The 55,833-nt window shown below is 72.1% G+C and carries 53 protein-coding genes and 1 pseudogene (1 of these 54 only partly in view); 36 read left to right on the top strand and 18 right to left on the bottom strand.

The window, feature by feature from the left end; genetic code table 11:
* The 4 genes in view from hppD (AACH11_RS21100) to AACH11_RS21085 are tightly spaced (at most 13 nt apart) and all read left to right on the top strand, a layout consistent with a single transcriptional unit that may run on beyond the window.
* On the top strand, positions 1-813 hold the 3' portion of the coding sequence (gene hppD, locus AACH11_RS21100) for a 4-hydroxyphenylpyruvate dioxygenase (protein ID WP_341376248.1). The gene continues 330 nt to the left of window position 1, outside the view; only the last 813 of its 1,143 coding nucleotides appear in the window; its start codon lies off the left edge, out of view; its stop codon occupies positions 811-813.
* A 13-nt stretch (positions 814-826) separates the two neighbouring features.
* The gene (locus AACH11_RS21095) at positions 827-1,366 is read left to right on the top strand and encodes a VOC family protein (protein WP_341376262.1); all 540 of its coding nucleotides are present in this window, start codon (positions 827-829) and stop codon (positions 1,364-1,366) included.
* A complete protein-coding gene (gene fahA, locus AACH11_RS21090) occupies positions 1,363-2,676 on the top strand; it encodes a fumarylacetoacetase (RefSeq protein WP_341376247.1) in 1,314 nt (437 codons plus the stop codon). Before AACH11_RS21095 ends, fahA begins: the two co-directional genes overlap by 4 nt.
* Positions 2,673-3,197, top strand: coding sequence for a gamma carbonic anhydrase family protein (locus AACH11_RS21085; protein WP_341376246.1), 525 nt, complete (start codon positions 2,673-2,675; stop codon positions 3,195-3,197). The genes fahA and AACH11_RS21085 overlap by 4 nt, the downstream gene beginning before the upstream one ends.
* Positions 3,198-3,210: 13 nt before the next feature.
* Here the strand turns inward: AACH11_RS21085 and AACH11_RS21080 are convergent, their stop codons facing one another.
* Together AACH11_RS21080 and AACH11_RS21075 are read right to left on the bottom strand one after the other, a co-directional pair.
* Positions 3,211-4,677: a SulP family inorganic anion transporter gene (locus AACH11_RS21080; RefSeq protein WP_341376245.1), complete on the bottom strand. Its 1,467-nt coding sequence runs from the start codon at positions 4,675-4,677 to the stop codon at positions 3,211-3,213.
* Between the two features lie 505 nt (positions 4,678-5,182).
* Positions 5,183-7,192 (bottom strand): carbohydrate-binding domain-containing protein, encoded by a 2,010-nt coding sequence (locus tag AACH11_RS21075; RefSeq protein ID WP_341376244.1) that lies wholly within the window; start codon positions 7,190-7,192, stop codon positions 5,183-5,185.
* A 280-nt stretch (positions 7,193-7,472) separates the two neighbouring features.
* Here AACH11_RS21075 and AACH11_RS21070 point away from each other — a divergent pair, with 280 nt between their 5' ends.
* Both AACH11_RS21070 and AACH11_RS21065 read left to right on the top strand, forming a co-directional pair.
* Positions 7,473-8,432: a WYL domain-containing protein gene (locus AACH11_RS21070; protein ID WP_341376243.1), complete on the top strand. Its 960-nt coding sequence runs from the start codon at positions 7,473-7,475 to the stop codon at positions 8,430-8,432.
* Positions 8,432-13,159, top strand: coding sequence for an AAA domain-containing protein (locus AACH11_RS21065; protein ID WP_341376242.1), 4,728 nt, complete (start codon positions 8,432-8,434; stop codon positions 13,157-13,159). Before AACH11_RS21070 ends, AACH11_RS21065 begins: the two co-directional genes overlap by 1 nt.
* Positions 13,160-13,196: 37 nt before the next feature.
* Here the strand turns inward: AACH11_RS21065 and AACH11_RS21060 are convergent, their stop codons facing one another.
* Complete coding sequence (locus tag AACH11_RS21060; protein WP_341376241.1) at positions 13,197-13,901, bottom strand: PEP-CTERM sorting domain-containing protein; 705 nt, start codon at positions 13,899-13,901, stop codon at positions 13,197-13,199.
* A gap of 407 nt (positions 13,902-14,308) precedes the next feature.
* On the opposite strand from AACH11_RS21060, the gene AACH11_RS21055 reads away from it, so the two are divergent.
* The 8 genes from AACH11_RS21055 (at position 14,309) to AACH11_RS21020 (ending at position 22,577) form a co-directional block, all read left to right on the top strand.
* Positions 14,309-15,337: a helix-turn-helix transcriptional regulator gene (locus AACH11_RS21055; RefSeq protein WP_341376240.1), complete on the top strand. Its 1,029-nt coding sequence runs from the start codon at positions 14,309-14,311 to the stop codon at positions 15,335-15,337.
* 151 nt (positions 15,338-15,488) lie between these two features.
* On the top strand, positions 15,489-16,439 hold the full coding sequence (locus tag AACH11_RS21050; RefSeq protein WP_341376239.1) for a sugar ABC transporter substrate-binding protein: 951 nt from the start codon (positions 15,489-15,491) through the stop codon (positions 16,437-16,439).
* A gap of 84 nt (positions 16,440-16,523) precedes the next feature.
* Positions 16,524-17,660: an ABC transporter permease gene (locus AACH11_RS21045; RefSeq protein ID WP_423228789.1), complete on the top strand. Its 1,137-nt coding sequence runs from the start codon at positions 16,524-16,526 to the stop codon at positions 17,658-17,660.
* 1 nt (position 17,661) lies between these two features.
* Positions 17,662-18,453 (top strand): ATP-binding cassette domain-containing protein, encoded by a 792-nt coding sequence (locus tag AACH11_RS21040; protein ID WP_341376237.1) that lies wholly within the window; start codon positions 17,662-17,664, stop codon positions 18,451-18,453.
* Positions 18,454-18,511: 58 nt separating this feature from the next.
* Complete coding sequence (locus tag AACH11_RS21035) at positions 18,512-19,315, top strand: TIM barrel protein (protein WP_341376236.1); 804 nt, start codon at positions 18,512-18,514, stop codon at positions 19,313-19,315.
* A 61-nt stretch (positions 19,316-19,376) separates the two neighbouring features.
* A complete protein-coding gene (locus tag AACH11_RS21030; protein WP_341376235.1) occupies positions 19,377-20,411 on the top strand; it encodes a Gfo/Idh/MocA family oxidoreductase in 1,035 nt (344 codons plus the stop codon).
* Positions 20,412-20,455: 44 nt separating this feature from the next.
* Positions 20,456-21,448, top strand: coding sequence for a LacI family DNA-binding transcriptional regulator (locus AACH11_RS21025; protein WP_341376234.1), 993 nt, complete (start codon positions 20,456-20,458; stop codon positions 21,446-21,448).
* Between the two features lie 85 nt (positions 21,449-21,533).
* Positions 21,534-22,577, top strand: coding sequence for a MurR/RpiR family transcriptional regulator (locus AACH11_RS21020; protein WP_341376233.1), 1,044 nt, complete (start codon positions 21,534-21,536; stop codon positions 22,575-22,577).
* A 62-nt stretch (positions 22,578-22,639) separates the two neighbouring features.
* Here AACH11_RS21020 and chrA read toward each other — a convergent pair whose 3' ends face one another.
* From chrA to AACH11_RS20995, 5 genes and pseudogenes are all read right to left on the bottom strand, one after another.
* Complete coding sequence (chrA, locus tag AACH11_RS21015) at positions 22,640-24,013, bottom strand: chromate efflux transporter (RefSeq protein WP_341376232.1); 1,374 nt, start codon at positions 24,011-24,013, stop codon at positions 22,640-22,642.
* A complete protein-coding gene (locus AACH11_RS21010; protein ID WP_341376231.1) occupies positions 24,000-24,974 on the bottom strand; it encodes a chromate resistance protein ChrB domain-containing protein in 975 nt (324 codons plus the stop codon). The genes chrA and AACH11_RS21010 overlap by 14 nt, the downstream gene beginning before the upstream one ends.
* 87 nt (positions 24,975-25,061) lie before the next feature.
* Positions 25,062-25,172 (bottom strand): annotated as a pseudogene (locus AACH11_RS21005) (RidA family protein); the annotation flags it as partial.
* 44 nt (positions 25,173-25,216) lie between these two features.
* Positions 25,217-25,615, bottom strand: coding sequence for a YkvA family protein (locus AACH11_RS21000; RefSeq protein ID WP_341376230.1), 399 nt, complete (start codon positions 25,613-25,615; stop codon positions 25,217-25,219).
* Positions 25,616-25,623: 8 nt separating this feature from the next.
* On the bottom strand, positions 25,624-26,097 hold the full coding sequence (locus AACH11_RS20995) for an Lrp/AsnC family transcriptional regulator (protein ID WP_341376229.1): 474 nt from the start codon (positions 26,095-26,097) through the stop codon (positions 25,624-25,626).
* A gap of 139 nt (positions 26,098-26,236) precedes the next feature.
* Between AACH11_RS20995 and hppD (AACH11_RS20990) the strand changes: the two genes are divergently transcribed.
* Positions 26,237-27,322: a 4-hydroxyphenylpyruvate dioxygenase gene (hppD, locus tag AACH11_RS20990; protein WP_341376228.1), complete on the top strand. Its 1,086-nt coding sequence runs from the start codon at positions 26,237-26,239 to the stop codon at positions 27,320-27,322.
* A gap of 49 nt (positions 27,323-27,371) precedes the next feature.
* Here hppD (AACH11_RS20990) and AACH11_RS20985 read toward each other — a convergent pair whose 3' ends face one another.
* Together AACH11_RS20985 and AACH11_RS20980 are read right to left on the bottom strand one after the other, a co-directional pair.
* Positions 27,372-28,469, bottom strand: coding sequence for an NADH:flavin oxidoreductase/NADH oxidase (locus AACH11_RS20985; RefSeq protein WP_341376261.1), 1,098 nt, complete (start codon positions 28,467-28,469; stop codon positions 27,372-27,374).
* A 171-nt stretch (positions 28,470-28,640) separates the two neighbouring features.
* A complete protein-coding gene (locus tag AACH11_RS20980; protein WP_341376227.1) occupies positions 28,641-29,177 on the bottom strand; it encodes an SRPBCC family protein in 537 nt (178 codons plus the stop codon).
* 129 nt (positions 29,178-29,306) lie between these two features.
* Here AACH11_RS20980 and AACH11_RS20975 point away from each other — a divergent pair, with 129 nt between their 5' ends.
* Entirely contained in the window at positions 29,307-30,203 is an 897-nt protein-coding gene (locus tag AACH11_RS20975; protein WP_341376226.1) for a LysR family transcriptional regulator, read from the top strand.
* A 41-nt stretch (positions 30,204-30,244) separates the two neighbouring features.
* On the opposite strand, the gene AACH11_RS20970 is transcribed toward AACH11_RS20975, so the two are convergent.
* Positions 30,245-31,891 (bottom strand): IclR family transcriptional regulator domain-containing protein, encoded by a 1,647-nt coding sequence (locus AACH11_RS20970; protein WP_341376225.1) that lies wholly within the window; start codon positions 31,889-31,891, stop codon positions 30,245-30,247.
* A 135-nt stretch (positions 31,892-32,026) separates the two neighbouring features.
* Between AACH11_RS20970 and AACH11_RS20965 the strand changes: the two genes are divergently transcribed.
* The 4 genes from AACH11_RS20965 to AACH11_RS20950 are packed head-to-tail and all read left to right on the top strand — an operon-like array spanning position 32,027 to position 35,076.
* Positions 32,027-32,845, top strand: a complete 819-nt coding sequence (locus tag AACH11_RS20965) for an RraA family protein (RefSeq protein ID WP_341376224.1) — start codon at positions 32,027-32,029, stop codon at positions 32,843-32,845.
* 49 nt (positions 32,846-32,894) lie between these two features.
* The gene (locus tag AACH11_RS20960; protein ID WP_341376223.1) at positions 32,895-33,344 is read left to right on the top strand and encodes a nuclear transport factor 2 family protein; all 450 of its coding nucleotides are present in this window, start codon (positions 32,895-32,897) and stop codon (positions 33,342-33,344) included.
* Positions 33,341-34,789, top strand: coding sequence for an aldehyde dehydrogenase (NADP(+)) (locus tag AACH11_RS20955; RefSeq protein ID WP_341376222.1), 1,449 nt, complete (start codon positions 33,341-33,343; stop codon positions 34,787-34,789). The genes AACH11_RS20960 and AACH11_RS20955 overlap by 4 nt, the downstream gene beginning before the upstream one ends.
* Positions 34,783-35,076: a Dabb family protein gene (locus AACH11_RS20950; protein ID WP_341376221.1), complete on the top strand. Its 294-nt coding sequence runs from the start codon at positions 34,783-34,785 to the stop codon at positions 35,074-35,076. The genes AACH11_RS20955 and AACH11_RS20950 overlap by 7 nt, the downstream gene beginning before the upstream one ends.
* A 44-nt stretch (positions 35,077-35,120) precedes the next feature.
* Here the strand turns inward: AACH11_RS20950 and AACH11_RS20945 are convergent, their stop codons facing one another.
* Positions 35,121-36,026, bottom strand: a complete 906-nt coding sequence (locus AACH11_RS20945) for a LysR substrate-binding domain-containing protein (protein WP_341376220.1) — start codon at positions 36,024-36,026, stop codon at positions 35,121-35,123.
* A 135-nt stretch (positions 36,027-36,161) separates the two neighbouring features.
* Between AACH11_RS20945 and AACH11_RS20940 the strand changes: the two genes are divergently transcribed.
* The 10 genes from AACH11_RS20940 to AACH11_RS20895 all read left to right on the top strand — a co-directional run bounded on the left by AACH11_RS20940 (position 36,162) and on the right by AACH11_RS20895 (position 44,936).
* Positions 36,162-37,145, top strand: a complete 984-nt coding sequence (locus AACH11_RS20940; protein WP_341376219.1) for a TRAP transporter substrate-binding protein — start codon at positions 36,162-36,164, stop codon at positions 37,143-37,145.
* A 31-nt stretch (positions 37,146-37,176) separates the two neighbouring features.
* On the top strand, positions 37,177-37,665 hold the full coding sequence (locus AACH11_RS20935; protein ID WP_423228792.1) for a TRAP transporter small permease: 489 nt from the start codon (positions 37,177-37,179) through the stop codon (positions 37,663-37,665).
* Positions 37,656-38,942 carry a TRAP transporter large permease gene (locus tag AACH11_RS20930; RefSeq protein ID WP_341376218.1) on the top strand — a complete coding sequence of 429 codons (1,287 nt, stop codon included), beginning with the start codon at positions 37,656-37,658 and terminating at the stop codon, positions 38,940-38,942. Before AACH11_RS20935 ends, AACH11_RS20930 begins: the two co-directional genes overlap by 10 nt.
* Before the next feature lie 2 nt (positions 38,943-38,944).
* Positions 38,945-40,057 (top strand): mandelate racemase/muconate lactonizing enzyme family protein, encoded by a 1,113-nt coding sequence (locus AACH11_RS20925; RefSeq protein WP_341376217.1) that lies wholly within the window; start codon positions 38,945-38,947, stop codon positions 40,055-40,057.
* Positions 40,054-41,061, top strand: coding sequence for an aldose epimerase family protein (locus AACH11_RS20920; protein ID WP_341376216.1), 1,008 nt, complete (start codon positions 40,054-40,056; stop codon positions 41,059-41,061). Before AACH11_RS20925 ends, AACH11_RS20920 begins: the two co-directional genes overlap by 4 nt.
* Before the next feature lie 122 nt (positions 41,062-41,183).
* A complete protein-coding gene (locus tag AACH11_RS20915) occupies positions 41,184-41,867 on the top strand; it encodes an amino acid ABC transporter permease (RefSeq protein WP_341376215.1) in 684 nt (227 codons plus the stop codon).
* The gene (locus AACH11_RS20910; RefSeq protein WP_341376214.1) at positions 41,864-42,511 is read left to right on the top strand and encodes an amino acid ABC transporter permease; all 648 of its coding nucleotides are present in this window, start codon (positions 41,864-41,866) and stop codon (positions 42,509-42,511) included. Before AACH11_RS20915 ends, AACH11_RS20910 begins: the two co-directional genes overlap by 4 nt.
* Positions 42,495-43,223 carry an amino acid ABC transporter ATP-binding protein gene (locus AACH11_RS20905; RefSeq protein WP_341376213.1) on the top strand — a complete coding sequence of 243 codons (729 nt, stop codon included), beginning with the start codon at positions 42,495-42,497 and terminating at the stop codon, positions 43,221-43,223. The genes AACH11_RS20910 and AACH11_RS20905 overlap by 17 nt, the downstream gene beginning before the upstream one ends.
* Before the next feature lie 34 nt (positions 43,224-43,257).
* Positions 43,258-44,064, top strand: a complete 807-nt coding sequence (locus AACH11_RS20900; RefSeq protein ID WP_341376212.1) for a transporter substrate-binding domain-containing protein — start codon at positions 43,258-43,260, stop codon at positions 44,062-44,064.
* Positions 44,061-44,936: an NAD-dependent epimerase/dehydratase family protein gene (locus tag AACH11_RS20895; RefSeq protein ID WP_341376211.1), complete on the top strand. Its 876-nt coding sequence runs from the start codon at positions 44,061-44,063 to the stop codon at positions 44,934-44,936. The genes AACH11_RS20900 and AACH11_RS20895 overlap by 4 nt, the downstream gene beginning before the upstream one ends.
* Before the next feature lie 18 nt (positions 44,937-44,954).
* Here the strand turns inward: AACH11_RS20895 and AACH11_RS20890 are convergent, their stop codons facing one another.
* Positions 44,955-45,866: a LysR substrate-binding domain-containing protein gene (locus tag AACH11_RS20890; protein WP_341376210.1), complete on the bottom strand. Its 912-nt coding sequence runs from the start codon at positions 45,864-45,866 to the stop codon at positions 44,955-44,957.
* 104 nt (positions 45,867-45,970) lie between these two features.
* On the opposite strand from AACH11_RS20890, the gene AACH11_RS20885 reads away from it, so the two are divergent.
* Together AACH11_RS20885 and AACH11_RS20880 are read left to right on the top strand one after the other, a co-directional pair.
* Positions 45,971-46,570 (top strand): pyridoxamine 5'-phosphate oxidase family protein, encoded by a 600-nt coding sequence (locus AACH11_RS20885; RefSeq protein WP_341376209.1) that lies wholly within the window; start codon positions 45,971-45,973, stop codon positions 46,568-46,570.
* A 34-nt stretch (positions 46,571-46,604) separates the two neighbouring features.
* Positions 46,605-47,198, top strand: coding sequence for a glutathione S-transferase family protein (locus AACH11_RS20880; RefSeq protein WP_341376208.1), 594 nt, complete (start codon positions 46,605-46,607; stop codon positions 47,196-47,198).
* A gap of 25 nt (positions 47,199-47,223) precedes the next feature.
* On the opposite strand, the gene AACH11_RS20875 is transcribed toward AACH11_RS20880, so the two are convergent.
* A complete protein-coding gene (locus tag AACH11_RS20875; protein ID WP_341376207.1) occupies positions 47,224-48,231 on the bottom strand; it encodes a LacI family DNA-binding transcriptional regulator in 1,008 nt (335 codons plus the stop codon).
* 241 nt (positions 48,232-48,472) lie between these two features.
* Between AACH11_RS20875 and AACH11_RS20870 the strand changes: the two genes are divergently transcribed.
* Together AACH11_RS20870 and AACH11_RS20865 are read left to right on the top strand one after the other, a co-directional pair.
* On the top strand, positions 48,473-49,444 hold the full coding sequence (locus AACH11_RS20870; protein ID WP_341376206.1) for a Bug family tripartite tricarboxylate transporter substrate binding protein: 972 nt from the start codon (positions 48,473-48,475) through the stop codon (positions 49,442-49,444).
* A 104-nt stretch (positions 49,445-49,548) separates the two neighbouring features.
* Positions 49,549-50,742 carry an L-talarate/galactarate dehydratase gene (locus AACH11_RS20865; RefSeq protein ID WP_341376205.1) on the top strand — a complete coding sequence of 398 codons (1,194 nt, stop codon included), beginning with the start codon at positions 49,549-49,551 and terminating at the stop codon, positions 50,740-50,742.
* 36 nt (positions 50,743-50,778) lie between these two features.
* Here AACH11_RS20865 and AACH11_RS20860 read toward each other — a convergent pair whose 3' ends face one another.
* The 3 genes from AACH11_RS20860 to pdxR form a co-directional block, all read right to left on the bottom strand.
* Complete coding sequence (locus AACH11_RS20860; protein WP_341376204.1) at positions 50,779-51,765, bottom strand: dioxygenase family protein; 987 nt, start codon at positions 51,763-51,765, stop codon at positions 50,779-50,781.
* Positions 51,766-51,886: 121 nt separating this feature from the next.
* On the bottom strand, positions 51,887-52,498 hold the full coding sequence (locus tag AACH11_RS20855) for a substrate-binding domain-containing protein (RefSeq protein ID WP_341376259.1): 612 nt from the start codon (positions 52,496-52,498) through the stop codon (positions 51,887-51,889).
* Positions 52,499-52,535: 37 nt separating this feature from the next.
* A complete protein-coding gene (pdxR, locus tag AACH11_RS20850; protein ID WP_341376203.1) occupies positions 52,536-54,017 on the bottom strand; it encodes a MocR-like pyridoxine biosynthesis transcription factor PdxR in 1,482 nt (493 codons plus the stop codon).
* A gap of 193 nt (positions 54,018-54,210) precedes the next feature.
* Between pdxR and AACH11_RS20845 the strand changes: the two genes are divergently transcribed.
* On the top strand, positions 54,211-54,675 hold the full coding sequence (locus AACH11_RS20845) for a rhodanese-like domain-containing protein (protein ID WP_341376202.1): 465 nt from the start codon (positions 54,211-54,213) through the stop codon (positions 54,673-54,675).
* A gap of 12 nt (positions 54,676-54,687) precedes the next feature.
* Complete coding sequence (locus AACH11_RS20840) at positions 54,688-55,131, top strand: GNAT family N-acetyltransferase (RefSeq protein WP_341376201.1); 444 nt, start codon at positions 54,688-54,690, stop codon at positions 55,129-55,131.
* Here the strand turns inward: AACH11_RS20840 and AACH11_RS20835 are convergent.
* The gene (locus AACH11_RS20835) at positions 55,113-55,766 is read right to left on the bottom strand and encodes an FMN-binding negative transcriptional regulator (protein ID WP_341376200.1); all 654 of its coding nucleotides are present in this window, start codon (positions 55,764-55,766) and stop codon (positions 55,113-55,115) included. The two genes, AACH11_RS20840 and AACH11_RS20835, sit on opposite strands and share 19 nt — an antisense overlap.
* Positions 55,767-55,833: the final 67 nt, after the last annotated feature.

Below are 55,833 nucleotides of genomic sequence, written 5' to 3'. Positions count from 1 at the left end.
GAGCTCAAGCTGCCGGCGATCAAGGGCATCGGCGGTGCGCCGCTCTACCTGATCGACCGCCACGAGGACGGCCGCAGCATCTACGACATCGACTTCGAGTTCCTGCCGGAATACACGGCACTCGACCGCCGCCACCCGGCAGGCCATGGTCTGAAGGCCATCGATCACCTGACGCACAACGTCTACCGCGGCCGCATGGCCTTCTGGGGCGGCTTCTACGAGAAGCTGTTCAACTTCCGCGAGATCCGCTACTTCGACATCCAGGGCGAGTACACCGGCCTGACCAGCCGCGCGATGACCGCGCCCGACGGCCTGATCCGCATCCCGCTCAACGAGGAGGCCGGCTCGGCCGGCGGCGGGCGTGCCGGTCAGATCGAGGAGTTCCTGATGCAGTTCAACGGCGAGGGCATCCAGCACATCGCGCTGTCGACCGATGACCTGATCGGCACGGTGGACGCGCTGCAACTGGCTGGCGTGCCCCTGATGTCGGCGCCCAACGACGTCTACTACGAGATGCTGGCCGAACGCCTGCCCGGCCACGGCGAGCCGGTCGATGCGCTGCGCACGCGCGGCATCCTGCTCGACGGCTCGACCAGCGGCGGCGACAAGCGCCTGCTGCTGCAGATCTTCAGCCAGCCGCTGCTCGGCCCGGTGTTCTTCGAGTTCATCCAGCGCAAGGCCGACGAGGGCTTCGGCGAGGGCAACTTCAAGGCGCTGTTCCAGAGCCTGGAGCGTGACCAGATCCGCCGCGGCACGCTGCAGGGTGCTCCGACCGCCCCCGCCCACGCCAACGCCACCCCCGCGGAGGCCTGAGATGGATGACGCACTGCGCATCGACCGCATCCACCACGTCGCCTACCGCTGCAAGGACGCGAAGGAGACCGTCGAGTGGTACCAGCGCATGCTGAAGATGGACTTCGTGCTCGCCATCGCCGAGGACCTCGTGCCCTCGACGAAGGAGCCCGATCCCTACATGCACATCTTCCTCGACGCCGGCGGCGGCAACGTGCTCGCCTTCTTCGAGCTGCCGACGAAGCCGCCGATGGGCCGCGACCCCAACACGCCATCCTGGGTGCAGCACATCGCCTTGCGCGTCGCCGACCGCGACACCCTGCTCGCCTACAAGGCCCATCTGGAGGCCGAGGGCGTCAGCGTGCTCGGCACCACCGACCACGGCGCCTTCCACTCCATCTACTTCTTCGACCCCAACGGCCATCGTCTGGAGCTCGCCTGCCCCGATCCCGACGAAGCCGCCCTGCTGCAGCGCATGGACGCGGTCAAGTGGCAGATGCTCGAGGACTGGAGCGCCACCAAGCGCGCCCCGCGCCACGCCGACTTCCTGCACCGCCGGGAGTTCGCGCAATGAGCGGATCGACCGACCGCAGCCCGGCGCTGGACACCACGCACGACCCCGCCCTGCGCAGCTGGGTCGCCGCGGGGAACGACGCCGACACCGACTTTCCCATCCAGAACCTGCCCTTCGGCCGCTTCCGCGAGGCCGACGACCCGGACTGGCGCATCGGCGTGGCCATCGGCGACCAGATCCTGGATCTGCGCCGCTGCGGCCTGATCAACCATGCGGACATGAACCGCCTGGTGCGCCTGCAGCCCGACACCCGCCGCGCCCTGCGCCTGGCGATCAGCGCAGGCCTGCGCGAAGGATCCGCCCAGGCCGCCCGTTGGGCCGAGACCCTGGTGCCGATGGCCCGGGCCGAGCTGGCGCTGCCGTGCGAGGTCGGCGACTACACCGACTTCTACATCGGCGTGCACCACGCCACCGCCGTCGGCCGCCTGTTCCGTCCCGACCAGCCGCTGCTGCCCAACTACCACTGGGTGCCGATCGGCTACCACGGCCGCGCCTCGACGCTGCGCCCCTCGGGCACCGACTTCCGCCGCCCGCTCGGCCAGATCCGTCCCGACGCCGACGCACCGCCGCGCATGGCCCCCAGCCAGCGCCTGGACTTCGAGCTGGAGATGGCCGTGTGGATCGGCCGCCCCAACGCGATGGGCGAGCCGGTGACGCTGGCCACGGCCGAGGACCACGTCTTCGGCCTCGGCCTGCTCAACGACTGGAGTGCGCGCGACGTGCAGGCCTGGGAGTACCAGCCACTCGGCCCCTTCCTGTCCAAGAGCTTCGCCACCACGGTCTCGCCCTGGATCGTCACGCTGGACGCGCTGGCGCCCTTCCGCCGCGGCTGGCAGCGCGATGCGGATCTGCCGCAGCCCCTGCCCTATCTGGACAGCGCGGCCAACCGCGCCCACGGCGCCTTCGACATCGACCTGGAGGTGACGCTGCAGAGCGCGGCCATGCAGGCGGCCGGGCTGGCCCCTCAGGTCATCAGTCAGTCGAACTTCGCCGACGCCGCACACTGGACGTTTGCCCAGCTGGTCGCCCACCACACGGTCAACGGCTGCAGCCTGAGCCCAGGCGACCTGTTCGGCACCGGCACGCTGTCGGGCCCGCAGGCCGGCCAGCAGGGCTCGCTGCTGGAACTGACCCGCGGCGGCCGCGAGGCCCTCGCGCTGGCCAGCGGCGAGCAGCGGCGCTTCCTGGAAGACGGCGACCGCATCGCGCTGCGGGCCCGCGCCCAGCGCGCCGGCCACCGCAGCATCGGCTTCGGCCCCTGCACGGCCGTGGTGCTGCCGGCCCCGGCCCTGAACCCGGAGCGACCATGAGCTGCTACCGCCTCGACGCGCTGCAACCGCGCTGCGCCGACGACGCCTGGATCGCCCCCGGCGCCCACGTCATCGGCGACGTGCACCTGAAGACGGGCGCCAGCGTCTGGTTCAGCGCCGTGCTGCGCGGCGACAACGCGCCCATCACGCTGGGCGAGCGCGTCAACGTGCAGGAAGGCGCGGTGCTGCATGCCGACCCCGGCTTCCCGCTGAGCCTGGCCGACGAGGTCACCGTCGGCCACCAGGCCATGCTGCACGGCTGCACCGTGGGCGCCGGCAGCCTGATCGGCATCCAGGCCGTGATCCTCAACGGCGCCGTCATCGGCGACGAATGCCTGGTCGGCGCCGGCACGCTGGTGACCGAGGGCAAGGTGTTCCCGCCGCGCTCGCTGATCCTGGGCACGCCGGCCAAGGCGGTGCGGCCGCTGACCGAGGCCGAGGTGCACGGCCTGCGCGAGAGCGCGCGCGGCTATGCGCGCAAGGCGCAGGGGATGCGGCGGGGGCTGGTGCGGGTGGACTGAGCCCCGACGCGCATCAGTCGACGCGCAGATCCAGGCTCGACACCAGCGCCCGCCCGTGGTCGTTCAGCCCGATCACCTCGACCATGCTGCCGTGCTTGCGCAGGCGCTGGCAGATCTTGTCCAGCGCCTGGACGGCGGTGATGTCCCACAGATGGGCCTGCGTGAGATCGATGCACACCGGGCGGCCCGCGATGTCGCGCACGTCGAAGGCCTCGACCATCGCGTCGGCCGAGGCGAAGAAGACCTGGCCGGTGATCGTGCAGGTCAGACGTTCGTCACCGCTGAAGCGCACCGTCATCAGGCGCGAGACCTTGGCGGCGAAGAACACGCCGCTGAGCAGCACCCCCACGCCCACGCCGGCCGCCAGGTTGTGGGTGGCGATGGTGACGGCCACGGTGGCCAGCATCACCACGCTCGACAGCCGGGGATGGCGCAGCACGGCGCGGGCCGAACCCCAGTCGAAGGTCGAGGCGGAGACCATCACCATGATGGCCACCAGCGCGGCCACCGGCACCATCGAGACCCAGGGCTTGAGCAGCACCATCAGGATCAGCAGGAAGGCCCCGGCGAACAGCGTCGACAGACGGCCATTGCCGCCATAACGCACATTGCTGACGGTCTGGCCGATCATGCCGCAGCCGGCGATGCCACCGAACAGGCTGGCGCCCAGATTGGCCAGGCCCAGGCCGCTGCACTCGCGGTTCTTGTCGCTGGGGGTGTCGGTGAGCTCGTCGACGACGCTGGCCGTCATCAGCGACTCCAGCAGGCCGACCATCGCGATGGCGAGCGCGGGCAGCGCGATCAGGCGCAGCGTCTCCCAGGACCACGGCACCTGCGGCAGGCCGAAGCTCGGCAGGCCCTCGGGCAAGGCGCCCAGATCGGCCACCGTCTTCAGCGGCAGCCCGCCCACCTGGGCCGCCAGCGTCAGCACCACGATGCACACCAGCGGTGAGGGCACGACGGTGGTCAGGCGCGGCAGGCCGTAGATGATGACCAGGCCGGCGGCCATCGTCAGCCAGGTCTGGACGTTGGCGCCGATCAGGTGCGGCAGCTGGGCGGTGAAGATCAGCACCGCCAGCGCATTGACGAAGCCGGTGCGCACCGAGCCCGACACATAGCGCAGCAGCACGCCCAGCCGCAACAGGCCGAACAGCAGCTGGACCAGACCGGCCAGCAGACCGGCCGCCAGCAGGTACTGCAGACCATGGGACTGCACCAGCGGCGCGGCCACCAGCGCGACCGAGCCGGCCGCGGCCGACACCATCGCCGGCCGGCCGCCGGCGAACGCGATGATCAGGCTGATGACGAAGGAGGCGAACAGGCCGACGGCCGGATCCACCCCGGCGACGAAGGCGAAGGCGATGACCTCCGGAATGAGGGCGAAGGTGGCGACGGCGCCAGCCATCAGTTCGCGCGGCAGGCTGGCACCCCATTCGGCGCGCCAGGTGTGGGGATGGGAAGATGCGGAGGATCCGGACATGGGCAGGCACCCCGGCGCAGGGCCGGGGACGGCAGGAGGGGAAACGGCGAGGCTCTTCCGGGCCGCAGCGGCTGGACACCGGATGCGGACCCAGGACAGGCCGGCACGCCGCGGCTGGAAGAGGCCGCGGCGGCGGGCGACAGCCCGGACGATAGGGGACGGTAGGGGACGGTTCGGCCGACGGGGGACGCAGCGCCGTCACGGCCGTCAAGTCCCTCGGGTTCGCCAGCGCCGCCAGGGGTTCGAACCCCTCAGGATGCGCGGACGCTCAGACCACCGGCGCGGTCTCTCAGGGCGGCGTCGGACGGGAGCATCCCGAGCGGCGGCGACGCTGGCGGCGCAGCCCACCGATGGGCTGACGCGCGCACGCAACCCGGCGACCGCGCCCTGGACGGGCGCGTGACGGGCGATGGACGGCCGGGGCATGCACCGGCGGGATTGTAGGGAGAACGTCCACCGCTGCCGGAGGGCGTCTGCGGGCAGCGACGGGTGACCGCCCCGCGGATCAGGGCTGCATCACCGTGCTGCTGACCGTGAACGTCGACTGCACCGTGCCGCCGCTGTGCGTGCCGGGCGACAGGATCAGGCCGTTGAAGTTCTCGCCCTGGCTGGCCAGCGTGCCGCCGGCCACCAGGCTGTAGCTGCTGCCGGTGGTGATGGCCGCCGCGCCCACCAGCACCGAGCTGCTGGCCTTGGGCAGCGTGAACGAGAAGGCAGCCTGGCCGCTGGCATCGCGCAGCGTGTAGCTCTGCGCCGTGAGGCTGCGCAGGATCACCGTGTTCTGCGTGGTCACGCTGCGCGTGGGCGTGCTGTTGCGCCCGCCCGCGCCGATGAAGGTGCCGCCGGTGATGGTGAAGGTGTTGCTGTCGCAGTCCAGCCCGCCCTCGGCGCCGTTGGCGCCCAGCGCCACCACCACGCCGCCGGTGATGCTGAGCGTGCCGTTGGAGTCGATGGCGTCGTTGGCGCTGGCCGCGGCATGGATGCGGCCGCCGTTGATGACGATGGCGCTGCCGGCGTTCAGCGCGTCGTCGGTGCTGCGCACATCGATGTTGCCGCCGTTGATGGTCAGCACCGACTTGGCCTCGATGCCCTCGGGGCTCAGCGAGCTGTCGCCATCGGCGGTGTTGGTGTCCTCGTAGGGCGTGCCGGTGGTCACGATGGTGATCGTGCCGCCGTTGAGGGTCACGCGCGGATCGGGGTCGTCGGCCAGCGTGGTGGTGCTGCCGTCCTCGGCCGATTCCCACGAGGCGGTGATCGCCTTGTCGTGGCTGGTGATCGTCACCGTGCCGCCGTTGATGGCGATGAAGCCCAGCGGCTGCACCGTGTCTTCCTTGCCTTCCACCTTCAGGCCCTTGCCAGCCGGCGTGGTGATGGCCAGCGTGCCGCCGTCGATGACCACCGCGTTGTTGGCGCGCAAGCCGTCCTTCTTGGTGGCGGCCAGCGTCAGGCTGCCCGAGCGCAGGCGCACATGGGCATCGCTGGCCAGCGCATGCTTGGCCGCCGACGTGACCGCCAGGCTGCCGCTGCCCGAGAGCACGATCGGCCCCTCGCCGAAGAAGGCCGCCTTCAGGTCCATGGCCGTGCCGTCGGCCAGGGTGCGCGCGCTGTAGCTGCTGGTGTCGCCCAGGCTGTTGCTGCCGCTGAGAGTCACGAAGGCGCGCTGCTTCGATTGCAGGTTCAGTGCCGGGCCGTTGGCGCTGGCGATCGTCACGCCTTCCAGCGCCAGCTTGTAGGCGCCGCTGCTCAGCACGGTGACGGTGCGGCCGTAGCTGCCGCTGAGTGCGAACTCGGGCAGCGTGCCGGCGGGCAGCGCGGCCTCGATGGTCAGACCCAGGCTGTCCTCGGTGATCGTGACCACGGTGCTGCCGTCCAGCGTGATGCTGCGGCTGCTGCCGCTGCTGGTGGCACTGCTGGCACCGACGCTGAGCGTGCCGTCGCTGCTGCTGACCGCCAGCGTGTCCAGCGCGATGGCGATGCGGCGAAAGCTCAGGCCCTCGTGCAGATCGGCCGCGTTGGCGCCGGTGCCGATGTTCCAGGTCTCGCTGGACGTGGTGGTGGTGGTCGAGCCGGACGAGGTGCTGCTGCCGCCACTGTCACTGCTGCTGGCGGCGCTGACGGTCAGCACCGCGGCGCTGCTGGTCACCGCACCCGCGCTGTTGCTGACGGTGACCGTGTAGCTGCCGGCATCCGCCGTGCTGACGGCCGACAGGCTCAGGCTGGCGCCGGTGGCCGAGGCGAGGGTGACACCGTCCTTCAGCCACTGGTAGCTCAGGCCGCTGCCGCTGGCCACCACGCTGAAGCTGACCGCCGCACCGGCAACCACGCTGGCCGACGCTGGCTGGGTGGTGATGGCCGGGGCGGTGACGGTGCTGCTGCTGCCGCCCCCATCGCCGTTGCCCGAACTGGCCGTGCCGGAGGCGCTGGATCCGCCCCCACCGCAGCCGCTCAAGCCGACGGCCAGGGACAGGGACAGCAGTGCGGCGCGGAACACGCGAGCGGAACGGACGCGGGGCATGAGGGGTCTCCTGGGTGCGGGGCCCTCTGCCGCGCTCGGCGCTCACGACGCTCACGGCGCCCGGCAGGGGCCCGGGTGAACATTCGATGCCCGTCGTGTTTCGGGGGTGTGTGCGGGCCGCACGGCCGGGCCCCTGCCGACGGAGAGCCGGCACGCCGTGCCCGCCCGCGCCCCCCACGTTCATGCAGGGCCCCCACCCGCACCGGCCTTGACGGGGCCCGTATAGTCATCATCTTTTTGATGATGACCGGACCGCGCGCCGCCGCGGCCCGCACCGCCCATGTCGGACGCCCTGCCCTCACTCGCCCAGCGCGAACGCCTGGCCTATCTGGAGCTGCGGGCCTGGTTCACCGGTGAGCTGCGGCGGGTCGACCTGGAGACGCGCTTCGGCATCGGCCCGGCCGCCTCCACCCGCGATCTGGCCGCCTACCGCGCGCTGGCGCCCGACAACCTGGTCTACGACCCGGTGGCCCGCTGCCATCGGCCCGCGCCCGGCTTTCGCCCCTGCTTTCCGCCCGAACCCGACCGCGTGCTGACCTGGTTGTCGCACGGCTTCGGCGACGGCCTGCCGGTGGCCGGCCGCATCGCCCCGCCCTGCGAGGTGGCGACCGCGCTGGTGCGCCCCGATCTGCCTCGGCTGGCCGCGCTGACGCGGGCGATCTGCCAGCAGCAGGCGGTGGCCATCGACTACCTGTCGCCGGCGTCCGGCCCCTCCTCGCGCACCATCGTGCCGCTGGCGCTCGCCGACAACGGGCAGCGCTGGCATCTGCGGGCCCATGACCGCCAGCGCGGCCGCTTCATCGACTTCGTGCTGACGCGCATCACCGCCGTGCGGGCCCTGGACGGCCCGGCCGCCACCGTGGCCGCGCACGAGCGCCTGGCGGCCGACGCGCACTGGCAGCGCCTGCTGACGCTGGACCTGAGGCCCCATCCCGCGCTAGCCTGGCCGGCGGCCATCGCCGCCGACTACGGCATGGCCGATGGCCGGCTGCGGCTGGAGGTGCGCGCTGCGATGGCGGGTTATGTGCTGCGCCGCTGGTCGGTCGACTGCAGCCCCGACCACCGGCTGGACGCCCGCAGCCACCCGCTGTGGCTGGCCAATGCCGCGGTGCTCGACGGGGTGGACGGCGCGCTGCTGGCGCCCGGCCACACGGCCACCGCCCCGGCCACCGGATCTCCGCCGACCCGCCCCCCCACCCCTGCGGCCACGCCCCGGCGCCGCCCCGCCCCGCGCTCCTGATGTCCCCGACCCCTGAACACGGCCGTCTGGCCGGGCTGCTGAACTATCTGGTCGAACAGGGCCGCGCCGTCGATCCGCGGGCCTGGGTGCTGGGCCGCCAGAACGATTTCCGCCGCCTGGCCGAGGATCTGGAGCACCTGCCCGGCGTGCGGCTGGACGACCGCGTCAGCGACGATCCGGCCTGGCTGACGGTCGAGCGGCTGCAGCCCGCGCCGCCGCCACAGCCCGACGAGGAAGATCAGCCCTGGATCGTCTGGACCGACCGCCCCGATGGCGCGCCGCCGCGCCTGCACGAGCTGGCGCTGGCCCAGCGCCGCACCCGCGAGCTGACGACGATGGACCCGCCGGCCGCCACGCTGGCCGATCGTCAACGGCGGGAACGGGTGGCCTGCTCGCTGGCGGTCTATGCCGCGCACTGGCAGGCCTGGGCCACGGCGGAGGCCCCGCGCCGGCGCGCCATCGCGCTCTATGGCGAGCTGTTCGCGCTGCGCGAGCGGCTGCAGGCCGACGAGACGGCACAGCCGTCCGAGCTGGTCTGGGGCCTGGGGCTGAGCGCCTGGCGGCTGGATGCGCCGGCTACGGCGGCGGGCCTGGCCGGCGCCGGCATGGCGCTGCAGTACCCGCTGCTGACCCAGGCCGTCGAGATCGAGCTGGATCCCGCCGACCACACGATCACCGTGCGCCCGCGCGCCACCGGGCCGCGCCTGGAGTTCGACGCCTTCAGCGCCGCGCAGGTGCCCCATGCCGCCGAGGTCGAGCGTCAGGCCCGGCAGTGGCTGGCAGACGAGATGGCGGCCCGGCGCAACCCCGACCCCTTCGCGCCCGACAGCGTCGAGCCGCTGCTGCGCCTGACCGCCGGTGGGCTGGACCGCCACGGCGTCTTCGAGCCGCAGGCCCGCGGCCTGCCCGAGCCGGGGCCGCAGCTGCGGGTGACGGGCGCCTGGGTGCTGTTCATGCGGCCGCGGCCGGCCAACGTGCTGATCGAGGACATCCAGCGGCTGACGCAACGCATCGCCGCCGGTGACCCGCTGCCGGCCGGCCCGGCCGCGCTCGTCACGCCGCCGAGCGACGAAGTGCCGTCGATCGCGCCGATCGCCTTCCGCGGCCTGTGCAGCGGCAGCGGCCACGTCGGCGAGCCGCGCGAGCTGTTCTTTCCCCTGCCCTACAACCAGGAGCAGGAAACCATCATCGAGATGCTGGAGCGCTCGCCCGGCGTCTCGGTGCAGGGCCCGCCGGGCACCGGCAAGACCCACACCATCGCCAACATCATCTGCCACTACCTGGCCACCGGGCGCACGGTGCTGGTGACGGCCAAGGGCGAGCATGCGCTGGCCGTGCTGCAGGACAAGATTCCGCCCGAGGTGCGGCCGCTGACGGTGGCCCTGCTGGCCGGCGACAAGGAAGGGCTGCGGCAGTTCCAGGCCTCGATCGAGGCCATCGTCCACACGCTGTCGCAGCTCGATCCGCGCGCCAGCCAGGCGCAGATCGCGCGCACCCGCCAGGCCATCGACGCCGCCCATGCCGAGATCGCCGGCATCGACCGCCGCATCGACGCGATCGCCGCGCGGCAGCTGGCGCCACAGGTGATCGATGGCCAGACGCTGCGCGCGCAGGAGATGGCCGAGCTGGCCATCGACGGCGCGGGGCCGCACGGCTGGTTCACCGACGCGCTGACGATGGACGCGGCCCACGCGCCGCCGCTGAGCGAGGCCCAGGCCCAGGCGCTGCGCGAGGCGCGCCGCCGGCTCGGGCCCGATCTGGTCTATGCCGAGCAGACGCTGCCGGCCAGCGAGAGCCTGCCCACGCCCGCCGACCTGGCCGAGCTGCACGAGCAGCTGCGCGCCCGGCACGCGATCGAGGATGCGCAGGCCACGGGTGAGCTGCCCGCGCTGCGCACCTGGTCGCGCGAGGTGGTGGACGACGCGCGACGCCTGCTGGCCGCCATCGAGCAGGCGCTGCCGCGGATCGAGCCGCTGGACACCCAGGCCGGCCCCTGGTGGCGCAGCCTGCGCGAGCGCTGCCGCCGGCCCGACTTCGCCAGCGAATGCCAGGCCCTGCAGCTGCTGCTGGGCGAGCTGGACACGCTGGTGGCCGCCCGCGCGGCCTTTCTGCAGCGGCCGGTCACGCTGCCCGAGGGCGTGCTCGGCCAGCCCCAGGTGGCCGAGGCGCTGCAGCGCGGCGCGCAGACCGGCAAGCCCTTCGGCGTCTTCACGCTCGGCCGGGCCGAGGCCAAGGCGCGGGTGGCGGCCATCCGCATCAGCGGCCTGCCACCCGAAGGCGCCGCGGACTGGACGCACGTGCTGCGTTACCTGAGCCTGCACGGGCGGCTGCTGTCCTTCGCCGCGCGCTGGAACGTGGTCGCGCGCGAGCTGGACATCCCGGAGATCGACGCCGCCGTCGAGCAGCTGCGCGCCACCGAGCGCCTGGGCCTGGCGGTGCGCCGGGTGCATGCGCTGGCCACGCAGCAGGACCCGGCGCTGGTGGCGCTGGCCCGCCGCGTGTTCCTCGATCTGCCCGAACAGGACCTGCTGGGCGAGGCCGGCGGCCTGCAGCGCGTGGCCGGCCACCTGCGGCGCCACCTCGGCCGCGTCGACATCGCGCAGGCCGCGCGCACGCTGGCCGAGCACCGCGAGGCCCTGGCGGGCTGCGGCGGCCCGGTGGTCGAGCGCCTGCGCGCGGCGCTGGCCGACGGCCCGGGCCAGCGCACGCTGGGCGCCGACCGGCTGGCTGCGGACTGGGCTGGCCTGATGGCCGAACTGCGGCGCATCGAGCAGCTGCGCCCCGAGCTCGACCGCGTGGCCGAGCTGACCGCACGCATCGAGCAGTCGGGCGCGCCCGACTGGGCGCAGCGCCTGCGCCAGCCGCTGCCGGACCCCTCATCCTCACCGTCAGCCTCGTCGTCCTTCCCGGGGTCCGACGGCGACCCGGCACTGCCCGCGCGCTGGCGCGAGGCCTGGACCTGGGCCCGCCTGCGCCACCATCTGCAGGGCCTGGACGCCCGCGAGGAGCAGCAGGCACTGGCCCGCCGCCGCCGCGCGCTGGAGCAGGTGCTGGCGCGCCAGTACACCGATCTGGTCAGCCACAGCGCCTGGCTGCAGACCAAGGCCAACGCCTCGGCCAAGGTGCTGTCGGCGCTGGAGAGCTACCGCGTGGCCATCCGCCGCATCGGCCAGGGCACCGGCACCCATGCGCCGCGCTACCGGCGTGACGCCCGCCAGGCCATGCTCGATGCGCAGGCCGCCGTGCCCTGCTGGATCATGAGCCATGCCAAGGTCTCGGAGAGCATGCCGGCCGAGCTCGGCCGCTTCGATCTGGTGATCGTCGACGAGGCCAGCCAGTCCGATCTGTGGGCGCTGCCGGCCGTGCTGCGCGGCCGCCAGGTGCTGGTGGTGGGCGACGACAAGCAGGTGTCGCCGACGGCCGGCTTCCTGGAGGCCGCGCATGTCGAGCGTCTGCGCCAGCGCTTCCTGGCCGACCAGCCGCATGCCCGTGACCTGACGCCGGAGAAGTCGCTGTACGACCTGGCCTCGACCGTCTATGCGGCGCACCGCGTGATGCTGACCGAGCATTTCCGCTGCGCCGAGCCCATCATCGCCTACAGCAACCGCACCTTCTACCAGGACCAGATCCGGCCGCTGCGCATCCCGCACGCCAGCGAGCGGCTGGACCCGCCGCTGGTCGATCTGTACCTGCCCGCGGGCGTGCGCGACGCACGCAACATCAACGCCGCCGAGGCCGAATGCATCGTGCAGCAGATCGAGGCCCTCGTGGCCGATCCGGCGATGGCCGGGCGCAGCATCGGCGTGGTCTCGCTGCTGGGGCCGGAGCAGGCGCGCCACATCCACGATCTGGCCTGCCGCCGCATCGACATGGCCGAGCTGACGCGCCGCCGCTTCACCTGCGGCGACGCCTACGTGTTCCAGGGCAGCGAGCGCGACATCATGTTCCTGAGCCTGGTGGCGGACGCGAAGCAGCACCACGCGCTGTCCGGCCAGGCCCATGACCAGCGCTTCAACGTCGCGGCCAGCCGCGCGCGCGATCGCATGGTGCTGGTGCGATCGGTGACGGCGGCCGAGCTCTCGCCGCGCGACGTGCGGCGCGGCCTGGTCGAGCACTTCAGTGGCGCGGCGCAGGCCCCCCGCGCCGCCGATGGCGTGGGCGGGGCCGTCGCGCAGCCCGAGGTCGAACGGCCGCTGATCGAGCGCTGCGAGTCCGGCTTCGAGCGTGACGTGGTGCGGCGCGGCCTGGTCGAGCACTTCAGTGGCGCGGCGCAGGCCCCCCGCGCCGCCGATGGCGTGGGCGGGGCCGTCGCGCAGCCCGAGGTCGAACGGCCGCTGATCGAGCGCTGCGAGTCCGGCTTCGAGCGTGACGTGTTCGGCGCGCTGACGGCGCTGGGCTACCGCGTCACGCCGCAGGTGCGCGCCGGCGCCTACCGCATCGACCTGGTGGTCGAGGGCGCGGGCGACCGGCGCCTGGCCATCGAATGCGACGGCGATGCCTTCCACGGCCCCGACCGCTGGCCGGCCGACATGGCGCGCCAGCGCATCCTGGAGCGCGCCGGCTGGACCTTCTGGCGCTGCTTCGCCTCGACCTGGACGTTACGTCGCGCGGCCGTGCTGCAGGATCTGCAGGAACGGCTGCAGGCCATGGGCATCGCGCCGCTGGGTGCGGCCGGGCCCCGGCCCGGCGGGGTCGCGCAGCGGGTGTGGCCGCCGCAGGCGGCCTGAGCTCGGGCATGGCCGCCGCCCGCGGCGGCCGGCGACCTCAGCCCGCGCGGCGGCGACGCTGGCCGGCAAGGCCGGCAGCGCACAGGCCGAGCGCGGTCAGCGCCAGCGCGCCCGGCTCCGGCACCGCGTTCAGCACGGTCACCGTGCCATTGACGCCCTGGGCCAGCGTGCCGCCGGCGGTGAAGACGATGTTGTCGAAGTAGGCATCACCGGCCAGGCCGCGCGAGCCGTCCCAGTCCTCGAACTCGAGGTGCACCGTGCCGCCGACCAGGGTCGACCGCAGCGTGGCGACGTAGGTGTGCCACTGGCCGTCGTCGATCAGGTCGAACAGCGTGGGATAGCTGCCGGTGCCGGCCACCCAGTACTCGCGGTTGCCGGGGGTGCCGTTGCGCACGCCGAAGTAGCCGCCGATGTCGCCGGCCACGCTGCCCTGGCGCGGCAGGCCCAGGTAGTCGAACTGCACGGTGTAGACGTTGCTGCCGTTCAGGTCGGCGGTGCTGAAGATGCTGCCGGCCGAGCCCAGGCGGTTGAAGCCCAGCACGTGGTTGGCCGCGTTCAGCGGGTCGACCATGATGGCGGCCTCGTCGGGGCTGCGCTGGGTCCAGGCCGACAGGGTGCCCTCGAAGTTCTCGGTGAAGCTCTGCAGCAGCGGCGCGGCCTGGGCGGTGCCGGCCAGCAGGCCCACGGCCAGCGCGGCCAGACGGAGGGAGGACGTGGAGACGATGGCCGGATGGGTGTTCATGGGGCTTCCGCAGCGGTGGTGTGGTCAGGGCCGGAGCCCCGGGAGGGACGCCGACATGGGGACTTCATTGCAAACGCGATGCCAGAAACGGCCAGAAACGGACCGCCACGGCCCGGATCGGGCCAGCCGCCGCGATGGGCCGCCGGCGGCGTGAAGCGCGTCACGTTCGCGGCCCGTCCCCACCGGCCGGACACGGCGCGGCGGCCGGCGTGAGGGGTCGTTCCCGGCCACGCTCAAGCCGACGGCACGCCGGCCGACAACAGCGTCATGCCGTCCGCCCTGCCCACCTGCCCGTCGATCTGGGGTGATCCCCCCAGGGCGGCCGCCTTACGCCGCACGCCACCAGTCGATGGCGGACCGGCTGGGGTGGATGCCCCAGGGCCGGTGGCGGTCCGTCCGGGACAGCCATGAGCCCGTCGACGGCGCCCACCGCGCTGACCTCGCCGGGGCTGGACGGCCCGCAACTGGCGGCCTGGAGCGCGCTGGTGCTGCAGCTGCACCGCGGCAGCCGGCAGTGGGGCGCACGCCAGTTCCAGCAGCGCACGGCCGAGCTGATCCAGGAGCTGCTGCCGCACGACGGCCTGTGGTGCGGCGGCGGGCTGGCCGAGGCGCCGGATGCCGCCCGCTCGCCGACATCCAAACCGACACCGACACCACCGCCGACGCTGACCGCGCCCACGCCCACGCCCGGCCAGGGCCGCTGGCAGGCGCTGATGCAGGCCGGCGCCTGGCCCTGCCCCCCGCCCACGGATGCGGCGGCCGGCCACGTCGCGGAAACGACGCCGGACGTCCCCGCCACCGCGCAGGCCACCCAGGCCCGCCCCGCGCACGCGCCGCAGGTGCAGGCCGTGCTGCAGGATCCCGCCGACGCCACCGTCTGGGTGCTGGCCCTGCGCCGCGAGGCCGGCCGCCCCGACTTCACCGCGGCCGATGCGGCGGCGCTGGCCTTCATCCTGCCGCACCTGGTCGACAGCTGGCGCGAGTGCGCGCTGGCGGAGCTGTCCCGTCCGGCGGGCCGCACGCCGACCATCGGCCATGCCGTGGCCGCGGCCGACGGCCTGCTGCGCGTGTCCGACGCGCGCTTCCTGACGCTGCTGCGGCTGGAGTGGCCCTATGCCGAGCGCCACCGGCTGCCCGAGGTCTGGCTGCCGCCGGCGGAGCCGACCTGGATCGGCCGCCGGGTGGTGGCCGAGCTGCAGCCCCACCCTGACGGCGGGATCCAGGTGCGGCTGCGCCCGCGCTCGGTCGTCGACACGCTGACCCCGCGCCGCCGCGAGATCGTGCAGCGCTATGCGGCCGGCGAGACCGGCCCGCAGATCGCACGCGCGCTCGGCCTGTCGGAATCGACGGTCAACAACCACCTGGGCGCCATCTTCAAGCAGCTGGGCGTGCAGACCAAGCTGCAGCTGCGGGCGCTGGTGGACGGGCCGCGCTGAGCGGCCTGGCTGTTCAAAACAGAAATCCGTTTTCACGCGTTTACCCCGGTGCGCACCGGCGGGGCGCCACGTATAACTGCGTCACTGCACCCGGGTGCAGTTTTTTCGGCACCAGTCTGCACCCGGGTGCAGAAACGAGCAGGAGACACGCATGAACACCCTCAAGCCCTTCCGGACCCTCGCCCTCGGCACCGCGCTGGCGCTGTCCTTCGCCGCCCCGGTGATGGCGCAGGCCGGCCAGCCCACCATCCTGGTCGTCACCCACGGCCAGGCCTCGGATCCGTTCTGGTCCATCGTCAAGAACGGCGCCATGCAGGCGGCCAAGGACACCAACGTCAAGGTCGAGTACCGCGCGCCGGAGACCTTCGACATGGTGGCCATGGCCAAGCTGATCGACGCAGCCGTCAATCAGAAGCCGGCCGGCCTGGTCGTCTCCAACCCCGACCCGGACGCGCTCGGCCCGGCCATCCGGCGCGCCGTGGCCGCCGGCATCCCGGTGGTGTCGATGAACTCGGGCATCGCCGCGGCCGACAAGCTCGGCATCGCCTTCCACGTCGGCCAGGAGGAGCTGTCGGCCGGCCGCACCGTGGGCGCCGAGCTGAAGAAGCGCGGCGGCAGCAAGGTGCTGTGCGTGAACCAGGAGGTCGGCAATGCCGCGCTCGACCAGCGCTGCAAGGGCGTGACCGAGGGCTTCGGCGGCCCGGTGACGGTGATGCCCACCAGCGCCGATCCGGCGGAGATCGAATCCAAGATCCGCGCCGCGCTCAGCGCCGACAAGAGCATCGACGTGGTGCTGGGCCTGAGCGCCCCGCTGGTCGGTGAGCGCGCGGTGGCCGCGGTGCAGGGCATGGGCCTGGGCGCCAAGGTCAAGGTGGCCAGCTACGACCTGTCGGCCGGCTTCCTGAAGTCGGTCGCCGAAGGCAAGGCCGAGTTCGCGGTCGATCAGCAGCCTTACCTGCAAGGTTATGTGCCGGTCTCCTCGCTGGCCCTCAAGGCCCGCTACGGCACCCTGCCGGCCGGCCACGTGCCCTCGGGCCCGAGCTTCGTGACCAAGGCCACCGCGCCGCAGGTCATCGGCCTGTCGGCCAAGGGCATCCGCTGATCGCCCGCGGCCGCCCGCTCCCGGCGGCCGCGGCGCTCCCGCCCCGGCCGCCCCCGATCCCCCTTCCTGCATGAGCCCCCTGGAATGAACGCCGTGACCGGAACGCTCTCCCCTCCCGAGACGGGCCAGGCCCGCGCCGCCGACGAACGTCTGAAGCACGTCTCGCCGATGGCCGCCCTGATCCGTCGCCCAGAACTCGGCGCCATCGGCGGCCTGGTGCTGGTGACCCTCTTCTTCCTGTCGGTGGCCGATCCATCGATGTTCTCGCTGGCCGGGGTCATGAACTTCATGGCCCCCGCCGCCCAGCTCGGCATCCTGGCCATCGGCGCCGCGCTGCTGATGATCGGCGGCGAGTTCGACCTGTCGCTGGGCTCGATGGTGGCCTTCGCCGGCCTGGTCTTCGCCGGCTGCCTGGTGGTCTGGCAGGTGCCGCTGCCGCTGGCGCTGCTGGCCACCTTCGCCACCGCGGTGGCCATCGGCCTGGTCAACGCGCAGATCACGCTGCGCACCGGCCTGCCGTCCTTCATCGTCACGCTGGCCTTCCTGTTCATCCTGCGTGGCCTGACGCTGGTGGGCCTGAAGTGGGCCAGCGGCGGCGCCACGCAGCTGCGCGGCGTCAAGGAGGCGGTCGAGGGCAGCGTGCTGGCGCCGCTGTTCATGGGCCACACCTTCACCGGCCTGTTCAGCTGGATGGCCGAGCGCGGCTGGATCGCGCGCTTCGACAACGGCCAACCTGCGGTGACGGGCATCCCGATCGAGATCCTGTGGTTCATCGCGCTGACGGCCGTGGCCACCTGGGTGCTGCTGCGCACGAAGTACGGCAACTGGATCTTCGCCGCCGGTGGCGATGCCAAGGGTGCGCGCAAGTCCGGCGTGCCGGTGGCCCGCGTGAAGATCGCGCTGTTCATCACCACCGCGGCCTGCGCCGCGCTGGTGGCGGTGCTGACGGTGCTGGACGCCGGCTCGACCGACGCCCGCCGCGGCTTCCAGAAGGAGTTCGAGGCCATCATCGCCGCGGTCATCGGCGGCTGCCTGCTGACCGGCGGCTACGGCTCGGCCATCGGCGCCTTCTTCGGCTCGATCATCTTCGGCATGGTGCTGATCGGTCTGACCTACACCGGCATCGACCAGGACTTCTACCTCGTCTTCCTCGGCGGCATGCTGCTGCTGGCGGTCATCTTCAACAACATCGTGCGCAAGCGCGTGACCGGGGAGCGGTGACATGGCCCATCCCACATCCACCCCGCTGATCGAGGTGCGCGACGTCACCAAGCACTTCGGCTCGGTGATCGCCCTCGGCGGCGTCTCGATGACGGTGCATGCCGGTGAGGTGCTGTGCCTGCTGGGCGACAACGGCGCCGGCAAGTCCACGCTGATCGGCACGCTGGCCGGCGTGCACCAGCCCACCAGCGGCGAGCTGCGCGTCGACGGCCGGCCGGTGCGCTTCGCCAGCCCGCGCGATGCGCTCGACGCCGGCATCGCCACGGTCTACCAGGACCTGGCCATGATTCCGCTGATGTCGGTCACGCGCAACTTCTTCATGGGGCGCGAGCCCGAGACCGGCTGGGGCCCGTTCAAGCGCTTCGACATGGCGCTGGCCGACCGCATCACGCATGAGGAGATGCGCCGCATCGGCATCGACGTGCGCGATCCGCAGCAGGCCGTGGGCACGCTGTCGGGCGGCGAGCGCCAGTGCGTGGCCATCGCCCGTGCCGTGCATTTCGGCGCCAAGGTGCTGATCCTCGACGAGCCCACCTCGGCACTCGGCGTGGCCCAGACCTCGATGGTGCTGAAGTACATCGGCCAGGTGCGCGAGCGCGGCCTGGGCGTCATCTTCATCACGCACAACGTGCGACATGCGTATGCGGTGGGCCAGCGCTTCACCGTGCTCAACCGCGGCCGCACGCTGGGCACCCATGCCAAGCACGAGATCTCGATGGACGCGCTGCAGAACCTGATGGCCGGCGGCAAGGAGCTGGCCGACGTCGGCGCCGAGCTTGGCGGAACCATCTGAGCGGGTGCTCCTGAAGCCTCTCCGCCCCCTTTTTCCTCGAACCCCACCCTCGCCCACCATGACCGCACCCACCCCCACCGTCGGCGCCTTCACCCTGGCCGTCTCCTCCGAGATGGTCTTCCGCGATCTGCCGCCGGTCGAGCGCGTCAAGCGCATCCACGCCCTCGGCTACCAGGTCGAGATCTGGGACTGGACGAAGCACGACATCGGCGCCCTGGCCGCCACCGGCGCCACCTTCTCGTCGATGACCGGCTACATCAGCGGCACCTTGGCCGACGAGGCCGGCGCCGACGAGCTGCTGCGCACCGCCGCACAGTCGATTCCGGTGGCCAAGGACCTCGGCGTGCCGCGGCTGAACCTGCACGGCACCGGGCTCGACGGCCGCGGCCTGCCGGTGCACCCGGCCGAGACCGTCACCGGCGCCATGTGGCTGAAGGCCCGCGACACCCTGCAGCGCATCGCCGATCTGGGCGAGCGCCACGGCCTGACCTTCATGCTGGAGAACCTCAACCTGCCGCTGGACCATCCGGGCACGCCCTTCGGCCGCGCCGAGGACACGCTGGCGCTGGTCTCGTCGGTCAACCGCCCGCGCCACCTGGGCCTGAACCTGGACCTCTACCACGCGCAGATCGGCGAGGGCAACCTGATCGAGCTGTGCAAGCGCTGCCGGCCCTGGATCGCCGAGATCCAGGTGGCCGACGTGCCCGGCCGCTGCGAGCCCGGCACCGGCGAGATCCACTACCCGGCCATCGCCCGCGCCCTGACGGCGATGGGCTGGCAGGGCACCGTCGGCCTGGAGGCCTTCGCCTCCGGCGACAGCGAACGGGCCCTGCGCCGCTTCCGCGACGCGTTCACCGTCTGATCTCACACCGGGCCCCGGGCGCACGCCCCCGGCACACCACCATCACCTCACTTTGACGACCATGACCGCCCGCAAGACCCTCAACATCGCGCTGATCGGCGCCGGCCGCATCGGCTCCTTCCATGCCGAGAGCATCGCCCGCCGCATCCCCAACGCGAACCTGATCGCCGTGGCCGATCCGGCCCCTGGCGCCGCGCGCCGCCTGGCCGACAGCCTGGGCTGCGAGACCGCCCACACCGATCCGGCCGCCCTGTGGGCCGACCCGGACGTCGACGCGGTGCTGATCGCCACCCCGGCACGCTTCCACACCCCGCTGGCCGAGGCCGCCGCCCACGCCGGCAAGCACGTCTTCTGCGAGAAGCCGATGGCGCTGACGCTGGCCGAGGCCGACCGCGTGATCGCCGCGGCCCGCGCCAACGGCGTGCAGCTGCAGGTCGGCTTCAACCGCCGCTGGGACCGCGCCTTCGCCGACGGCCGCGCCGCCATCGATGCCGGGCGCATCGGCACGCCGCAGCTGCTGCGCTCGCTGACCCGCGACCCCGGCCCCTGGGGCGGCGACCCGGCCAAGGTGCCGCTGTGGACCATCTTCTACGAGACCCTGATCCACGACTTCGACACCCTGCTGTGGCTGAACCCGGGCGCCCGCCCGGTCGAGGTGAGCGCCATCGCCGACGCCCTGGTGCGCCCCGACGCGCGCGCCAGCGGCCACATCGACACCGCCGTGGTGACGATCCGCTTCGACAACGGCGCCATCGCCGTGGCCGAGGCCAACTTCAGCGCGCTCTACGGCTACGACATCCGCGGCGAGGTCTTCGGCTCGGCCGGCATGGTGACGATGGGCGATGTGCGGACCTCCAGCCTGAGGGTCTTCGATGCCCAGGGCGTGTCCGCGTCGACCTTCCGCATGGACACGCTGCACTTCCCCGACGCCTACACCGCGCAGATCCAGCACTTCACCGACAGCGTGCTGCAGGGCCGTCCGCACGCCGGGCCCGGCGGCGCCGATGCCCGTGCCGCGCTGGCCGTGGCCTTGGGCTGCATCGCGTCGATCCAGCAGAATCGGGCGATCCGCCTGTCCGACATCGTCGCGGCCTGAGCCCCGCCGCCCGGGCCCGTCGCGCCCCGCCCACCGCCCGCCCCATGACCCGCAAAGCCACCGCCGCCGACGTCGCCCTCGAAGCCGGGGTCTCCCGCTGGACCGTCACCCGCGCGTTCGCGCCCGGCTCCTACATCTCGGAGAAGAGCCGCGAGCACGTGATGGCGGTGGCCGAGCGTCTGGGCTACCGGCCCAACCTGCTGGCGCGCAGCCTGAGCACCAAGACCACGCACCAGATCGCGGTGCTGGTCGACGACTTCAGCAACCTGCACAAGCTGGCCGTGCTGGAGACGCTGACCGCGGCGCTGCAGGCCGAGGGGCTGATGGCGATGCTGGTGCACATCGGCCAGCACTTCGACCATGCGCACGCCTTCCTCCATGCCGACCAGCGCCAGGTCGATGCGGTGGTGCTGATGGGCACGGGCTTCCGCGACGAGACCCTGGCGGCGGCCATCCAGCCCGGCAGCCCGCCGCTGTTCGTGCTGGCCCGCGAGAGCCAGGTCGAGGGCATCCCGTCGGTGGCCTGTGACGCGGAGGTCTCGATGCGCGAGATCGTCGCGCACCTGGCCGCGCGTGGCTACCGGCGGCCGGGCTTCATGTCCGGCGCCAAGGCGCTGTCCACCGGGCTGGGCCGCCAACGCTGCTTCGCCGAGAACTGGCGCGCACGCGGCGTGGCGGACGTGCCCGAGCTGGCCGCCGGCGCCTACGACGTGAAGGCCGCCGAGGCCTGCCTGCGCGACTACCTGGACCGCACCCCGGCCGACCAGCGCATCGACGTGCTGATGTGCGAGAACGACGTGCTGGCCATCGGCGCGCTCGACGTCGCCCAGCGCGGCTTCGGCCTGCGCGTGCCGCAGGACCTGGCGATCGCCGGCTACGACGGCAACGACCTGACCGGGCTGGGCCTGTTCGACCTCACCACCTACGCGCAGCCGATGGACGAGATGGTGGCCGCCCTCGTCGACATGCTGCAGGGCCGGCGCGAGCCGGCCTCCATCACCCTGCCCGGCCGGCTGATCGTGCGCGGCTCGACCTGAGCCCGGCGCGGGCCGCGGGCCGTGCGCTGCACGCCGCCCGCCCGCGCCGCACGCCGGCCGGCATCGCTCCGGAGCCGACACCGCCATGCTGCAACAGCCCACCGCACCGCACCGGGCCGCCGGCGCACCCCGGATCGAACCCGGCACGCCCACGCCCTGGCCCGACACCGACACGGCGTCCGACGCGGCGCCAGCCGGGCGGACAGCCACCGAGCCGCCGACCGCCCCCCGCGGCGCCCCGCTGATCCAGCGCATCCGCGACGAGATGCCGCAGCTCAGCCGCCAGCTCAAGGCCATCGCCCGCTACGTGCTGCAGCATGCCGACTACCTGGTGCTGGAGCGCATCCAGGACGTGGCCGAGCGCTGCGGCACCCAGCCCTCGGCCGTCGTGCGCTTCGCCAAGCACTTCGGCTTCCACGGCTTCCAGGAGCTCAAGCAGGCCTTCAGCGACGACTTCCGCCGCCACCGCCTCGGCCAGCGCCCCGACGTCCGCGAACGCCTGCGCCCCCGCCTGGAGGCCAGGCCTGACGGCGATGCCGAGCGTGCGCCCCATGCCGGCACCGATGGCACCGATGGCACCGATGACACCCATGGCCCCGACGGCACCGAGATCGCCTTCGACGTCATCGACGGCGCCTGCGCCGGCGTCAAGCAGCTGCAGCGCCAGATCCGCGCCGAGGACCTGCGCCACGCCCTCGGCGGCCTGGCCCGCGCCCGCACGCTGTGGGTGGTGGGCGTGCGCCGCGCCTATCCGGTGGCCAGCTACCTGGCCTACGCGCTGCAGAGCCTGGACAAGCCCGTGCAGTGGGTGGACCTGGCCGGTGGCATGCAGGACGGCCAGTTGCGCGGCCTGCGGCCCGACGACGCGCTGATCGCCGTCAGCTTCGCGCCCTGGGCCGAGGAGACGCTGCATGCCGCACGCGTCGCCCGCACGCTGGGCGCCAGCGTGATCGCCCTGACCGACACGGCCGACAGCCCGCTGGCCCGCATCGCGACCGTCAGCCTGAACGTGCCGGAGAGCAGCACGCAGGGCTTCCGCGCGCTGACCAATGCGGTGACCGTGGCACAGGCGCTGTTCGTCGGCCTGGCGTTCCGGCTGGAGGGCGCAGGCCGGGCTGAACCGGCCTGAGCGACACGGCCGAACCAGCCCGGGCGCCGCGGGCCGTGCCGGGTCGAGCGTCAGCGGCCGGGTCAGAGGCCGAGCGCCGTCCGTCCCAGCTGGACGGCCAGACCGGCCAGACCCGCGCCGCACACGACCGGGATCACCCCCGCCTTGAACCGGAACAGCGCCACCGCGGCGACCAGCCCGATGGCGGCGCTGGCCGCGTCGAACGGCCCGGCCAGGCCCTGCGGCCACAGGACGTGATAGGCGAAGAACAGCGCCAGGTTCACGATGACGCCGACCACGGCCGCGGTGATGCCGGTCAGCGGCGCGGTGAACCTCAGCTGGCCGTGGGTGGACTCGATGAACGGGCCGCCGAGCAGGATGAAGCAGAACGACGGCAGGAAGGTGAAGAAGGTCACCACCGTGGCGGCCACGGCGCCGGCCAGCAGCAGCGCGTCGCTGCCGAAGATCTGCATCGTCCAGCCGCCGACGAAGCCGACGAAGGCCACCACCATGATCAGCGGACCGGGGGTGGTCTCCCCCAGCGCCAGGCCGTCGATCATCTGCGGCGCCGTCAGCCAGTGGAAGTGGTCGACGGCGCCCTGGTAGACATAGGGCAGCACGGCGTAGGCGCCGCCGAAGGTCAACAGCGCCGCCTTGGTGAAGAACCAGCCCATGCGGGTCAGCACGCCGTCCCAGCCGAAGAAGGCCACCAGAAGGCCCATCGCGAGCGCCCACAGCGCCAGGCTGACCGCCAGGACACCGCGAAAGCGCGCCCAGGTGAAGCGCGCATGGTCCGGCGCAGGCGTGTCATCGTCGATCAAGGCCGGGCCATGGCCCTGTGCGGCGGCGCCATGTCCGCCCCCCGTCTTGAACCTGTCGGGCGCCACCTTGCCGCCGACATGGCCGATCAGTCCGGCGATCAGCACGATCAGCGGAAACGGCAGACTCAAGGCGAAGATCGCGACGAAGGACGCCGCGGCGATCGACCACAGCCAGGCGTTCTTCAAGGCGCGCGATCCCACGCGCCAGGCGGCATGCACCACCAGCGCCGTGACGGCCGGCTTGATGCCATGGAACAGCCCCGCGATGGCGGGCACACTGCCGTAGGCCAGGTAGATCCACGACAGGCCGATCAGCAGGAACAGGGACGGCAGCACGAAGAGCCCGCCCGCGACGATACCGCCCCAACTGCGGTGCATCAGCCAGCCGATGTAGGTGGCCAGCTGCTGCGCCTCGGGCCCCGGCAGCACCATGCAGTAGTTGAGCGCATGCAGGAACCGGCGCTCCGAGATCCAGCGGCGGCGCTCGACCAGCTCCTCGTGCATGAGCGCGATCTGCCCGGCCGGCCCGCCGAAGCTGATGCAGCCCAGCTTGAGCCAGAAGCGCAAGGCCTCGCCACGGGAGACGGGTGGTGGCGGCGCGGCCACCGTGGGGTTCAGGGGATCAGGAGGGGTCATTCGGATGTTCCAGGGGGCGGCCTGCCAGGGCGGCATGGCAGGCATCGAAGACCGGCAGCGCGGCGGCCAGCAGCGCGTGGTCGTCGGCATGCCGGGCCTGCAGGCCGCGGATGAGCATTTCAAGGCCGGGCGCCTCATCCACCGGGATGCCCCCGACGTCGATGCAGTGGACGAGCGCGGCCAGCCGCTGCAGCGCCGGGTCATCGAGCAGGCCGAAGGCTTCGGCCACGACCTCGAAGGTCACGCGCTCACCCACGTGCGTGAAGGTGGCGCCGTCGTAGTCATAGCCCAGCGCGGACTTCGGACACTGGCGGGCATCGGCCAGCCAGATGAAGCGCGGCCGCCGGTCGATGAAGCGCTGGATCAGCCAGGCCGTGGCCAGACGGTCCACCCAAGGCCTCTGACGCGTGGCCCAGGTGCGGCCCTGATGGTCGGCGACGGCCCGGCGCGCGATGGCCACCGTGGTGGCCGAGGGCTCATCGGGGGCGAGGTGCAGCTCGACCTCCCGGCGCAAGGCCGACATCGCGTCGGCCGCCTTCCGGCCGTCCGCGCCGGGGAAGAAATCATGGGTCTGGATCGACCGCAGCTGCGTCTCCAGGCTGCGCAGCACCTTGCGCAAGCCGGCTTCGGTGGCCGTCCTGTCCTGCAGCGGCCTGCGCGCCTCCTTCGTCGACTGCAGGAAGTCCGCATACAGATCCGCGCGGTCGAAGAGCGCCCGGAAGGCCTGTTCCTGCGCGTCATCACGGGCCTGGACGACGAGCAGATGGGCCGCGGCACCGGCCTCGACGATGGTTCGCTCCAGCGCCGACAGGGTCTGGGCACCGGGCGCGTGCTCGGGCAGCACGTACACGCCCTCACGCAAGGTCCCCGCACCGGTCGCCCTGAGCGAGCGCCAGACCTTCACCCGCAAGCCGCTGGGCGAGGTGGGCAAGGTCGCGGTCAGGATGAACCAGGTGCTCATGAAGCAATCATCGCATATTGAAATGATTGCTTCGTCGAAAGCCCGCTAGCCCTCAGGCCCGCGGGCCGGGCCCGGTGACCGCCCGGGTCAGGCGCTCCTGGCCACGACCTTGATCTCGAACTGGAAGCCGTAGAGCCAGGTGACGCCGACCCCGGTCAAGGCCGGATGCGGCGCCGGCCCCCAGAACTCCTGCATCACCGGCGTCCTGTGTCTGCCGCGCGACATGGCCGCTGCGCACGGCCTCACCCCCGCCACCACCGCCAAGCCGCCCACGCCACGGCCACCCAGACGGCCACCACCAGCAGCACCCCCGCCCGGCTCACCGGCCGCCGGCCCTGGCGCGCCATCCAGTCCTCGGCCTGCGCCCGACAGGCCTCGCGCACCGTCGGTGGCAGCAGTTTCAGCGCCAGCCAGATCAACCCGGGCAGCAGCAGCACATCGTCCACATAGCCCAGCACGGGGATGACATCGGGCACCAGGTCGATGGGGCTCAGCGCATAGGCGACGACCAGCGCGCACAGCGCCTTCACCGCCCACGGCGTGGCCGGCATGCGGCAGGCGAACCACAGGGTCATACCGTCGCGCTTGAGGCGACGGGCCCAGCCGCGCAGAGCGGGGCCGAGGGTGGACCAGGACCCCATGACGACGCTCAGACCGGCAGCGGCAGCGCCGTGGTGCACTTGATCTCGTCCATGCACACGCTCGAGCGCACGGCGGCCACGCCCGGCAGCCGCATCAGCGAGTCCATCAGGAAGCGCGAGAGGGACGGCAGATCGCGCGCGACGACCTTGAGCACGTAGTCGAAGTCGCCGGTCACCGAGTAGCACTCCTGCACCTCGGGCAGGCCGGCCAGCAGGTCCTTGAAGCGGTCCAGCTCGCGGATGTGGCTGCGCTCCATCGAGACGTGGATGAAGGCGATGACCGTCAGACCGAGGCGCACCGCGTTCAGCCGCGTCTCGTAGCGGGCGATGAAGCCGGCCTCCTCCAGCCGGCGGTGCCGCCGGTGCGACTGCGCCGGCGACAGGCTGACGGCCTGCGCCAGCTCCATGTTGGTCGCCCGGGCGTGGGCCTGCAGATGGTCGAGGATCCGCAGGTCGGTGCGGTCCAGATCGAGCGTGTACAAGATCCTCTCTCCTGAAGGCCGGACGAGGAAATCTTCTCTCGTCATTCTGGGTTTTCCCGGGAATCATACGAGAGAACATTCGGCGGACAGCGGCCTAAAGTTTCTCCGCCAGCCATCACGGCGCTGACAGGAGCACACCATGACCGATCTGTTCGACAACCCCATGGGCCTGGCAGGCTTCGAGTTCGTCGAGTTCGCCGCGCCGACGCCGGGCGTGCTGGAACCGCTGTTCGAGACCATGGGCTTCAGCCTCGTCGCACGCCACCGCTCGAAGGCCGTCCAGTTGTACCGTCAGGGGGGCATCAACTTCATCGTCAACCAGGAGCCGCACAGCCAGGCCGCGTACTTCGCCGCCGAGCACGGGCCGTCGGCCTGCGGCATGGCCTTCCGCGTGAAGGACGCGCACCGCGCCTATGCCCGCGCGCTGGCCCTCGGCGCCCAGCCGCTGGACATCCCGACCGGCCCGATGGAGCTGCGCCTGCCGGCCATCCGCGGCATCGGCGGTGCGCCGCTGTACCTGATCGACCGCTTCGAGCCCGGCCGCTCGATCTACGACATCGACTTCGAGTGGGTGGACGGCGTCGAGACCCATCCCGTCGGCCACGGCCTGACGCGCATCGACCACCTGACGCACAACGTCTACCGCGGCCGGATGGCCTACTGGGCCGGCTTCTACGAGAAGCTGTTCAACTTCCGCGAGATCCGCTACTTCGACATCCAGGGCGAGTACACCGGGCTCAGCTCGAAGGCCATGACCGCGCCCGACGGCCAGATCCGCATCCCGCTCAACGAGGAGGCCGGCCGCGGCGGCAGCGGCCAGATCGAGGAGTTCCTGATGCAGTTCAACGGCGAGGGCATCCAGCACATCGCCCTGCTGACCGACGACATCCTGGCGACGATCGACCGCCTGGCGCTGTCCGGCGTGCCGCTGATGACCGCGCCCAACGACATCTACTACGAGATGCTGGAGCAGCGCCTGCCCGGCCACGGCCAGCCGGTGGCGGACCTGCGCACCCGCGGCATCCTGCTCGACGGCACGACCGAGGGCGGCCAGCCGCGGCTGCTGCTGCAGATCTTCAGCCAGACGCTGCTCGGCCCGGTGTTCTTCGAGTTCATCCAGCGCCAGGGCGACGACGGCTTCGGCGAGGGCAACTTCAAGGCCCTGTTCCAGTCGATCGAACGCGACCAGATCCGCCGCGGCGTGCTGCAGACCGAGGCGGCGTGAGCGGGCCGCAGGCTCGGGCACGCGGACCCGGGACCCGGCCCCTGGAGGCTCACTTCACCGCATAACGCTCCAGCCAATGCGCATACGGCGCCGGCAGCACCCAGGTCGGACGCGGCAGGCCCAGGCGCTGGGCGGCCACCAGCGGCCAGTGCGGGTTGGCCAGGTGGGCGCGGCCGACCATCACCAGATCCATCTGCTGCGCGGCGATGACCCGCTCGGCATCGTGCGGGTCGTCGATGCCCCAGGACGAGGCCACCGGCAGGCCGGCCTCGCGGCGCACGCGCTCGGCGATCGGGGCCAGGAAGGCCGGCGCCCAGCGGATGTCGGCCGCGGGGGTCGAGAAGCCGATGCTGACGTTCAGCAGGTCCAGGCCGTCGGCCTTCCACGCGCGGGCCAGGTCGATGGCTTCGGCCAGCGTCTGCTCGTCGCGGCCATCGAACTCCAGCACGCCGAAGCGGGCGGTCAGCGGCAGGCGCTCGGGCCAGATGGCGCGCACGGCCGAGAAGGTCTCGCGCAGGAAGCGGCCGCGGCCGGTGGCGTCGCCGCCATAGGCATCCTGGCGCTGGTTGGCATGCACGGAGAAGAAGCTCTGCGCCAGGTAGCCGTGGGCGAAGTGCAGCTCCAGCCATTCGAAGCCGGCGGCCCGCGCGCGCCGGGCGGTGGCGACGAAGGCCTCGCGCACGCGGGCGATGTCGGACAGCGTCATCTCGTGCGGCACGCGCGGCAGGCCACCGCCGAAGGCGACGGCCGAGGGCGAGATCGGCGGCCAGGCCCGCAGGTCATCGGCCGGGATGTGGTCGTCGCCCTCCCACGGCCGGTTGGCGCTGGCCTTGCGGCCGGCATGGGCGATCTGCAGACCCGGCACCGCACCGGCGGCCTTGATGGCCGCGGCCACGCGGGCCAGACCTTCGATCTGTGCGTCTTCCCACAGGCCCAGGCAGGCGGGGGTGATGCGCCCCTCGGGCGAGACGGCGGTGGCCTCGACCACCACCAGGCCGGCACCGCCACGCGCCAGACCCGCGTAGTGCGCGACATGCCAGTCGTTGACCCGGCCGTCGGTGGCCGAGTACTGGCACATCGGCGCCACGGCGATGCGGTTGCGCAGCGTCAGGTCCTTCAGCGTGAAGGGGCGGAACAGGGCGGGCAGCGTGTCGCTCATGTGACGAAGTGGGTGAGGGTCAGGGCCTGCAACGGCAGCTCGGCCACGCGGGGGAATGATGGCCGATTCTGGCCGCTCACGCACGGACCGTCACGCACGGGCCGTCACGCGCGCCTCGTCACGCACGGCGCAGGGCGGCCGGACCGGGCGGCGCCCGCATCAGGCGGCGCGGCGGCGGCGGGCCTCGGCCACCAGACCATCCAGCCAGTCCTGGTGGCCGTTGATCATGGGGTTGGGCCGGGCGCGGGCCAGCTCGAGCGCCGGGGCGCCCTTCTGCGTCTCCTGGGTCAGGATGCGCACGCGGCCGCCGTCCAGATCCTCCACCAGCCAGGCGTGGTGCACGTCCAGGCGGTCGGCGGCGCCGGGTTCGCCCACCCAGCCGTGCCAGGCCACCCGGCCCGGTTGGCCAACCGTCGGGGCCACGTACTCGTTGCACTGCGCCTCCACCGGGAAGCCGAAGGTCTCGAAATGGAAGCGGTCGCCGGCGGCCAGCTGCGGGCCGCGGCCGTCGTGGAAGCGCGGGTGGGCCGAGTTGGCGTAGTAGCCGGGCCACAGCGCCGGCGTGACCAGCAGCGGCCAGATGTCGGCGGCGCCGAGGCCGGCGGCGATGACCTCGTTGGAGCAGAAGTTGTCGGTGAAGCCTGGGACGAAGCCCTCGGGCCAGACGATGGCGTGCTGTCGGATGTCGTGCGGCATGGAACCGGTTCTCTCGTGCGGGAAGGTGCGGGATGTGCGGGATGGATGCGGCCGGGCCGCCCCAGGACCGCCATGGTGGCGACCTCCGACTCATCACGCCAATCACGCTTTCATATCAGAATCATCGCCGTGGCTGATATCAGAACCCTGGACCTGAACCTGCTGAAGGCCTTCGACGCGCTGATGGACGAGCGCAGCGTGACGCGCGCCGCCCAGCGCCTGGCGCTGACACAGCCGGCCGTCAGCGGCATGCTAGGCCGCCTGCGCGAGGCCTTCGGCGATCCGCTGTTCGTGCGGGCCTCGCGCGGCGTGGTGCCCACCGCGCGGGCCGAGGCGCTGGCGCCGGCCGTGCGCCAGGTGCTGCTGGAGGTGGCCGCCCTGCTGCAACCGCTGCAGTTCGACCCCACCACCGCGGCGCTGACGATGACGGTGGCCGCCACCGACTACGCCTTGCGCGCCGTCGTCCTGCCCTGGCTGACGGCACTGCGGGCGCAGGCGCCGGGCGTGCGCATCGCCGTGCAGCCGATCGACGACACCCGCATCGGCGCCCAGCTCGAACGCGGCGACATCGACCTGGCGCTGACCACGCCCCAGGCCGCGCCGCCCGAGCTGCATGCCCGCACGCTGTTCGACGAGCACTACGTCTGCGTCGCCCGCCACGACCACCCGGCACTGGCCGGCGGCCCCTGCACGCTGGACACCTTCTGCGCCCAGGACCACGCGCTGGTGTCCTACGGCGGCCCGGCCTTCGAGGGCGCCACCGACCACGCGCTGGCCGCCCTCGGCCGCCAGCGGCGCGTCGTGGCCTCGGTCGGCAGCTTCCTGATGCTGCCCGAGCTGCTGCGCCGCACCAACCTGATCGCCGTCGCCCCCTCGCGCCTGGTGGCCGACGAGCCCGGCCTGGGCCGCTGCACGCCGCCGCTGGACGTGCCCGGCTTCAGCAAGATCGCCGTCTGGCACGAGCGCCGGCACCGCGACGCGGGGCAGCGCTGGGTGCGGGAGCTGTTGTTCGGCTGTTGTGCCTGAGCACCCGGCGGCCGCGGCCGTCCATCCCGCGGCCCGCGGATCTACAGGCCCACCGACAGCAGCCGCCCCGACCAGGGCGCCTTTTCCAGCGCATCCAGCGGCACCGTCTGCCGCGCGGTGGTGACCCACAGGCGGCGACCGGCCGCATCGAAGGCGAGGTCGGTCGGACAGGGCACGGGCAGGCCCACCACCCGGTCGAGCTGGCCGTCGGCCGCCACGCGCACCACGCTCCAGCCTTCGGCCAGCGCGGTCCAGGTGCCGCCCTGGTCATCGAGGGCCAGGCCGGAGATGCGGCCGGCGCCCGGCGGCAGCGTGGCCAGGCGACGCACGGCCGTGCCCTGGGTGCGCACCACCAGCAGGCTGCCCGAGGCCGGCGCGGCCAGGTGCAGCTGCTGCCCGTCGGCCGACCAGGCCAGGGCCTGCACCGGCTCATCCACCTGCCAGGCCCCGCGGAAGGCCCCGCCCGGCGCGATCTCGCCGATGCGGCTGCCGCCCTGTGGCGTGGGCAGGGCCGCCCACAGCCGGCCGTCCGGGCCGTTGCACAGTGCCTGCAGCACGCCGGCCGGCCAGGCCGTCAAGGGCGCATGGCGGCCATCGGGGGTGACACGGGTGGCGCCGGCCTCGTGGGTCAGCACCAGGTCGTCGCCGAGGAAGGCGAGCCCGGTCACCGGCGCCTCGGCCTCCAGCAGGACACGCTCGCGGCCATCCACCCCCAGCACCCGCAGGGCCGGCGCCAGGCGATCGGCCCAGTACAGCGCACCGCCGGCATGCAGGCGCGGACAGGCGCCCCAGAACGCCCAGGGCGCGTCCACCGCCGTGATCGCCGGATCGGCCGCGGACGTGGCGGCCTGGCGCATCTGCCCGCCGATGCGACGGGCCGCCTCGGCCACCTCGGGGCCCAGCAGCTCGGCCCGCTGGCGGGTGATGCGCCAGGCCGGGCCGGCCACGCTGATGGCGCCATGCACCCGTCCCTCGGCATCGACCACCGGCGCGCCGACACAGCGCACGCCCAGCACGATCTCCTCGTCATCCATCGCCCAGCCGCGGGCGGCGGTGATCCTCAGTTCGGCCTGCAGGCGGCGGCGGTCGGTCAGGGTGCGAGGGGTCAGGGCCTCCAGCCGCAGCTCGCGCACGAGGGCATCACGGGCCTCGGCCGGCAAGGCACCGAGGATGGCCTTGCCCTGGCTGGTGCAGTGCAAGGGCTTGCGCTGGCCGAGCGCGGCGGCCGAGCGCTGGCCATGCGCCCCGTCATAGCGTTCGAGCGAGACGACCTCCTGCCCGTCGAGCGCGGCCAGGTAGGTGGTCTCACCGGTGAGGTCACGCAGCGCGCGCAGCTCGATGGCGGCGGCCGCCACCAGATCCGGCGTGGCGCGGGCCTTGCGGCCCATGTCGAAGCAGCGCGCCCCCAGCGTGTAGACCTTGCGCGACGGATCGCGCCGCAGCAGCCCGCGCGCCACCAGCGTGGCCAGCAGGCGGTAGACCGTGGTGCGGGGCAGTGCCAGCCGTTCGGACAACGCGGCCTGGCCCAGGCCGTCCTCGGCGTCGACGACGGCCATCAGCACATCGATGGCCTTGTCCAGCGCGGCCGTGCCCTCGCCGACCGCCGCCGCCGCGGTGGCCGGGTCGGTCCAGACGGCCGCGGGCGGCTCGATGGCGGTCTTTTTCCCAGTGCTTGGAACGCGGGCCATGGTGTGGAGGCGGAGCGGCGAGGCCTGCATTGGAACGCGAAGCACGGCTGCCTAGGATGCGTGCACAGGGTCGCGCAGGGCCATCGCAGCGCAGCACCCGCCACACATTCCCGCCATCTGAGACACGCCGCACCCATGACCGTCTTCTTCGACCGCCCGGCCCCGCTGCCGGCACACGCGATCCCGCGCCTGCCCGCCCCGCCGCACGTCAGCGACGCGCTGCTGGAGCGCCTGGCGCGCTGCACCAGCGGCTCGCTGACCACCCAGCTCTACATCAAGGGCATCCGCCAGCCGGTGCTGCACGGCGTCAGCCAGCTCAGCCGCAGCCGCAAGCCCTTCGCGGGCCGCGCCTACACCATGCGCTTCATCCCGGCGCGCGAGGACATGGACCGCTACGGCAACCTCACCACCGGCCCCAACGCCGAGAACCTGCAGTGGGTCGGCGTCGAGCAGATCGAGCCCGGCCACGTGCTGGTGATCGACAGCAACCGCGACGGCCGCGCCGCCTCGATGGGCAACATGCTGATCACCCGCATGATGATGCGCGGCGCCCGCGGCGTGGTCACCGACGGCAGCTTCCGCGACGGCCGCGAGCTGGAGGCGATGGACTTCCCCGTCTGGTGCACCGGCGTGACCAACACCACCCGGCTGTCCTACCACCACGTGGCCGATCTGCAGGTGCCCATCGCCTGCGCCGGCGTGGCCGTCTACCCGGGCGACGTGATCCACGGTGACGGCGAGAACATCACCATCATTCCGGCGGCCATGGCCGAGGAGATGGCCGACCTGTGCGAGCAACGCGACGACATCGAGGCCTACCTGGCCCTGCGCGTGCGCGCCGGCGAGCCGCTGTGGGGCCTGTACCCGCCGAGCGACGACACCCGTGCCGAGTTCCGCGCCTGGTGCGCGGCCGGTCGGCCGGAGATCGCGCCCCGAGGGCCGGCCGCGGCCTGACCGGCCGCACGCACACACGACCCGCCCACCGCCCACCCGAGGAGCCCCGATGTCCATCTTCACCCCGGCGGACCACACCGCCTTGATTCGCCGTTATTTCAAGGCCTGCAACGAAGCTGACCATGCCACGCTGGTCGACTGCTTCACGCCCGATGCGGTGCATTACTTCCCGGCCGGGCTGCCCGACATCCCCTGGCGCGGTGCCGAGACCATCGCGAAGAAGTGGGTCTGGTGCGTCGAGACGCTGGGCTCGCAGTGGACGATCGAGAAGATCCTGGTCAGCCACGACAGCCCCGAAGCCGTCATCGAGTGGACGCACTGGAAGAACAAGAGCGGCACCGCGCTGCGCGGCGACGAGTGGTACCGCTTCGACCCGCAGACCGGCAAGATCGCCGAGATCCGGGCCTACTACGCGGCGCCGGCCGATCGGTCGGTGACGATCAACGAGTGGGTCGACTTCGACTACGCCGGGCGCGGCTACCACCTGAAGTCCGCATGAGCACGACGATGACCGCCGCGCCGATCGACAGCACGCCAGCGGACGTGGACGCCGCGGCGCAGGCGGCCGGCCGCGCCAGCCCCGGCTGGGGCCGCAGCGAGGCCGCTGCGCGTGCCGGCCTGCTGCGCGGCCTGGGCGAGGCGCTGCTGGCGCACCGCGCGCCGCTGGTGGCCCTGGCCGACCAGGAAACCCGGCTCGGCGCGCCGCGGCTGGACGGCGAGCTCGACCGCACGGTGTTCCAGCTGCGCGGCTTCGCCGATCAGGTGATGCACGGCGCGGCCTTCGCCGTCACCGATGACCCGGCCGTGGCCGGGCCACCGCCGACGGGCCATCCAGCCCTGCTGCGCGTGCGCGTGCCGCTGGGGCCGGTGGCGGTCTTCTCGGCGAGCAACTTCCCCTTCGCCTTCAGCGTGCTGGGCGGTGACACGGCCTCGGCCCTGGCCGCCGGCTGCCCGGTGGTGGTCAAGGCCCATCGTGGGCACCGCGGGTTGTCCCATGCGGTGGCGGCGCTGGCGCAGGACGTGGTCCGCGCCCAGGGTCTGCCCAGCGGCCTGTTCGCCCTGGTCGACGGCCGTGGCACCGAGGTCGGCGTGCGCCTGCTGGCGCATCCGGCGATCGCCGCCGGGGCCTTCACCGGATCGGTCCAGGGCGGCCTGGCGCTGCAGCGCGTCGCGCGCGAACGGCCGCGGCCCATCCCCTTCTTCGGCGAGCTTGGCTCGGTCAATCCGGTGGTCGTCCAGGCGGCGGCCCTGGCCGCGCAGGGTGAGGCCCTGGCGCAGGGGCTGGCAGCGTCGATCACGCAGGGCTGTGGCCAGTTCTGTACCAGCCCGGGCGTGATCGTGCTGCCCGTCGGTGCGGCCGGCGACGCCTTCGTCGAGGCCTTGGCGGCCGCGCTGCAGGCCACCCCCACCCATCCGATGCTGAGCCCGGCGATGCGCGACGGCTTCGAGACCGGACGTGCGCGCTGGACCGCCCATCCTGGCCTGCAGCCGCTGCTGCACATTCCCACGCCGGCCGCGCAGCCGCCACGCCCGGTGCTGATGCAGACCGATGCCGCCTGCTTCATCGCCGACACCACCTTGCACGAGGAGGTGTTCGGCCCGGCCGCCCTCGTGGTGCGCATCGACGACCCGGCCCAGGCCATCGACGTGCTGCAGGCCGTGGGCGGCAGCCTGACGGTCACGTTGTGGGGCATGGACGAAGGCCGGGCGGCCGACCAGGCCCTGGTGCGTGCCGCCTGCCAGATCGCCGGGCGCGTGCTGTTCGATGGCTACCCGACGGGCGTGGCCGTCAGTGCCGGCCAGCAGCACGGCGGGCCGTTTCCCTCGTCCACCGAGCCCGGCAGCACCTCGGTGGGCTGGGCCGCGATGGACCGCTTCCTGCGCCCGGTCTGCCTGCAGCAGGCCCCGGACTGGCTGCGCCAACGACAAGGTCGACCATGCTGAGACACATCGTCCTCTTCCGCCGCCGCCGAGACGTGCCGCCAGACCCCGAGGGCGACGCGGCCCTGGTCGCCCGCATGCAGGCGCTGGGCGCGCGCATTCCCGTCATCCGCCGCTGGGTGTTCCGCGCCAACGAGCTGGACCGGCCGATCTGCTGGGACCATGTGCTGGAGTCCGAGGTCGATGACGCCCAGGCCCTGCACGACTACCTGTTCCACCCCGAGCACCAGGCGCTGGTGGCCGACCTGCGGCCCCGTTTCGAATGGGCAGCGGTGGACTACACCGTCTGACGCCGCCCGGAGGCGATGGCCGGCCACGGCGCTGACGAGCGACCTCAGGTGTCTGGCGGGATCTCCGCCGTCAGGTCGTCCGGCACGGCCTGGCGGTGCAGCGATGCCCGCAGCGCGGCCAGCAGCGGCGAGGGCTCCTCACGCAGGCTGTAGCAGTAGACGTCCAGGCGCTCCTGCGTGTCCAGCGCACGGTAGACGACGCCGGGAAATCCCACATGCCCCATCGACGCGGGCACGATGGCCACGGCCGCCCCGGTGGCCGCGATCACTCCGGTCAGCGTAATGTCGCTCACCGGTGGCGCCAGGCGCGGCGTGAAGCCGTGCCGGCCGCACAACCGCATCGCCAGTGCCGACATCGTCGGCGCGATGCCCAGCACCAGCGTCTCCTCGCGCAGCTCGGCCACGGGCACCACCTCGCGCGCGGCCAGGCGGTGGCCGGCCTGCAGCGCGACCAGCAGCGGTTCGCGCGCGACCCGCTCGGCCCGCAGCGCCGGGTCATCCGGCATCCAGCGCTCGAAGACCGCCAGCACGCGGCCCTGGCGCAGCGCATCGGCCTGCTCGCGGGCCGGCGCATGGCTGAGCGCGATCTGCACTTCAGGGTGTGCGGCGGAAAAGGCCGTCAGCAGGCGCGGCACCACCCCGAAGACGGCCGAGCCGTAGACCCCGATGTCGATGCGGCCGAGCTGGCCCTGACCGGCCCGCCGTGCACGGTCGGCCGCGTCATCGGCCATGCGGCGCAGGTTCAGCGCGTCCTTCAGCAAGGCTTCGCCGGCCGGCGTCAGCAGCATGCCCCGTGCGGTGCGGATGAACAGCGCCGTGCCCAGCTCGTCCTCCAGCGCCTGGATCTGCCGCGACAGCGGTGGCTGCGACAGGCACAGCTTGTCGGCCGCGCGGCCGAGATGCCCTTCCTGGGCCACGGCGATGAAGTAATTGAGCTGGCGGAAGTCCATCGGGGATGTCTTACGGCAAAGGTAAGGAGCACAACGAATTCTGCATTGGATGTTCGTTCGAGGCCTCCCCAGAATCCCTCCCACCCAGGGCAGGGCCGACCCGGCCACTGCCCGACCGTTGTCAGGAGACCGCTCATGTTCATCCCCTTCCTGCGTGCCTGCACGCTGGCCAGTGCGCTGGCGCTCACGCTGTCCTGCGCGCTGCCGGCGGCCGCACGCGACTTCCGCGCCGCCGACACCCAGGTGCCCGACTACCCCACCGTCGAGGGGCTGCGCCACATGGGCAAGCTGGTGGAGGAGCGCACCCAGGGCCGCCTGAAGCTCAAGATCTTCGCCAACGGTGCGCTGGGCAATGAGCGCGACACGCTGGAGCAGCTGAAGCTGGGGGGACTGGACCTGGTGCGCACCAGCCTGGCGCCGCTGAACAACATCGTGCCCGAGTCCATCATCCCGTCGCTGCCCTTCATCTTCCGCGACGAGCGGCACATGCACACGGTGCTCGACGGCGCGATCGGCGACGAGATCCTGGCGGCCATGGCCAGGCAAGGCCTGGTGGGCCTGGCCTGGTACGACGACGGCGCCCGCTCGATCTACGCGAAGAAGCCGATCAAGCGATTGGCCGACCTCAAGGGCGTCAAGCTGCGCGTGCAGCAGTCCGACATGTTCGTGGCGATGACCGAAGCGCTGGGGGCCAGTCCGACACCGCTGCCCTACGGCGAGGTCTACACCGCGCTGACCACCGGCATCATCGACGCGGCCGAGAACAGCGTGCTGTCCTACGAGACCTCGCGCCACTTCGAGGTCGCCAAGGTCTACAGCCTGACCGAGCACACGCTGCTGCCCTCGGTGGTGGTGTTCTCCAAACTCGTCTGGGACCGGCTGAGCGAGGCTGACCGGACCATCGTGCGCCAGGCCGCCAAGGACAGTGCACTGCTCGTGCGCAAGCTGGCGGCCGAACGACAGGCCAAGGCCCGCGAAGCGGTGCAGGCCAAGGGCGTGACGATGGTGCCGGTGGCCGACAAGGCCGAGTTCGTCAAGGCGATGGCCCCGGTCTATGCCCGCTTCGCCGCGACATCGGAACTGCGCAGCCTGGTGCAACGCATCCAGGCCACGAAGTGAGGCCACGGTGAACGCCCCTCCGATGGACGGCCTGCTCACGCGCTTCAATGCACGCGTGGCCAGGGCCTGCATGAAGCTGTCGGTGGCCGGCCTGCTGCTCATCGTGCTGACGGTGAGCTGGCAGGTCTTCGGCCGCTACGTGCTCAACCAGCCGCCGACCTGGGCCGAGAGCCTGGCGCTGCTGATGATCCTCTACGTCACCCTGCTGGCCGCGGCCGTGGGCGTGCGCGATGCCGGCCACATCGGCATGGAGTCACTGCTGGTGCTGGTGCCCGATGCGGTACGCATCCAGGTCGAGCGCCTGATCCACGCCCTGGTGGCCCTGTTCGGCGCGGCCATGGTGTGGAACGGCACGCTGCTGGGCCGCTCGGTGATGGACTACCGCATCTCCGGCCTCGGACTCCCGGAAGGCCTGCGCTACCTGCCACTGGTGATCTCGGGCGCGCTGATCGTGCTGTTCTCGATCGAACACATCCTGGCGTCCCTGCAAGGACGCGACGTGGAGCCGGCATGGCACTGACGATCCTCGCCCTCACCTTCTTCGGCTTTCTGGTGCTGGGGGTGCCGGTGGCCTTCGCCATCGCGCTGTCCTCGGTCTGCACCATCCTGTACGAAGGCCTGCCGCTGGCGGTGCTGTTCCAGCAGATGATGTCCGGGATGAACGTGTTCTCGTTCCTCGCGATCCCGTTCTTCGTCTTCAATGGCGAGCTGATGCTGCATGGCGGCATCGCCGACAAGATCGTGCAGGCGGCCAAGAATCTGGTCGGCCACATCCGGGGCGGGCTGGGCCTGTCCAACGTGGTGGCCTGCACGCTGTTCGGCGGCATCGCCGGCTCGCCCACGGCCGATGTCTCGGCCATGGGCAGCGTGATGATCCCGATGATGAAGCGCGAGGGCTATGACGCGGACTATGCGGTCAACGTCACCACCCACGCTTCGCTGGTGGGTGCGTTGATGCCCACCAGCCACAACATGATCCTGTATGCACTGGCCGCCGGTGGGGCGGCCTCGATCGGCTCGCTGATCCTGGCGGGGGTGGTGCCGGCGCTGATCCTGACGGCCTGCAACCTGGGCGCGGCCTGGCTGGTGGCCCGCCGACGGGGCTATCCGGCCCTGAGCCGTCCGGCGATGGACGCCGTCTGGCGCGCGCTGGGCGCGGCCATGCCGGGCCTGCTGGTGCTGCTCATCATCCTGGGCGGAATCATCTCGGGCGTGTTCACCGCCACCGAGTCCGCGGCGATCGCCGTCGTGTACTCGATCGTGCTGACCTTCTTCGTCTACCGCACGATGCGATGGTCCTCCTTCATGGAGGCCTGCGCCAAGGCCGCCAAGACCACCGGCGTGATCCTGCTGCTGATCGGCGCGTCCACCATGTTCCAGTACCTGATGGGTCTGTACGAGGTGCCGGATCTGGCGGCGCGCTTCATGTCCGGCCTGTCGGAGCAACCGTGGGTGATCTTCCTGTGGATCAACCTCATCCTGTTCGTGCTGGGCACCTTCATGGACATGGGCAGCACCATCCTGATCTGCACGCCGATCTTCCTGCCGATCGCGCAGAAGTTCGGCATGGATCCGACGCAGTTCGGCATGGTGATGCTGATCAACTGCGCACTCGGACTGAACACCCCGCCCGTGGGCACCACGCAATTCGTCGGTTGTGCGATCGGTGGCGTCACGGTGGGACAGGTGATGCGCTCGATCTGGCCGTTCTACGGTGCGCTGCTGCTGTGCCTGATGCTGGTGACCTACGTGCCGGCCTTCTCGATGACCCTGCCCCTGATGTTCAAGGCCGGATGAGCATGAAGATCGTTTCCGTCGAACCCATCGTCCTGTCCATCCCTTTCGAGGACGGCGGACAGGGCACCGGCATGACCCCCACGCGATGGCACCGTCTGGACATGGTGCTGGTGAAGATCGTCACCGACCGCGGGCTGATCGGCTGGGGCGAGGCCTTCGCCTACTTCTGCCGCCGGGCCGTGGCCGCCCAGGTGCGCGACCTCTACGCACCGATGCTGATCGGCCAGCCGCTGGAGCCCACCACCGACCTGAGCGCACTGAACCTGCAGCTGCAGCAGCGCAGCTGCCTGTTCGGACGCTACGGCGTGTCCACCTTCGCACTCTCGGGCATCGACATCGCGCTGTGGGACCTGCAGGCCAAGGCCGCCGGCTGCGACCTGGCCACGCTGATCGCGGGCCGGCGGCGGCGCGAGACGGTAGCGGCCTATGCCAGCCTCGTGCGCTACGGCGAGGCCGCGCAGGTGGCGCGCCACTGCGAACGTGCCCAGCGGGAGGGCTACACATCGATCAAGCTGCACGAGGTGACCCTGCCCGAGATCCGCGCCGGCCGCGCCGCCATGGATCGCACCTCGACCTTCACCGTCGACGTCAACTGCAGCTGGGACGAAGCCTTCGCCGCACGCGCGATTCCCGAGCTGATCGCGCTCGACACGCTGTGGCTGGAAGAGCCCGTCTTTCCGCCCGAGGACTGGGCGGCCCAGCGGCGCCTGGGCGCCCTCGGCCTGCCGATCGCCGCCGGCGAGAACGCCTGCACCGCGCAGGAGTTCGGCCACCTGGCCCAGGCCGTGCGCTACGTTCAGCCCAGCGTCACCAAGGTGGGCGGGGTGTCGGAATTCCTGCGGGTGGCCACCCTGGCGCGGCAGCGTCAAGGCCCTGACCATGAGGGTGACTTCATGGCCCACTCGCCCTACTTCGGACCGGGCTACCACGCCACGCTGCAGCTGGCCGCCGCGCTCGACAACTTCGGCCTGTTCGAGCACCTGTACATCGATCCGCTGGCCTGGGCCGGTGGCCACGGCCTGCGGCCCGAGAGCGGACACATCGCCATTCCCGACCGCCCGGGCATCGGCTTCGAGCCCGACGCGGATGTGCTGCACCGCTACGCCGCACCATGAGCGCCGGTCCGTACACCCTCGGCCCGGATGCGCTCCTGACGCTGCGCGCGGGCCACGCACAGGCCTGGCTGTCACCCACGCTCGGCGGTCGGCTGCTGGCCTGCCGCCTGCCCGTCGGCTCCGGGCCCGAGGCACCGGTGCGCGATGTGCTCAAGCCCTATCCCGCATCACGGACCGACCTCGATCTGGCCATCGATGAATGGGGCCGCGGCGGCATCTATCCCCTGATCCCCTACAACGGCCGGCTGCGCGGCGCACAGATCCGTCACGCCGGACGGACATGGCCACTGGTGCCGCACACCGGCAGCCCGCACACCCTGCACGGCCTGACCCAACGACGGGCCTGGACCGTCACCGTGCAGACCGCCGACCAGGTCGTCCTGAGCCATCGACACACCCCGGACGAACACTGGCCCTGGGCCTTCGAGGCCACGCAGGTCATCCGTCTGGTGGGCGATCGCCTGACGATCGACATCCGCCTGTGCAACACCGATGCCCGACCCGCACCGGCCGGCATCGGCCTGCATCCCTATCTGCCGTTGGGCCCGCGTCCGCGGCTGCACCTCCAGGCCAGTCCGCCCTGGCCGTTCGACACGGACTACCTGAGCGAGAGCGCAGGCCCGGATGATGCGACGCCGGCGGCCATCGACATCGGACCCGCCACCCTGGCGGCGGGCGAGGTGACGCGCTTCCACGCGGACTGGGACGGCACGGCCTGGCTGCTGGACGAGGCGGCCGGCGCCGAAGGCCCGGCGCTCCTGCTGCAGGCCACGGGCGATCTGCGGGCCCTGGTGCTGCACAAGCCGGACGGTGCGGGCCACGTCTGCGTGGAGCCGGTGAGCCACCTGCCGGATGCCTTCAACCTGCCCGCGTCGACAGCCCGTGCGCTGGGCGCGCGGGTCCTGGCGCCGGGCGAGCAGCTGGCGGGCGGTCTCTGCCTGACCTGGGCACATCCACAGGGTGGAATCACCTCGGCGGATGACCGGGCCATCTCCGTGTTCTGACGCGATCCGTCCCACCCGGTGGGATGAGAAGACCGCCACGCCTTGCAGCGGACAGGGTCGTGACCCGCTCCGGGCGCTGACGCTTCCTACAGTCTGTCCGATGCCCCTCGACACCTGATCTCATGCGTTACGAATTCGATTTCCCAGCCGTCCTGTCCGCCTGGCCTCTGCTGCTGGACGGGGCCTGGGTCACGCTGCGTCTGGCGCTGTTCGCCACCGTGCTGGGCTTCGCGCTCGGCACGCTGTGTGCGGTCGCACGCACCAGTGGTCCGGCCTGGCTCGGTCGCCTGGTCGGTGCCTATGTGGAGCTGATCCGCAACACGCCACTGCTGATCCAGAGCTACTTCCTGATCTTCGGCCTCTCGAGCGTCGGGCTGAACCTGCCCATCCTCGCCGGCGCCACGCTCGCGCTGGTGGTCAACATCGGTGCCTACACCACCGAGATCATGCGCGCGGGCATCGAGTCGATCCACCGCGGTCAGCTCGAAGCGGCCTCCTGCCTGGGCCTCAGCCGCATGCAGATCTTCCTGCACGTGGTGCTGCGCCCGGCGATGGAGCGGGTGTACCCGTCGCTCGCCAGCCAGTACGTGCTGTTGATGCTGGCCTCCAGCATCCTGTCGTCGGTGGGCGTGGAGGAGCTGTTCGGCATCGCCAACCGCATCCAGAGCGACACCTTCCGCAACTTCGAGGTCTTCGTGGTGCTGGGCGGCGTCTACCTGGCGCTGTCGGTGCTGCTGCGCGGGCTGTTCTGGGCGCTGGGCCAGGTGCTGTTTCCGCGCCAGCGCCGACTGGGGACCGCGCTGTGAACGCCACCTTCATCCAGTCGCTGCTGATGGGCGCTCTGGGCACCGTCGTGCTCAGTGGCCTGACCTTCGTCTTCGGCGGCCTGCTCGGCCTGGCGGTGGCCTTCGGCCGCATCTCGCCGGTCGGTGGGGTGGCCGCCATCACCCGCCTGTACATCCAGACGTTGCAGGGCCTGCCCCTGCTGGTGCTGATGGGGGTGTGCTTCTATGGTCCGAACCTGCTGGGCCTTGCCTCGGTACCGGCACTCGCCGCCGCCACGCTGGCGATGACGATCTACGCCAGCGCCTACCTCGGCGAGATCTGGCGCGGCTGTCTGCAGGCAGTGCCGCGCTCGCAGTGGGAAGCCGCCGAATGTCTGGGCTTCAGCCGCGCCCAGCGCATGCGCCGGGTGATCCTGCCGCAGGCGCTGCGGCTGGCCACGCCGCCCACGGTGGGCTTCATGGTGCAGATCGTCAAGAACACCTCGGTGGCCTCTCTGGTCGTGGGTTATGCCGAGCTGTCCTACAACGCCAAGATCCTCAACAACACGACCTTCCAGCCCTTCCTGTACTTCGGGTTGGCGGGCCTGATCTATTTCTGCCTGTGCTACCCGCTGTCGCAGCAGGCCCTCAAGCTCGAAAGGAAGCTCAATGTCAGTGGTCGTTGAACTGAAGGACGTGCACAAGTCCTTCGGGCAGGTGCATGTGCTGCGCGGCGTCAGCTTCGAGGTGCAGCGCGGCCAGGTGGCGGCCATCATCGGCCAGAGCGGCTCGGGCAAGAGCACGGCGCTGCGCTGCATGGACCGCCTGGAGACGATCGACGGCGGCCAGCTCACCGTCTGTGGCCACGCGCTGCACGACCCGGACGTCGACATGAAGGCCCTGCGCCGCGACGTGGGCATCGTGTTCCAGAGCTACAACCTGTTCCCGCACCTCACGGTCGAGCAGAACGTGACGCTGGCGCCGTGCACCGTCAAGCGCAAGAGCGCCGCCGAGGCCCGCGAGATCGCCCACGCCGTGCTGGCCAAGGTGGGCCTGGACCACAAGATGGATGCCTACCCCGAGCAGCTCTCGGGCGGCCAGCAGCAGCGCGTGGCGATCGCCCGCAGCCTGGCGATGGAGCCCAGCCTGATGCTGTTCGACGAGGTGACGTCCGCGCTCGATCCGCAGCTCACCGGCGAGGTGCTCAAGGTGATGGAGCAGCTGGCCGCGGACGGCATGACCATGGTGCTGGTCACGCACGAGATGGCCTTCGCCCGCAACGTCGCGCATCAGGTCGTCTACATGCGCGACGGCCGCGTGCACGAACGCGGCAGCGCCGACATCCTGCGCCAGCCGTCCACGCCGGAGCTCGCGCAGTTCATTTCAGCCGACGCCTGATCGGCACGCCCCCCGAAGAACCCGGAGACGCCTCTTGATCCCGCAACGCCGTTCCCTGCTGGCCCTGATGGCCGGCTCACTCACCCTGGGCAGCCCTGCCGCCTTCGCCCAGCAGGACACGCTGGCGGCCATCCGGGCCGCCAAGGTGCTGCGTGTCGCCCTCGAGTTCGGTCGCCCGCCCTGGGGCTTCAAGGATGCCAGCCTGAAGATGACCGGCTCCGACATGGAAGCCGCCCAGCTGCTGGCCGCCGACCTGGGGGTCAAGCTGGAGATCGTCGAGGTCACCGGCCCGAACCGCATCCCCTTCCTGCAGACCGGCAAGGCCGATGTGGTGCTGTCGACCTTCTCGATCACGCCGGAGCGGCTGAAGGTGATCGATTTCTCGGTGCCCTATGCCAGCGCGGTGCAGATCGTCGGTGCGCCCAGGTCCATCGCGATCAAGGGCCCGGCCGACCTGCAGGGCCGGCGCGTGGGCGTGACCCGTGCGACCACGGGCGACGTGGAGCTCACCAAGCGCGCCAAGGACCTGGGCGTGGAGGTGCTGCGCTTCGACGATGAATCGACCAACATGACGGCGCTCACCACCGGCCAGGTCGACATCGTGGTGCAGGAGCCCGCCACCTTCCTGGCCGTGGCCGCACGCGCACCGCAGCGCCAGCTGGAGTCCAAGTTCGTGTTCACGCAGTTCCCGGTCGGCATCGGCCTGCGCAAGAACGATGCGGCGCTGAAGGCCTATCTCGACGCCTGGGTGCGCAGGCACATGGCCGACGGCAGACTCAACGCAATCTACCGGACCTTCCACGGCACCGACCTGCCGGCCGACATCACCCAGCCGAAATGACCGCCTCCGCTACCACCCCGGCCCCGCTCACCATCGCCATCACCGGCGCCGCCGGCCTCGTCGGCAGCGGCCTGCGCCGACAACTGCTGGCCGCCGGCCACCGCATCGTCTCGCTGGATCTCCGGCCCATCACCGATCCGGCCCCCGAGGAGACCGCCCACGTCGTCGACATCGGCGACCAGGCTGCCCTGACGACGCACCTCAGGGGCGTCGACGGCATCGTCCACCTGGCCGCCTGCACCACCGACGCCCCCTGGCCCGACCAGGTGCGCCTGAGCATCGAGGGCACGATCAGCCTGTTCGATGCCGCACGCGCCGCCGGCGTGCGCCGCATCGCCTACGCCAGCTCGCACCACGTGGTGGGCCTGCACCCGCGCGCGCCCCATGGCCCGCGCATGGGCGACACCGCCATCCTGCGCCCCGACAGCCGCTATGCGGTGGGCAAGGCCTTCGGCGAGAACATCGGCGCGCTCTACGCCTGCAAGTACGGCCTGCAGGTGCTGGCGATCCGCATCGGCAACGTCAACACCCGTCCGATCGACCGCCGCCGCCTGGGCAGCTGGATCAGCGAACGGGATCTGGCCCAGCTGGTGACGATCGGCCTGACCCACCCGGACGTGGCGTTCGACATCGTCTACGGCATCTCCGACGCCAGCGGCCGCCACTACGACAACGCCACGGCCCATGCGCTGGGCTACCGCCCGCAGGACAGCTCCGAAGGCTGGGACGAGACGGTGCTGCGCGAGGACCCGCCGCCCGCGGCGGGCAGCGACGCCGCGCACACCGCCGCCGAACTGACGCTGGGCGGCGGCTTCTCGCAAGCCGAATTTGAGGGCGACGGCCGGCGCGTGCTGCACCGCAGCCCACGTTGAGGCCGGGCACTTGGCGCGTCAGGCCACCCGCTCGCTCAACCGCTCGGCCAGGCGCGGCGTGGCCCAGTCGACGAACGCGCGCACGCGCAGCGACAGCAGGCGGCTGTGCGGGAACAGCCACTGCACGGCCACCGCCTCAGGCTCCCAGTCAGGCAACAGGCGCAGCAGCCGACCGGCGGCCAGGTCATCGCGCACCTGGTAGCTGAGGAAACGGCCACAGCCCACACCGCGGCGGCAGGCCTGCAGCGCGGCCTCCACCTGGTTGGACGAGAACACCGTCTGCGGTGCCACCCGCACCGGCGCGCCGGCACCGCGGCTGAACAGCCAGTCACCGCCGCCATCCAGCCCGCCGGCACGCACCGCGCGGCAGCCGGCCAAGGCCGACGGGTGCTCAGGCGCAGGCCCGTGGGCGGCCAGCCAGTCCGGGCTGGCGCACAGCACGCGCCGGCAGCTGCCCAGCGGCCGGGCCACCAGCGACGAGTCGGGCAGGGTGCCGATACGCAGCGCGAGGTCCAGGCCCTCCTCCAGCAGGTCCACCACACGGTCGACCAGCAGCAGGTCGACGCGCAGCCCGGGGTGCAGCTGCAGGAAGTGCGCCAGCACCGGCGCCAGGTGCAGGCTGCCGAACATCACCGGCGCGGTCAGCGTCAACCGGCCGCTGGGCTGCTGCTGCCGCTCGGACAGCGCGGCGTCGGCATCGTCCACCTCGGCCAGGATGCGGCGGCAGCGCTCCAGGTAGACGCGGCCCTCGTCGGTGAGGGCGATGCGACGGGTGGTGCGGTTGAGCAGGCGCGCGCCCAGCGCCTGCTCCAACGCGGCCAGGCTGCGTACCACCGCGGTCAGCGACTGGCCGGCGCCGGCCGCCGCGGCCGACAGGCTGCCGGCGTCGACGATGCGCACGAAGGTGTCCATGGCCTTGAGCTTGTCCATGCCCGGACCTTAGCCGATTGGCCACGCATTACACCGGAATGTGCAGCAATCCCATGCGCAACCGGATCTTTATCTGCACTGGCCGCAGCGCCACCATGGGCGCCATGAGCAGACACTTTGCCGACATCGCCTACAGCCCCACCGTGCGCGACGAGCAGAGGCGGCGCCTGGGCGCCCCGCTGCCCACGCCACCGGATTCCGTCGAGGCGCTGCTGGGCCCGCGTGAGCAGGCCTGGATCGCGCAGCGCGACACCGCCTTCCTGGCCACCGTGAATGCCGACGGCTGGCCGCATGTGCAGCACCGCGGTGGCCCGCCCGGCTTCCTGCGCGTGCCCGATGGCCGCACGCTGGCGCTGGCCGACCTGGGGGGCAACCGGCAGTTCGTCAGCGTGGGCAACCTGCGCGACAACGACCGCGTGGCCCTGCTGCTGCTGGACCCGGCCGAGCAGCGGCGCCTGAAGCTGCTGGGCCGCATGCAGGTGCTGGAAGCCGATGCGCTGGCCGCCGGGCAGCCCGAGGGCGCCCCACAAGCCACCACGGCCTTTGCGCCGCTGTCCTTCCCCACCCAGGTGGCCCTGATCGAGCTGGCCCGACAGCCCGGCGCCGAACGGGTGCTGCTGCTGCAGGTGGCCGCCTTCGACTGGAACTGCAGCCGCCACATCACCCCGCGCTGGACCGAGCAGGAATGGCGGGCCAGGTCCTGATCGCTTTCCCAACCCGTCAACTCAGGAGACACCGATGACACTGCATGACCTCGAACTGTCCGGCAACTGCTACAAGGTGCGGCTGTTCGCCGCGCTGGCCGGCATCCCGCTGCAACTTGCACCCGTCGACTTCCTGGCCGGCGCGCACCAGCGGCCGCCGGTGATCGACCTCAACCCCTGGGGCGAGCTGCCGGTGCTGGTCGATGGCGAGGTGGTGCTGCGCGACTCGCAGGCCATCCTCGTCTACCTGGCGCTGCGCCACGCCGCGCCGCAGTGGCTGCCACGCGAGCCGGCCGGCATGGCCGCGGTGATGCAGTGGCTGTCGACGGCCGCCAACGAGGTGCAGAACGGCCCCTGTGCGGCACGACTGGTCGACAAGTTCGGCTACGCGCTGGACAAGGCCGACACGCTGCGCCGCAGCGCCCGCATCCTGCCGCTGATCGACGCCCACCTCGCCCACCGCGACTGGCTGGCCGCGCCGCAAGCCACCATCGCCGACTGCGCGGTCTTCCCCTACCTGGCGCTGGCCCATGAAGGCGGCGTGGACCTGGCGCCCTACCCCCACCTGCGCGGCTGGATCGGCCGCGTGAAGGCGCTGCCCGGCTTCCTGCCGATGCCCGGGGTGTGAACCCGGGGCCGCCTCGGCCCGGGCCTCAGGTGCTGCCGCGCACCACCAGCTCGAAGCCGATGTCCACCCGCGACGCGGTCGCAGCCAGCGCGCCGGTGGCGGCGTCACCGCCATGCCCCAGCCGGGCCAGCAGCAGCTGGCCGGCGCGGGTGCCGATCTCGCCGCGGCGCACGCGCACGGTGGACAGTGGCGGCACAGCCAACTCGGCCACCGGCAGGTCGCCGAAGCCCAGGATGGCCAGCCGCCGGGGGACGTCCCAGCCCTGGCGCAGGCACTCGAACAGCACGGCCGTGGCCAGCAGGTCGTTGTTGCAGAACACGGCGCTGAGCGCGGGTTGCCGCGTGACCATCTCGACCAGGCGCTGCGCGGCCTGGGCCATGGTCGCGGGCGGCCGCAACAGCGCGGTCAGCACCTCGGCCCCCTGCGCGGCAGCGGCCGCCTGGAAGCCCTGCAGCCGCAGGCGGGAGCGGTCCTCGTCCGCGCCCAGGAAGCCCAGCAGTCGATGGCCGCGCCCCAGCAGATGGCCGGCCGCGGCGGCGCCGGCCGCCACGTTGGAGAAGCCCACCGCCATGTCCAGCACCGGCGCGCCGCCCGGCTCGGGCAGATCCCAGGTCTGCACCACGGGGAGCTCGGCCTGGCGCAGGCGCACGCGCAGGGCCGGCGGCTGGTGGCAGCCGGTCAGCACCAGGCCATCGACACGGCGCCCCAGAAAGGTCTCGACCAGCGCGGCCTCGTCGGCGGCACGGTAGCCGCTCTGGCCCACCAGCAGCTGATGGCCGCCTTCGGCCAGCGTCTGCGTCAAGGCCTCGATGGTCTCGGAGAAGACCAGGTTGGCGATGGTCGGCACGATGGCCGCGACGATGCGCGAGCGGCTGGTGGCCAGGCTGCCGGCCGTCAGGTTCGGCACATAGCCCAGGCGCGCGACGACGGCCTGCACGGCCGCGCGTGTCGCGGGCGCGACCTGCTCGGGCGTGTTGATGACGCGCGAGACGGTGACCAGCGAAACGCCGGCCTCGCGCGCGACATCGCTCATGCGCGGGCGCGGACGGGAGGAAGCCAAGGGCGAAGACACCCCGCCGATGTTACGGACCGATCGGGATGGATGGAAGCGCTCTCATCGGATCGAACCGCCAGATTCCATCCCCTGGGACGAATGTTCTCTCGTGCGATCCGTGAGGACGCCGCGGCTTGCCGCCCCCGTCCTGCCCGGCTCCAATGGAAGCGTTTTCATCTTCCACACGATGCCGGGTCCGACCGGCCCAGGAGACTTGCCCATGCTGCGACGCCTCGTCCTCGCCGGTCTGGCCGGCGTGATCGCCACGCCTGCCACCCTCGCCCAGAACACGGTCGACTACCCCAGCCGGCCGATCAAGCTGGTGGTGCCCTTCCCGCCCGGGGGCACCAGCGACCTGATGGGCCGGCTGATGGCCGAGGAGCTGGCCCGGCAGCTCAGGCAGCCGGTGGTGGTCGACAACCGGGCCGGCGCTGGCGGCGCGATCGGTGCCGACCAGGTGGCCAAGGCCCCGCCCGATGGCCACACGCTGCTGCTGTCGGGCATCGGCAGCAACGCCATCATCCACGGCTTCCAGTCGCCCCGGCCCGGCTACACCGAGGCCGACTTCGTCCACATCTCGCAGCTGGCCGCCGGACCGAACGTGCTGGTGGTGCGCCACGACTTCCCGGCCCGCAGCTTCAAGGAGCTGGTGGCCTGGGTGAAGGCCCATCCGGGGAAGTTCAGCTATGGCCAGGTCCCGGCCTCGTCAGGCCATCTGACCACCGAGTACCTGAAGCAGACAGCCGGGCTGTTCATGGTCGGCATCCCCTACAAGGGCGGCGCGCCGGCCCTCAACGACGTGCTGGCCGGGCAGATCGAGGGCATGTTCATCAACCAGGATGCCGCGCTGCCGCACGTCAGGGCCGGCAAGCTGCGGGCCCTGGCGGTCACCAGCCCGCAGCGCAATCCGCTCTATCCGGACGTGCCCACGGTGGCCGAGGCCGGCTACCCGGGCTTCGCGGCCGTGTCATGGACAGGCCTGTCCGCACCGGCCGGCACACCGGCGGCCATCGTCGAGCGGCTGCAGACGGCCCTGGCCCGCGGCTTCGCCGCACCCGAGGCCCGCAACCGGCTCGAAGCCCTGGGCTTCGTCGTCGTGACCTCGACGCCGGCCGAGTACGGCCGCTTCGTCCGCAGCGAGGGCGAACGCTGGGCGCGGGTCATCCGCAGCGGCGGCCTGAAGCCGGACTGATCCCGACCCACGGCCCCTGTTCACATCGCCGGACCGGCACCCCCCCCCCGCGCGGTGCCGTGCCCCTCACTTCCCCTGTCCTCCTGCTCCACCCTCCCGACACCATGCACGCCGTCGAATCCACCATCGTTTCCTACGCCCCGACCGACGCCCTGGCCCGCACCGCGGCCCAGAGCGGTGACCGCATCGTCTGGGTCAAGCTCTCGCTGACCTACCTGCCGCTGGCCCAGCCGGTGAGCGACGCCAAGGTGCTGACCGGCCGCCAGAAGCCGCTGACCGAGATCGCCTTCATCTTCGCGGAGATCGCCACCCGCGACGGCCACAGCGGCATCGGCTTCGGCTACAGCAAGCGCGCCGGCGGCCCGGGCATGTACGCCCATGCCAAGGAACTGGCCCCCAACCTGCTGGGTGAGGATCCCAACGACATCGCCCGCCTGTTCACCCAGCTCACCTGGGCCGGCGCCAGCATGGGCCGCGCCGGCCTGACCACCCAGGCCATCGCCCCGTTCGACATCGCGCTGTGGGACCTGAAGGCCAAGCGCGCCGGCCTGCCGCTGGCCAAGCTGCTGGGCGCGCAGCGTGACAGCGTGCAGTGCTACAACACCTCGGGCGGCTACCTGCACACGCCGCTGGACCAGGTGCTGAAGAACGTCGAGATCTCGCGCGAGAGCGGCATCGGCGGCATCAAGCTCAAGGTGGGCCAGCCCGACCTGAAGATCGACATCGAGCGCGTGGCCGCCGTGCGCAAGCTGCTGGGCGATGACTTCCCGTTGATGGTCGATGCCAACCAGCAATGGGACCGCCAGAAGGCCACCCGCGCCTGCCGCGCCTTCGAGGAGATGAACCTCACCTGGATCGAGGAGCCGCTGGACGCGCACGACTTCGAGGGTCATGGCCTGCTGGCCGACCGCTTCGACACGGCGATTGCCACCGGCGAGATGCTGACCTGCTTCGACGAGCATGCCCAGCTGATCATGGCCGGCACCGACTTCATCCAGCCGGATGCGCCGCGCGTGGGCGGCATCACGCCGTTCCTGAGGATCATGGCGCTGGGCGAGTTCAAGCAGCGCAAGCTGGCACCGCACTTCGCGATGGAGATCCACCTGCACCTGGCCGCGGCCTATGGCATCGAGCCCTGGCTGGAGCACTTCGAGTGGCTGGGCCCGATGTTCAACGAGCCGATGCAGCTCAAGGACGGCCGCATGCACGTCAGCGATCGTCCGGGCCTGGGCTTCTCCTTGAGCGAACAGGCGCTGCGCTGGACCACCGAGACGCAAGAGTTCGGCACGCGGCCGTGAAGGCGGCGGCCGGCACGGGAGGCCGTGTCCCGCCCCTCAGCCCCAGCGCACGCAGCGCATGCTGATCGTCCCCTCCTCGAAGCCCTCGTGGATCCACCGCGGGGCCTCGCCGGCCTGCACCGCACCCAACGCATGGAACAGCGGGTACCAGTGGTCCGGCGTGGGCACGGCCTGGCGCGCCGCCTCGCCCCAGCGGGGCCAGCGCAGCAGCTCGGCCACGTCACCGGCCAGCAGGGCGGCCTTGACCCGCTGGTCGAAGTCCTCGGCCCAGGGCTGCAGGCCGTGGGCGGACGGGGCGGCCGTGTCCATGGTGCGGTCCAGGTTGTGCACGAGGTTGCCGCTGGCCAGGATCAGCACGCCCTCGCCGCGCAGCGCGGCCAGCGCGCGGCCGGTGGCCAGGTGCGCGGCGGCGTCGCGGCTGACGTCCAGCGAGAGCTCGAACACCGGCACGTCAGCGGCCGGATACAGGTGGTGCAGCACGGTCCAGGCGCCGTGGTCCAGGCCGCGGCCGCCGTGCAGGCGGACGGCGCGGTCCGGGGCGGCCCCGTCCCGGGCGGGGTCCCCGGGCCCGGCGCCCTCACCCAGGCGCTGCGCCAGCGTCCGCGCCAGCTCCGGTGCGCCAGGCGCCGGATAGCGCTGGGCGAACAAGGCCGCGTCCAGCCCGCCGAAGTCGTGCAGCGTCGCATGGCGGGCGTCGACGGAGACGGCCGTCTCGCCCGGGGTCTGCCAGTGGGCGGAGATCACCAGCACCGCCCGCGGCAGGCCCAGCTCCCGCCCGGTGCGGCGCAGCGCGCGGGTGTAGGGGCTGTCGCGCAGCACGTTCAGCGGGCTGCCGTGGCCGATGAACAGCACCGGCGCCGGGCCCTGCATGCGCGGCCGGCCGTCGGGCGGCTCCAGGCCATCGGTGCCCCTCAGATAACGCCACAGGTCCGCCAGGCCGGCGCTGGCGACCAGCGCGCCGCCGCCCAGCAGGGCGCGGCGGCGGGCGGGCGATGGCGGACGATCGGCAGCGGGTGTGGACATGGGTGGAGCATCCCACGGTCCGTCGCCCACGGCATTCAGCTGTCGCCGTGCCGGCGTTCAGCCCCGTTGAAGGCCGGGCGGACGCACCGGCTGAAGGTGGCGTGAACGGCGGCCCGCGGCCTCAGTTGCGCGCCAGGTAACGCGCCATGCTGGCCGGCGTCACCAGCTCGAACGGCACCCACACCTTCGACTCGACCTTCTGCCCCTTGACCAGCTTGAGCGCGGCATCGACGGCCCCCTTGCCCTGGCCGTGCGCATCCTGGAAGACGGTGACCTTGAGCTCGCCGGCCTTCATCGCGGCCAGCGCATCCTGCGTCGCATCCACGCCGGCCACGACCACCTTGTCGAGCTTGCGGGCGGCCTTCAGGGCCTGGATGGCGCCGATGGCCATCTCGTCGTTGTTGGCGATCACGGCATCGAACTTCAGACCGGCCGTCAGCCAGTTGGTCATCAGGTCGGCCGCCTTCACGCGGCTCCAGTCGGCCGACTGCTCGGCCACGATCTTCATGCCGTTGCACGGCGGCTTGGCGATCACGTCCTTGACGTCCTGCGTGCGCTGCAGCGCCGACTGGTTGGTCAGGTCGCCGATCATCACCAGCACCTGGCCCTTACCACCCAGCAAACGGCAGACCTCACGGGTCTGCATCGTGCCCGAGTCGACCTCGTTGGAGCCGACGAACACCACCTTGGGCGGCAGCGTGGCCTCCGACGGCGGATGGTTGACGTAGACCAGCGGGATGCCGGCGGGCTTCGGCCAGCGCCAGCGCCCTTCAGCCCAACCCCTCCAGCGCCCGGCACGCCTGCTGCAAGGCCTCCGGCGTCAGGGCCGCGAAGCCCAGGCGCCAGCCCTCGACGCCGGGGCCGGCGTGGTAGAGATCGCTCAGGGTCGGGGTCAGGATGCCGCGCTGGGCGGCGGCGCGGGTCAGGCGGCGCTCCTGGCCGGCGGGCAGGCGCACCGCCAGCTGCAGGCCGCCGCGGCTGTCCAGCGGCTCGGCCCAGGGCAGGTGGCTGTGCAGGGCCTGCAGCAGGGCGTCGCGCCGGCTGCGGTAGAGCTGGCGCATCAGCCGCAGGTGGGCGGCGAAGTGGCCCTGGTCGATGAAGTCGGCCACCACCGCCTGCATGGGCTGCGAGCAGTGGCCGTCGTAGATGGTGCGGGCCGTCACCAGCGGGGCCACCAGCGGCTCGGGCAGCACGACGTAGGCCAGCCGCACCGAGGGAAACAGCGATTTCGAGAAGGTGCCGATGTAGATCACGCGGCCGTCCTCGTCCAGGCCCTGCAGGGCGGGCGTGGGCTGCTGGTCGTAGAGGAATTCGCTGTCGTAGTCGTCCTCGATCAGCCAGGCGCCGGCGCTGCGGGCCTCGGCGATGAAGGCCAGACGCCGCGCCAGTGACAGCGCCCGCCCGGTGGGGAACTGGTGCGAGGGCGTCAGGTAGACCAGCCGCGGGCGCGGCCGGGCCGCATCCAGCGTGGCGCCCTCGTCGTCGAGGGCCATGTCCACCAGGCGCGCGCCGCTGGCGGCAAACGCCGTGCGCGCGCCGGCATAGCCGGGGTCTTCCATCCACACCGCGTCGCCCTCGTCCAGCAGCACGGCCGACAGCAGCTGCAGCGCCTGCTGCGAGCTGGTCAGCACCAGCACCTGGGCCGCGCGGCAGCGCACGCCGCGCGATTGCGTCAGGTAGCGGGCGATGGCCTCGCGCAGCTCGGGCAGGCCCTGGGGATCGCCGTAGAACATCAGCGCGGCGCCGTCGCGGCGCAGGCGGCGCTGCGTCAGCTGGCGCCACAGGTCCTGGGGAAAGGCCTGCAGATCGGGGCTGCCGGCGACGAAGGCGCGCGGCCGGTCCGGCTCGGCGCAGCCGCCGGTGGCCACCATGCGCTGGCCGCGCCGCGACAGCCCCGGCGCCGCCTCCAGCGCCCAGCGGCCCGCGGCCGGGCGTGGCGTGGCCGGGCGTGGCGTGGCGCCGCGGGCCGGCCGCGCGCTGGCGTCGGCCGCCGGGCCCATGTCGATGGCGACGAAGCTGCCCTGACCGACGTGCCGGCGCAGATAGCCCTCGGTCTCCAGCCGGGCATAGGCCGCCTCCACCGTCACCCGCGACAGGCCGAGGTCCTGCGCCAGATCGCGGCTGCTGGGCAGGCGCTCGTCGCGCCGCAGCTGCCCGCTGCGCACGGCCTGGCGCAGCGCGGCGCACAGGCGCTCGCGCCGGCCGCCGCCGGCCTGGTCCTCGAACAGGGTGAGCAGCAGGCGGGGCTTCATGACGGGTGCGGGCCGGGGCGGGGCACGGGGGCGGGGTCGATCCGCGCCGGATCACGGCCGGATCGGTGATTGGTCTGATCGAATGAAGAGGATTGGCATTATGGACAAGGCCATTGGCCGGCACACTCTCCTTCATCGATCCACGGATCGCCCCGCCCACCCTCTCGCAACCCAGCAACCCCGCAGGCCCGCCATGTCCCAGACCCCCGCCCCCGTCTCCCTCGTCCTGGCCTTCCCCGCACCGACGGCCGAGCAGTCGCGCGACTACATGGCCGCCAAGCTCAGCTACCACGCCGACGCCTGGGACGTGGCCGAGGACCTGCGCCACGGCATCGACGCCATCGTCGTCATCGACACCCGCTCACCCGCGCACTACGCGGCCGGCCATGTGCCCGGCGCGGTCAGCTTCCCGCACCGCACGATGGACGAGCAGAGCACCGCCCATCTGGACCGCAGCAAGGTCTACGTCACCTACTGCGACGGCATCGGCTGCAACGGCTCGACCAAGGGCGCGTACAAGCTGGCGCGCCTGGGCTTCCAGGTCAAGGAGATGCTGGGCGGCCTGGACTTCTGGATCCGCGACGGCCAGCCGGTGGCCACCGGCCCCGAGCGCGGCGCGATGCCCGCCGCCCGGCCGGCGATCGAATGCGCCTGCTGACGCGGCCCGCCCATGGACATCGCCCCCGCCACGGCGGCCGACGCCCCGGCCCTGGCACGGCTGTGCGCCGCGCACGCCGCCTACGAGCGGCTGCCGCACGAGGCCGACGGCCATGCCGACCGCCTGGCCTGGGCGCTGGCCAGCGGCCGGCTGCAGGCCTGGCTGGTCCGGCCGGATCACGGACCTGAAGCCGTCGGTTATGCCAGCGCCACGCTGGACTACGCCACGCTGGCCGGCGCGCCCTTCGTGCACCTGGACTGCCTGTACCTGGCACCTCAGGCCCGCGGTCAGGGACTGGGCCGGCGGCTGGTGGCGACGGTGGCCGCGCACGCCCGCAGCCTGGGCTGCACGCAGCTGCAGTGGCAGACCCCGGACTGGAACACGGACGCGATCCGCTTCTATGACCGGCTGGGGGCGGGCCGGCTGGACAAGAAACGCTATGCCTTGGCGGTCTGAGCGACGCCTCCCACCTCTCGCATGGCCCGCGCCAGCCCCACCTGCCCCGTGGCCTCCAGCCAGCGGATGGCCCCCTCGCGGTCGGCGGCCGCATGGTGCTGGTTGAGCTTGCGCTTGCCGTCCAGGCGATCCACACGGATCTCGATGCCGACGATGTGGGCCAGCTGCTCGGCCAGGTAGTCCGCGGGTGCGTCGCCCATCTTCCAGGGCACGGCCTCGGCAGCCTCGTGCTGGCGGGTGAGCCGGGCCACCACGCCACGCACGAAGGCCTCGTCATCGCGCACATGGATCGTGCCGTGGGCATGCACCACCTCGTAGGCCCAGGTGGGCACCCGGCGGTGGGTCTCGTGCTTGCCGGGATAGCTGCTGGGCGAGATGTAGCCCTGTGCACCGCGGAAGACGACGAGCACGCGCGCGCCCTCGCCCACCTCGCGCCAGACCGGGTTGGCACCCGCCACATGGGCCAGCAGGCGGGTGCGGCCATCGGCCGTCGCGTCCAGCAGGAAGGGCAGGTGCTCGGCCTCGAAGCCGGTGTCGTCCGGCGTCCGGCGCAGCAGGACGCCCAGGGCGTTCTCGCGCACGATGCGGTGGAGGACCTCGGCGGAGGGCTCGGCGAAGGCGGCGGGCAGGTACATGACGGGGAGTGGGTGGCGGGGGGTGAAGTCGCCGACGCGCCGTGCCCGGGGCACAGCGCATCGAGGA

Source organism: Pseudaquabacterium rugosum (assembly GCF_038066575.1).
Lineage (GTDB): Bacteria > Pseudomonadota > Gammaproteobacteria > Burkholderiales > Burkholderiaceae_C > Pseudaquabacterium > Pseudaquabacterium rugosum.
This window is presented reverse-complemented; position numbering and strand designations above follow the sequence as displayed.

Coding starts and splice junctions, on each gene's coding strand:
- fahA (WP_341376247.1), top strand. CDS start 1,363: ATGAGCGGATCGACCGACCGCAGCCCGGCGCTGGACACCACGCACGAC.
- AACH11_RS21085 (WP_341376246.1), top strand. CDS start 2,673: ATGAGCTGCTACCGCCTCGACGCGCTGCAACCGCGCTGCGCCGACGAC.
- AACH11_RS21080 (WP_341376245.1), bottom strand. CDS start 4,677: ATGTCCGGATCCTCCGCATCTTCCCATCCCCACACCTGGCGCGCCGAA.
- AACH11_RS21075 (WP_341376244.1), bottom strand. CDS start 7,192: ATGCCCCGCGTCCGTTCCGCTCGCGTGTTCCGCGCCGCACTGCTGTCC.
- AACH11_RS21070 (WP_341376243.1), top strand. CDS start 7,473: ATGTCGGACGCCCTGCCCTCACTCGCCCAGCGCGAACGCCTGGCCTAT.
- AACH11_RS21065 (WP_341376242.1), top strand. CDS start 8,432: ATGTCCCCGACCCCTGAACACGGCCGTCTGGCCGGGCTGCTGAACTAT.
- AACH11_RS21060 (WP_341376241.1), bottom strand. CDS start 13,901: ATGAACACCCATCCGGCCATCGTCTCCACGTCCTCCCTCCGTCTGGCC.
- AACH11_RS21055 (WP_341376240.1), top strand. CDS start 14,309: ATGAGCCCGTCGACGGCGCCCACCGCGCTGACCTCGCCGGGGCTGGAC.
- AACH11_RS21050 (WP_341376239.1), top strand. CDS start 15,489: ATGAACACCCTCAAGCCCTTCCGGACCCTCGCCCTCGGCACCGCGCTG.
- AACH11_RS21045 (WP_423228789.1), top strand. CDS start 16,524: ATGAACGCCGTGACCGGAACGCTCTCCCCTCCCGAGACGGGCCAGGCC.
- AACH11_RS21040 (WP_341376237.1), top strand. CDS start 17,662: ATGGCCCATCCCACATCCACCCCGCTGATCGAGGTGCGCGACGTCACC.
- AACH11_RS21035 (WP_341376236.1), top strand. CDS start 18,512: ATGACCGCACCCACCCCCACCGTCGGCGCCTTCACCCTGGCCGTCTCC.
- AACH11_RS21030 (WP_341376235.1), top strand. CDS start 19,377: ATGACCGCCCGCAAGACCCTCAACATCGCGCTGATCGGCGCCGGCCGC.
- AACH11_RS21025 (WP_341376234.1), top strand. CDS start 20,456: ATGACCCGCAAAGCCACCGCCGCCGACGTCGCCCTCGAAGCCGGGGTC.
- AACH11_RS21020 (WP_341376233.1), top strand. CDS start 21,534: ATGCTGCAACAGCCCACCGCACCGCACCGGGCCGCCGGCGCACCCCGG.
- chrA (WP_341376232.1), bottom strand. CDS start 24,013: ATGACCCCTCCTGATCCCCTGAACCCCACGGTGGCCGCGCCGCCACCA.
- AACH11_RS21010 (WP_341376231.1), bottom strand. CDS start 24,974: ATGAGCACCTGGTTCATCCTGACCGCGACCTTGCCCACCTCGCCCAGC.
- AACH11_RS21000 (WP_341376230.1), bottom strand. CDS start 25,615: ATGGGGTCCTGGTCCACCCTCGGCCCCGCTCTGCGCGGCTGGGCCCGT.
- hppD (WP_341376228.1), top strand. CDS start 26,237: ATGACCGATCTGTTCGACAACCCCATGGGCCTGGCAGGCTTCGAGTTC.
- AACH11_RS20980 (WP_341376227.1), bottom strand. CDS start 29,177: ATGCCGCACGACATCCGACAGCACGCCATCGTCTGGCCCGAGGGCTTC.
- AACH11_RS20970 (WP_341376225.1), bottom strand. CDS start 31,891: ATGGCCCGCGTTCCAAGCACTGGGAAAAAGACCGCCATCGAGCCGCCC.
- AACH11_RS20965 (WP_341376224.1), top strand. CDS start 32,027: ATGACCGTCTTCTTCGACCGCCCGGCCCCGCTGCCGGCACACGCGATC.
- AACH11_RS20960 (WP_341376223.1), top strand. CDS start 32,895: ATGTCCATCTTCACCCCGGCGGACCACACCGCCTTGATTCGCCGTTAT.
- AACH11_RS20955 (WP_341376222.1), top strand. CDS start 33,341: ATGAGCACGACGATGACCGCCGCGCCGATCGACAGCACGCCAGCGGAC.
- AACH11_RS20950 (WP_341376221.1), top strand. CDS start 34,783: ATGCTGAGACACATCGTCCTCTTCCGCCGCCGCCGAGACGTGCCGCCA.
- AACH11_RS20945 (WP_341376220.1), bottom strand. CDS start 36,026: ATGGACTTCCGCCAGCTCAATTACTTCATCGCCGTGGCCCAGGAAGGG.
- AACH11_RS20940 (WP_341376219.1), top strand. CDS start 36,162: ATGTTCATCCCCTTCCTGCGTGCCTGCACGCTGGCCAGTGCGCTGGCG.
- AACH11_RS20930 (WP_341376218.1), top strand. CDS start 37,656: ATGGCACTGACGATCCTCGCCCTCACCTTCTTCGGCTTTCTGGTGCTG.
- AACH11_RS20925 (WP_341376217.1), top strand. CDS start 38,945: ATGAAGATCGTTTCCGTCGAACCCATCGTCCTGTCCATCCCTTTCGAG.
- AACH11_RS20920 (WP_341376216.1), top strand. CDS start 40,054: ATGAGCGCCGGTCCGTACACCCTCGGCCCGGATGCGCTCCTGACGCTG.
- AACH11_RS20915 (WP_341376215.1), top strand. CDS start 41,184: ATGCGTTACGAATTCGATTTCCCAGCCGTCCTGTCCGCCTGGCCTCTG.
- AACH11_RS20905 (WP_341376213.1), top strand. CDS start 42,495: ATGTCAGTGGTCGTTGAACTGAAGGACGTGCACAAGTCCTTCGGGCAG.
- AACH11_RS20895 (WP_341376211.1), top strand. CDS start 44,061: ATGACCGCCTCCGCTACCACCCCGGCCCCGCTCACCATCGCCATCACC.
- AACH11_RS20890 (WP_341376210.1), bottom strand. CDS start 45,866: ATGGACAAGCTCAAGGCCATGGACACCTTCGTGCGCATCGTCGACGCC.
- AACH11_RS20885 (WP_341376209.1), top strand. CDS start 45,971: ATGAGCAGACACTTTGCCGACATCGCCTACAGCCCCACCGTGCGCGAC.
- AACH11_RS20880 (WP_341376208.1), top strand. CDS start 46,605: ATGACACTGCATGACCTCGAACTGTCCGGCAACTGCTACAAGGTGCGG.
- AACH11_RS20875 (WP_341376207.1), bottom strand. CDS start 48,231: ATGAGCGATGTCGCGCGCGAGGCCGGCGTTTCGCTGGTCACCGTCTCG.
- AACH11_RS20870 (WP_341376206.1), top strand. CDS start 48,473: ATGCTGCGACGCCTCGTCCTCGCCGGTCTGGCCGGCGTGATCGCCACG.
- AACH11_RS20865 (WP_341376205.1), top strand. CDS start 49,549: ATGCACGCCGTCGAATCCACCATCGTTTCCTACGCCCCGACCGACGCC.
- AACH11_RS20860 (WP_341376204.1), bottom strand. CDS start 51,765: ATGTCCACACCCGCTGCCGATCGTCCGCCATCGCCCGCCCGCCGCCGC.
- pdxR (WP_341376203.1), bottom strand. CDS start 54,017: ATGAAGCCCCGCCTGCTGCTCACCCTGTTCGAGGACCAGGCCGGCGGC.
- AACH11_RS20845 (WP_341376202.1), top strand. CDS start 54,211: ATGTCCCAGACCCCCGCCCCCGTCTCCCTCGTCCTGGCCTTCCCCGCA.
- AACH11_RS20840 (WP_341376201.1), top strand. CDS start 54,688: ATGGACATCGCCCCCGCCACGGCGGCCGACGCCCCGGCCCTGGCACGG.
- AACH11_RS20835 (WP_341376200.1), bottom strand. CDS start 55,766: ATGTACCTGCCCGCCGCCTTCGCCGAGCCCTCCGCCGAGGTCCTCCAC.